The 57671-nt window shown below is 31.0% G+C and carries 67 protein-coding genes (2 of these 67 cut by a window edge); 20 read left to right on the forward strand and 47 right to left on the reverse strand.

Going from position 1 to position 57671, the window contains the following annotated elements; translation table 11 throughout:
• The 4 genes in view from ACFQZW_RS03075 to ACFQZW_RS03090 are tightly spaced (at most 11 nt apart) and all read left to right on the forward strand, a layout consistent with a single transcriptional unit that may run on beyond the window.
• Positions 1-315 carry the 3' portion of a hypothetical protein gene (locus ACFQZW_RS03075; protein ID WP_372801630.1) on the forward strand. 192 nt of this gene lie to the left of the window's left edge, so the window shows 315 of its 507 coding nt (coding positions 193-507); its start codon lies beyond the left edge, outside the window; the stop codon is at positions 313-315.
• Positions 308-1252, forward strand: a complete 945-nt coding sequence (locus ACFQZW_RS03080) for an alpha/beta hydrolase (protein WP_298285618.1) — start codon at positions 308-310, stop codon at positions 1250-1252. The genes ACFQZW_RS03075 and ACFQZW_RS03080 overlap by 8 nt, the downstream gene beginning before the upstream one ends.
• 11 nt (positions 1253-1263) lie before the next feature.
• Positions 1264-1449 carry an Arc family DNA binding domain-containing protein gene (locus ACFQZW_RS03085; protein ID WP_386781451.1) on the forward strand — a complete coding sequence of 62 codons (186 nt, stop codon included), beginning with the start codon at positions 1264-1266 and terminating at the stop codon, positions 1447-1449.
• Positions 1433-2359: an aldose 1-epimerase gene (locus ACFQZW_RS03090; protein WP_386781452.1), complete on the forward strand. Its 927-nt coding sequence runs from the start codon at positions 1433-1435 to the stop codon at positions 2357-2359. Before ACFQZW_RS03085 ends, ACFQZW_RS03090 begins: the two co-directional genes overlap by 17 nt.
• Before the next feature lie 72 nt (positions 2360-2431).
• Here ACFQZW_RS03090 and ACFQZW_RS03095 read toward each other — a convergent pair whose 3' ends face one another.
• Positions 2432-4609, reverse strand: a complete 2178-nt coding sequence (locus ACFQZW_RS03095) for a S46 family peptidase (protein WP_386781453.1) — start codon at positions 4607-4609, stop codon at positions 2432-2434.
• Positions 4610-4626: 17 nt separating this feature from the next.
• A complete protein-coding gene (locus tag ACFQZW_RS03100; RefSeq protein WP_386781454.1) occupies positions 4627-6831 on the reverse strand; it encodes a S46 family peptidase in 2205 nt (734 codons plus the stop codon).
• A gap of 153 nt (positions 6832-6984) precedes the next feature.
• Here ACFQZW_RS03100 and ACFQZW_RS03105 point away from each other — a divergent pair, with 153 nt between their 5' ends.
• From ACFQZW_RS03105 to ACFQZW_RS03120, 4 genes are all read left to right on the forward strand, one after another.
• The gene (locus ACFQZW_RS03105; RefSeq protein ID WP_298264428.1) at positions 6985-8295 is read left to right on the forward strand and encodes a DUF819 family protein; all 1311 of its coding nucleotides are present in this window, start codon (positions 6985-6987) and stop codon (positions 8293-8295) included.
• 42 nt (positions 8296-8337) lie between these two features.
• Complete coding sequence (locus ACFQZW_RS03110) at positions 8338-9036, forward strand: DUF4369 domain-containing protein (protein WP_372801093.1); 699 nt, start codon at positions 8338-8340, stop codon at positions 9034-9036.
• A 115-nt stretch (positions 9037-9151) separates the two neighbouring features.
• Positions 9152-9646, forward strand: coding sequence for an RNA polymerase sigma factor (locus ACFQZW_RS03115; protein WP_298264424.1), 495 nt, complete (start codon positions 9152-9154; stop codon positions 9644-9646).
• A 2-nt stretch (positions 9647-9648) separates the two neighbouring features.
• A complete protein-coding gene (locus ACFQZW_RS03120) occupies positions 9649-10287 on the forward strand; it encodes a hypothetical protein (protein ID WP_298264423.1) in 639 nt (212 codons plus the stop codon).
• A gap of 31 nt (positions 10288-10318) precedes the next feature.
• On the opposite strand, the gene ACFQZW_RS03125 is transcribed toward ACFQZW_RS03120, so the two are convergent.
• Together ACFQZW_RS03125 and ACFQZW_RS03130 are read right to left on the reverse strand one after the other, a co-directional pair.
• Complete coding sequence (locus ACFQZW_RS03125) at positions 10319-11119, reverse strand: TIGR00266 family protein (RefSeq protein WP_298285632.1); 801 nt, start codon at positions 11117-11119, stop codon at positions 10319-10321.
• A 34-nt stretch (positions 11120-11153) separates the two neighbouring features.
• Positions 11154-11624: a DUF4442 domain-containing protein gene (locus tag ACFQZW_RS03130; RefSeq protein WP_298264421.1), complete on the reverse strand. Its 471-nt coding sequence runs from the start codon at positions 11622-11624 to the stop codon at positions 11154-11156.
• Positions 11625-11780: 156 nt separating this feature from the next.
• Here ACFQZW_RS03130 and ACFQZW_RS03135 point away from each other — a divergent pair, with 156 nt between their 5' ends.
• From ACFQZW_RS03135 to ACFQZW_RS03160, 6 genes are all read left to right on the forward strand, one after another.
• Positions 11781-12158: a DUF4870 domain-containing protein gene (locus ACFQZW_RS03135; RefSeq protein ID WP_386781455.1), complete on the forward strand. Its 378-nt coding sequence runs from the start codon at positions 11781-11783 to the stop codon at positions 12156-12158.
• 33 nt (positions 12159-12191) lie between these two features.
• On the forward strand, positions 12192-12533 hold the full coding sequence (locus tag ACFQZW_RS03140; protein ID WP_298264419.1) for a PadR family transcriptional regulator: 342 nt from the start codon (positions 12192-12194) through the stop codon (positions 12531-12533).
• Entirely contained in the window at positions 12530-14278 is a 1749-nt protein-coding gene (locus tag ACFQZW_RS03145; RefSeq protein WP_298264418.1) for a PspC domain-containing protein, read from the forward strand. Before ACFQZW_RS03140 ends, ACFQZW_RS03145 begins: the two co-directional genes overlap by 4 nt.
• 95 nt (positions 14279-14373) lie before the next feature.
• Positions 14374-15096 (forward strand): head GIN domain-containing protein, encoded by a 723-nt coding sequence (locus tag ACFQZW_RS03150; protein WP_298264416.1) that lies wholly within the window; start codon positions 14374-14376, stop codon positions 15094-15096.
• Positions 15097-15275: 179 nt separating this feature from the next.
• Positions 15276-17072 carry a hypothetical protein gene (locus ACFQZW_RS03155; protein WP_372801085.1) on the forward strand — a complete coding sequence of 599 codons (1797 nt, stop codon included), beginning with the start codon at positions 15276-15278 and terminating at the stop codon, positions 17070-17072.
• A 388-nt stretch (positions 17073-17460) separates the two neighbouring features.
• Positions 17461-17652 (forward strand): hypothetical protein, encoded by a 192-nt coding sequence (locus tag ACFQZW_RS03160; RefSeq protein WP_298264414.1) that lies wholly within the window; start codon positions 17461-17463, stop codon positions 17650-17652.
• 83 nt (positions 17653-17735) lie between these two features.
• On the opposite strand, the gene ACFQZW_RS03165 is transcribed toward ACFQZW_RS03160, so the two are convergent.
• The 38 genes from ACFQZW_RS03165 to rpsL all read right to left on the reverse strand — a co-directional run bounded on the left by ACFQZW_RS03165 (position 17736) and on the right by rpsL (position 41271).
• Entirely contained in the window at positions 17736-18152 is a 417-nt protein-coding gene (locus tag ACFQZW_RS03165) for an RrF2 family transcriptional regulator (protein ID WP_298264413.1), read from the reverse strand.
• Positions 18153-18178: 26 nt separating this feature from the next.
• Positions 18179-19117 (reverse strand): citrulline utilization hydrolase CtlX, encoded by a 939-nt coding sequence (gene ctlX / locus ACFQZW_RS03170; RefSeq protein WP_298264412.1) that lies wholly within the window; start codon positions 19115-19117, stop codon positions 18179-18181.
• A gap of 3 nt (positions 19118-19120) precedes the next feature.
• Positions 19121-20035, reverse strand: a complete 915-nt coding sequence (locus ACFQZW_RS03175; RefSeq protein WP_298285641.1) for a dimethylarginine dimethylaminohydrolase family protein — start codon at positions 20033-20035, stop codon at positions 19121-19123.
• A gap of 89 nt (positions 20036-20124) precedes the next feature.
• Positions 20125-21411, reverse strand: a complete 1287-nt coding sequence (locus ACFQZW_RS03180) for a citrate synthase (RefSeq protein WP_298264410.1) — start codon at positions 21409-21411, stop codon at positions 20125-20127.
• Positions 21412-21592: 181 nt separating this feature from the next.
• A complete protein-coding gene (gene eno, locus ACFQZW_RS03185; RefSeq protein WP_298264408.1) occupies positions 21593-22879 on the reverse strand; it encodes a phosphopyruvate hydratase in 1287 nt (428 codons plus the stop codon).
• A 148-nt stretch (positions 22880-23027) separates the two neighbouring features.
• Positions 23028-24134 carry a glutamine-hydrolyzing carbamoyl-phosphate synthase small subunit gene (gene carA / locus ACFQZW_RS03190; protein WP_298264407.1) on the reverse strand — a complete coding sequence of 369 codons (1107 nt, stop codon included), beginning with the start codon at positions 24132-24134 and terminating at the stop codon, positions 23028-23030.
• Positions 24135-24289: 155 nt separating this feature from the next.
• Positions 24290-24766: a 50S ribosomal protein L17 gene (rplQ, locus tag ACFQZW_RS03195; RefSeq protein ID WP_298264405.1), complete on the reverse strand. Its 477-nt coding sequence runs from the start codon at positions 24764-24766 to the stop codon at positions 24290-24292.
• A 36-nt stretch (positions 24767-24802) separates the two neighbouring features.
• The gene (locus ACFQZW_RS03200) at positions 24803-25795 is read right to left on the reverse strand and encodes a DNA-directed RNA polymerase subunit alpha (RefSeq protein WP_298264404.1); all 993 of its coding nucleotides are present in this window, start codon (positions 25793-25795) and stop codon (positions 24803-24805) included.
• 22 nt (positions 25796-25817) lie between these two features.
• Complete coding sequence (rpsD, locus tag ACFQZW_RS03205; RefSeq protein WP_298264402.1) at positions 25818-26423, reverse strand: 30S ribosomal protein S4; 606 nt, start codon at positions 26421-26423, stop codon at positions 25818-25820.
• 81 nt (positions 26424-26504) lie between these two features.
• Positions 26505-26888, reverse strand: coding sequence for a 30S ribosomal protein S11 (gene rpsK / locus ACFQZW_RS03210; RefSeq protein ID WP_298264400.1), 384 nt, complete (start codon positions 26886-26888; stop codon positions 26505-26507).
• A gap of 12 nt (positions 26889-26900) precedes the next feature.
• Positions 26901-27275 carry a 30S ribosomal protein S13 gene (gene rpsM / locus ACFQZW_RS03215; RefSeq protein WP_298264398.1) on the reverse strand — a complete coding sequence of 125 codons (375 nt, stop codon included), beginning with the start codon at positions 27273-27275 and terminating at the stop codon, positions 26901-26903.
• Between the two features lie 2 nt (positions 27276-27277).
• Positions 27278-27394: a type B 50S ribosomal protein L36 gene (gene ykgO / locus ACFQZW_RS03220; RefSeq protein ID WP_073370549.1), complete on the reverse strand. Its 117-nt coding sequence runs from the start codon at positions 27392-27394 to the stop codon at positions 27278-27280.
• Positions 27395-27406: 12 nt separating this feature from the next.
• Positions 27407-27622, reverse strand: coding sequence for a translation initiation factor IF-1 (gene infA / locus ACFQZW_RS03225; RefSeq protein WP_068206835.1), 216 nt, complete (start codon positions 27620-27622; stop codon positions 27407-27409).
• Positions 27622-28959 carry a preprotein translocase subunit SecY gene (secY, locus tag ACFQZW_RS03230; RefSeq protein ID WP_298264396.1) on the reverse strand — a complete coding sequence of 446 codons (1338 nt, stop codon included), beginning with the start codon at positions 28957-28959 and terminating at the stop codon, positions 27622-27624. Before secY ends, infA begins: the two co-directional genes overlap by 1 nt.
• An 11-nt stretch (positions 28960-28970) precedes the next feature.
• Positions 28971-29423, reverse strand: a complete 453-nt coding sequence (gene rplO / locus ACFQZW_RS03235; RefSeq protein ID WP_298264394.1) for a 50S ribosomal protein L15 — start codon at positions 29421-29423, stop codon at positions 28971-28973.
• A gap of 14 nt (positions 29424-29437) precedes the next feature.
• Positions 29438-29620 (reverse strand): 50S ribosomal protein L30, encoded by a 183-nt coding sequence (gene rpmD, locus ACFQZW_RS03240; protein WP_298264393.1) that lies wholly within the window; start codon positions 29618-29620, stop codon positions 29438-29440.
• Between the two features lie 14 nt (positions 29621-29634).
• On the reverse strand, positions 29635-30159 hold the full coding sequence (gene rpsE / locus ACFQZW_RS03245; RefSeq protein WP_298264391.1) for a 30S ribosomal protein S5: 525 nt from the start codon (positions 30157-30159) through the stop codon (positions 29635-29637).
• Positions 30160-30165: 6 nt separating this feature from the next.
• Positions 30166-30519, reverse strand: a complete 354-nt coding sequence (rplR, locus tag ACFQZW_RS03250; protein WP_298264389.1) for a 50S ribosomal protein L18 — start codon at positions 30517-30519, stop codon at positions 30166-30168.
• 13 nt (positions 30520-30532) lie between these two features.
• Positions 30533-31078 carry a 50S ribosomal protein L6 gene (gene rplF / locus ACFQZW_RS03255; protein WP_298285656.1) on the reverse strand — a complete coding sequence of 182 codons (546 nt, stop codon included), beginning with the start codon at positions 31076-31078 and terminating at the stop codon, positions 30533-30535.
• Positions 31079-31095: 17 nt separating this feature from the next.
• Positions 31096-31494 (reverse strand): 30S ribosomal protein S8, encoded by a 399-nt coding sequence (gene rpsH / locus ACFQZW_RS03260; protein WP_298264386.1) that lies wholly within the window; start codon positions 31492-31494, stop codon positions 31096-31098.
• Between the two features lie 61 nt (positions 31495-31555).
• The gene (gene rpsN / locus ACFQZW_RS03265) at positions 31556-31825 is read right to left on the reverse strand and encodes a 30S ribosomal protein S14 (RefSeq protein WP_090122290.1); all 270 of its coding nucleotides are present in this window, start codon (positions 31823-31825) and stop codon (positions 31556-31558) included.
• Between the two features lie 3 nt (positions 31826-31828).
• Positions 31829-32380: a 50S ribosomal protein L5 gene (rplE, locus tag ACFQZW_RS03270; protein ID WP_298264384.1), complete on the reverse strand. Its 552-nt coding sequence runs from the start codon at positions 32378-32380 to the stop codon at positions 31829-31831.
• 2 nt (positions 32381-32382) lie between these two features.
• Positions 32383-32691 carry a 50S ribosomal protein L24 gene (gene rplX, locus ACFQZW_RS03275; RefSeq protein WP_298264577.1) on the reverse strand — a complete coding sequence of 103 codons (309 nt, stop codon included), beginning with the start codon at positions 32689-32691 and terminating at the stop codon, positions 32383-32385.
• A gap of 12 nt (positions 32692-32703) precedes the next feature.
• Positions 32704-33072 carry a 50S ribosomal protein L14 gene (rplN, locus tag ACFQZW_RS03280; RefSeq protein ID WP_298264382.1) on the reverse strand — a complete coding sequence of 123 codons (369 nt, stop codon included), beginning with the start codon at positions 33070-33072 and terminating at the stop codon, positions 32704-32706.
• Position 33073: 1 nt separating this feature from the next.
• Entirely contained in the window at positions 33074-33331 is a 258-nt protein-coding gene (rpsQ, locus tag ACFQZW_RS03285) for a 30S ribosomal protein S17 (RefSeq protein ID WP_298264381.1), read from the reverse strand.
• 13 nt (positions 33332-33344) lie between these two features.
• Positions 33345-33536, reverse strand: coding sequence for a 50S ribosomal protein L29 (gene rpmC, locus ACFQZW_RS03290; protein ID WP_298264380.1), 192 nt, complete (start codon positions 33534-33536; stop codon positions 33345-33347).
• A gap of 15 nt (positions 33537-33551) precedes the next feature.
• The gene (gene rplP, locus ACFQZW_RS03295; RefSeq protein WP_298264379.1) at positions 33552-33980 is read right to left on the reverse strand and encodes a 50S ribosomal protein L16; all 429 of its coding nucleotides are present in this window, start codon (positions 33978-33980) and stop codon (positions 33552-33554) included.
• Positions 33981-34004: 24 nt separating this feature from the next.
• On the reverse strand, positions 34005-34724 hold the full coding sequence (gene rpsC / locus ACFQZW_RS03300; protein WP_298264378.1) for a 30S ribosomal protein S3: 720 nt from the start codon (positions 34722-34724) through the stop codon (positions 34005-34007).
• Between the two features lie 12 nt (positions 34725-34736).
• Positions 34737-35141 (reverse strand): 50S ribosomal protein L22, encoded by a 405-nt coding sequence (rplV, locus tag ACFQZW_RS03305; protein ID WP_298264376.1) that lies wholly within the window; start codon positions 35139-35141, stop codon positions 34737-34739.
• Positions 35142-35151: 10 nt separating this feature from the next.
• Entirely contained in the window at positions 35152-35430 is a 279-nt protein-coding gene (gene rpsS, locus ACFQZW_RS03310; protein ID WP_298264374.1) for a 30S ribosomal protein S19, read from the reverse strand.
• A 7-nt stretch (positions 35431-35437) separates the two neighbouring features.
• Positions 35438-36262, reverse strand: coding sequence for a 50S ribosomal protein L2 (gene rplB, locus ACFQZW_RS03315; protein ID WP_298264373.1), 825 nt, complete (start codon positions 36260-36262; stop codon positions 35438-35440).
• Between the two features lie 12 nt (positions 36263-36274).
• A complete protein-coding gene (gene rplW / locus ACFQZW_RS03320; protein WP_298264371.1) occupies positions 36275-36565 on the reverse strand; it encodes a 50S ribosomal protein L23 in 291 nt (96 codons plus the stop codon).
• A 10-nt stretch (positions 36566-36575) separates the two neighbouring features.
• On the reverse strand, positions 36576-37205 hold the full coding sequence (rplD, locus tag ACFQZW_RS03325) for a 50S ribosomal protein L4 (RefSeq protein WP_298264370.1): 630 nt from the start codon (positions 37203-37205) through the stop codon (positions 36576-36578).
• The gene (rplC, locus tag ACFQZW_RS03330; RefSeq protein ID WP_298264368.1) at positions 37205-37822 is read right to left on the reverse strand and encodes a 50S ribosomal protein L3; all 618 of its coding nucleotides are present in this window, start codon (positions 37820-37822) and stop codon (positions 37205-37207) included. Before rplC ends, rplD begins: the two co-directional genes overlap by 1 nt.
• Positions 37823-37963: 141 nt before the next feature.
• Complete coding sequence (gene rpsJ / locus ACFQZW_RS03335) at positions 37964-38269, reverse strand: 30S ribosomal protein S10 (protein WP_070237956.1); 306 nt, start codon at positions 38267-38269, stop codon at positions 37964-37966.
• A 17-nt stretch (positions 38270-38286) separates the two neighbouring features.
• A complete protein-coding gene (fusA, locus tag ACFQZW_RS03340) occupies positions 38287-40380 on the reverse strand; it encodes an elongation factor G (protein ID WP_298264366.1) in 2094 nt (697 codons plus the stop codon).
• 14 nt (positions 40381-40394) lie between these two features.
• Entirely contained in the window at positions 40395-40871 is a 477-nt protein-coding gene (rpsG, locus tag ACFQZW_RS03345; RefSeq protein ID WP_298264364.1) for a 30S ribosomal protein S7, read from the reverse strand.
• A 25-nt stretch (positions 40872-40896) separates the two neighbouring features.
• Positions 40897-41271 (reverse strand): 30S ribosomal protein S12, encoded by a 375-nt coding sequence (gene rpsL / locus ACFQZW_RS03350; RefSeq protein ID WP_068206887.1) that lies wholly within the window; start codon positions 41269-41271, stop codon positions 40897-40899.
• 518 nt (positions 41272-41789) lie between these two features.
• Here rpsL and ACFQZW_RS03355 point away from each other — a divergent pair.
• From ACFQZW_RS03355 to rlmB, 5 genes are all read left to right on the forward strand, one after another.
• Complete coding sequence (locus ACFQZW_RS03355; protein WP_298285662.1) at positions 41790-44999, forward strand: SusC/RagA family TonB-linked outer membrane protein; 3210 nt, start codon at positions 41790-41792, stop codon at positions 44997-44999.
• A gap of 11 nt (positions 45000-45010) precedes the next feature.
• Complete coding sequence (locus ACFQZW_RS03360; protein ID WP_372800975.1) at positions 45011-46447, forward strand: SusD/RagB family nutrient-binding outer membrane lipoprotein; 1437 nt, start codon at positions 45011-45013, stop codon at positions 46445-46447.
• A gap of 269 nt (positions 46448-46716) precedes the next feature.
• Positions 46717-49776 carry a SusC/RagA family TonB-linked outer membrane protein gene (locus ACFQZW_RS03365; protein ID WP_386781456.1) on the forward strand — a complete coding sequence of 1020 codons (3060 nt, stop codon included), beginning with the start codon at positions 46717-46719 and terminating at the stop codon, positions 49774-49776.
• A 6-nt stretch (positions 49777-49782) separates the two neighbouring features.
• Positions 49783-51150 (forward strand): RagB/SusD family nutrient uptake outer membrane protein, encoded by a 1368-nt coding sequence (locus ACFQZW_RS03370; RefSeq protein ID WP_386781457.1) that lies wholly within the window; start codon positions 49783-49785, stop codon positions 51148-51150.
• Between the two features lie 71 nt (positions 51151-51221).
• Complete coding sequence (rlmB, locus tag ACFQZW_RS03375) at positions 51222-51968, forward strand: 23S rRNA (guanosine(2251)-2'-O)-methyltransferase RlmB (RefSeq protein ID WP_298264354.1); 747 nt, start codon at positions 51222-51224, stop codon at positions 51966-51968.
• 21 nt (positions 51969-51989) lie between these two features.
• On the opposite strand, the gene ACFQZW_RS03380 is transcribed toward rlmB, so the two are convergent.
• Entirely contained in the window at positions 51990-52655 is a 666-nt protein-coding gene (locus ACFQZW_RS03380) for a rhomboid family intramembrane serine protease (RefSeq protein ID WP_298264352.1), read from the reverse strand.
• Between the two features lie 125 nt (positions 52656-52780).
• Here ACFQZW_RS03380 and ACFQZW_RS03385 point away from each other — a divergent pair, with 125 nt between their 5' ends.
• Complete coding sequence (locus ACFQZW_RS03385) at positions 52781-54055, forward strand: replication-associated recombination protein A (protein ID WP_386781458.1); 1275 nt, start codon at positions 52781-52783, stop codon at positions 54053-54055.
• On the opposite strand, the gene ACFQZW_RS03390 is transcribed toward ACFQZW_RS03385, so the two are convergent.
• The 4 genes from ACFQZW_RS03390 to radC form a co-directional block, all read right to left on the reverse strand.
• A complete protein-coding gene (locus tag ACFQZW_RS03390) occupies positions 54052-54954 on the reverse strand; it encodes a hypothetical protein (RefSeq protein WP_386781459.1) in 903 nt (300 codons plus the stop codon). The genes ACFQZW_RS03385 and ACFQZW_RS03390 overlap by 4 nt on opposite strands.
• Positions 54955-54964: 10 nt before the next feature.
• Entirely contained in the window at positions 54965-55645 is a 681-nt protein-coding gene (locus tag ACFQZW_RS03395) for a YjjG family noncanonical pyrimidine nucleotidase (protein ID WP_386781460.1), read from the reverse strand.
• Between the two features lie 85 nt (positions 55646-55730).
• The gene (locus tag ACFQZW_RS03400; protein ID WP_386781461.1) at positions 55731-56939 is read right to left on the reverse strand and encodes a polysaccharide deacetylase family protein; all 1209 of its coding nucleotides are present in this window, start codon (positions 56937-56939) and stop codon (positions 55731-55733) included.
• 109 nt (positions 56940-57048) lie between these two features.
• Positions 57049-57671 carry the 3' portion of a RadC family protein gene (gene radC / locus ACFQZW_RS03405; protein WP_298264344.1) on the reverse strand. The gene runs 76 nt beyond the window's last position, so the window shows 623 of its 699 coding nt (coding positions 77-699); its start codon lies off the right edge, out of view — the gene reads right to left on this strand; its stop codon occupies positions 57049-57051.

Consider the following 57671-nt stretch of genomic DNA (forward strand, 5'->3'; position numbering starts at 1 on the left):
TTAAAATTAAAAACAAGAATTGATGAACAGGGAATCTTTTATCAATTTTATCCATTTCATAGATCATTTAAAGTGATTCCTTGGAATACAATTTCCAATTTATACATTAGACGTTATGATGCTATTTTTGAATTTGGAGGTTGGGGAATGAAATCAATTTTACGTAAAAATAAAGGGAAATCTTATACAACAAAAGGGAATATTGGACTTCAATTAGAGTTAAATAATGGTGATAAAATTTTAATTGGCACTCAAAAAAAAGAGGAACTTCAACGAGTTTTAAATACTTATAATAAAAAAGCAGCTTATGATTAAAAATAATGTGATACTACTATTTCTAATTTTAATTTCATCTTTAAGCTTTGCTCAAGATAAAAATTACACTGAAACTGAATTGAATATTTTAACAAATTCAGCAACCATCAATGGAACATTATTACTTCCAAATTCAAAAAATAAGAAAGCATTAATTATTTTAATTCCTGGATCTGGACCTACTGATAGAAATGGCAATAATTCAGTGATGAAAAATAATTCTTTAAAGTTTTTAGCGGAGGAATTGACTAAAGAAAATATTGCAACTTATAGATATGATAAAAGTGTACTATCTTTTACCAAAGGCGACAAAGAAAAAATTGATTCATTATCCTTTGAAACTTTTATTGAAGAAGCAAAAAGTGTTATCGACTACTTTAAAAATTCCAATACTTATGCTAAAATAATAGTTGCTGGACATAGTCAAGGCAGCCTCGTAGGAATGGTAGCTTCTAAAAATAAAGCCGATGCTTTTATTTCTTTAGAAGGAGCTGGAAGGCCTTTAGATGAAATTTTGGTTGAACAAATTGAGCTACAAGCTCCTTATTTAAAAGAAGAAACTCAAAAAATTGTAACTGAATTAAAAAAAGGAAATACTGTAGAAAAATTCAATCCTATGTTAACTTCGCTTTTCAACAAGCAAGTACAGCCTTTTTTAATTTCCTGGTTACAATACCACCCACAAAAAGAAATTGAAAAGCTAACAATTCCTACATTAATTATTAATGGTTCAAAAGATATTCAAGTTAAAAATATAGATGCTGAATTATTACACAAAGCTGCTAAAAATTCTGAGTTACATTTAATTGATAATATGAATCATCTCTTTAAAGAAATTAAAGGAGATATTAATGAAAATATGCTTTCATACTCGAATCCAGAACTCCCTGTTATGAAAAAACTGATTGATACAATTTTAATATTTATAAAAAAATAGAAAAGTAAATAATGTCAAAGAAAAAAGCATTTGCATTAAGAATAAATGAAGATATGTTAAAAGCCATTGAAAAGTGGGCTGCTGATGAGTTTAGGTCTACTAACGGACAGTTAGAGTGGATGCTAAACAAATGCCTTAAAGATGCTAAACGCTTACCAAAATCCCCTAACAAAAAAAACAATGTATCAGATAATTAATATTAAACATAAAAATCCTCTATTAAATCAACTAATAATTACCAATACCGCATTAAAATTTAAAGCTATCATTTATCCTAATTTAGGAGCTTCACTGCAAAAATTATCCAGTAATGAAATAGATTTAATTGACGGTATTTCAAACAGTGAGAAAGGGTTAAACGATTACAAATCTACATACAAATCATCTATCTTATTTCCATTTCCAAATAGAATTCATAATGGGATCTATGAATTTAAAGGGAAAAAGCACAAATTAAACATTAATGAAACTTCACTAAATAACAGCTTACATGGTTGTATTTATAACACACATTTTACGCTAAAAAATGATAACGTTAGCAATGATAAAGCTTCCGTTACTTTACACTATTCTAATAAAGGTACCACTTTAGGCTTTCCATTTTCCTATAATTTTGAAATAAACTACATTTTCACTCGTCATAAAATGAGTTTGAATTTTGCTGTGTTAAATAGCGGCAATGAAGCCTTTCCTTTTGGTATAGGTTGGCATCCTTATTTTAAAACCAATAATATTACTGAAAGCGTGCTAGATTTTAATGCTACGCATCAATATCTCTTTAATGAACAAATGATTCCAAGCTCTAAAACTCTTTTAAAACATCGAACTCCATTAAAAATAGGAGCAACTTTTTTAGATGATTGTTTTATTACTAATAAACCTGCAACAAATTTTAAAACTTTAGAGTATGATTTCGATTTAGAATTTTCTTCAAAAGAAAAAGAAAGTTACTTACAAGTATATACACCGCCACATAGAAAAAGTATAGCTATAGAACCTATGACTTGTGCCCCAAATAGCTTTAACAATAAAGATGGTCTGTTAACTTTACAACCTAATGAAAAATTTGATTGGGAAATTGAATTAAGTTATCAATCAAAATATTAGACTATAGTTTAATTTCAAACAAAAAAACTCCAAACTAAAGTTTGGAGTTTTTTATTAAAATCTAGTTTGACTTTATTTTTTTGGACGAACTAAAGTCATTTCTTCAATTAGGTTTTTAGCCCCTGCATACTTATCAACAATAAATAATACATAACGAATATCAACCATGATACTTCTTACTATATCAGCATCAAAATAAAGATCACTCATCGTTCCTTCCCAAGTAGTATCAAAAGCCAAACCTATTAAATTGCCATGAGCATCTACAATTGGGCTTCCAGAATTTCCGCCTGTCATATGATTTGTAGATAAAATATTTACAGGTATTTTACCATTTTCAGCATATGGTCCATAATCTTTTGTTTTATATAAATCTTGTAATTTTTGAGGTACATCAAACTCATAATCTCCTGGTACATATTTCTCCATCACACCATCTAAATAGGTTTTAGCAGTATAATAAACTCCATCTTTAGGCTCATAACCTTGTACCATTCCATAATTAACTCTTAACGTACTGTTAGCATCAGGAAAAAATCTTTTATTTGGAAACACTTCCATTAAAGCTTTCATATATTCTTTTTGAACTGCTTCAATTTGAAGATTTAATTGTTGAAACTTAGGCTCTAATTTGGTGTAAAAAATAGTGTGTAATTCTTTTCCAAAAGTATAAGCTTTGTCTGCATTTAGTTTTTTAATTACCTCATCTGAGCTTCCAGATAATAATTCTGTAGCCCCTTCTAACGAAGTTAATTTAGTACTTGCATAAATTTCATTTGTAATTTCTGAAAAGTTAACCCCAACCATATTTGATGGCAAGTATTCTTTTGGTGACTTTTCGGCATATAAAGCCGTTAATTTTTCAAAAACTGGTTTATCTACAACCGGACTATAATTTTTGTAGGTACCTTCTAGTCTACTTAAAATACTTTTTCTTGCATTTTCAAAACCTTGTTCACCTCCTCTTAAATAGGCCTGTTCAATTTGAAATGCTCTAAAGGTAATTCCTAAAAGTTCTACATTTCTATAAGCTATTTCTATCCAATAATCACGTGCTAAAGAAACATTTTCTATTTCTTTATAAAGCTTTTCAAAATCTGATAGTAAAGTTTGGTAACCAACCAAATCTTTTTCTGCTACTATTTTAGAAAACTCCTTTTCTAAATCAAGCTTATGCTGAATCGCCTTTGTTTGATGAATTCCTTGATTTTCACCTATCCATTTTTTCCAATAATTAGCTGTTGAAGCATATTTTGATGCATATTTAATTTTAATATCAGCATCTTTACGCATAAATGTATTTACTATTTTTAAAGCATTGTCTCTTACTTCAATTTTAGCAGGATTTAGCACATTTACAATTTGATCTACAGCTACTGCAGGTAAATACTCATTTGTTCTTCCAGGAAAACCAAACACCAAGGTAAAATCATTTTCTTCTACACCATCTAAAGAAATTGGTAAATAGTGATTTGGTTTATAAGGAACATTATCTTTAGAGTATGTAGCAGGGCGATTGTTAGCATCAGCATACACTCTAAACATTGAAAAATCTCCTGTATGACGTGGCCACATCCAGTTATCAGTATCTGCTCCAAACTTACCAATTGATGATGGAGGAGCTCCAACTAAACGAACATCTTTAAAAACTTCTGTAACAAATAGTAAATATTGATTTCCTTTATAAAAAGATCTCACATAAGAATCTTGCCACTCTTCTTTTTCTACTTCTTTATTAACTTTTAAAATATTTTGATTGATGATCTTCATTTTTGCAGCTTCTTCCATATCATCAGTTACGCCAGCAAAAACAGCTTCGGTAACATCGTCAATTCTTTTAATAAAAGTAGCCGTTAGACTTTTGTTTGGTAATTCTTCTTCATAACTCATTGCCCAAAAACCATCTTTTAGATAGTCATGTTCAACAGATGAATGTGACTGAATTACTCCATAACCACAATGGTGATTGGTAAGTAACAACCCATTAGGCGAAATAATTTCTGAGGTACAACCACCTCCAAAATGTGCAATAGCGTCTTTTAAGCTAGAATTATTTACATCGTAAATATCTTTGGCAGTCATTTTACTACCTAACAATTTCATTTCTTGTTCATTCATTCCTTCTAATAAGGAAGGAATCCACATACCACCTTGAATTTTACGCGTATCTACTTTTTGTGATACTTGTGCAATTGAATTTAACGATATAAACGCTATCGCTAATAAAACATAAAATTTAATATTTCTCATTATTTAATTGATTGAATTTATTTTTTTGGATGAACTAAAGTCATCTCATCTATTAGATTTTTTGCGCCTGCATATTTATCTACAATAAATAACACATAACGAATATCAACCATAATATTTCTACAAATATCAGGATCGTAATTCATATCACTCATAGTTCCTTCCCAAACACGGTCAAAGTTTAAACCAATTAAATTTCCATGTGCATCAATTGCAGGGCTACCTGAGTTTCCGCCAGTAGTATGATTGGTTCCAATAAAACAAACTGGCATTTTACCATTTTCACCATATGGACCATAATCTTTTGTTTTATATAATTCTTGTAACTTTTGAGGAACATCAAATTCATAATCTCCAGGCACATATTTCTCCATCACTCCTTTTAAATATGTTGTGGTATTATAATAAACCCCATCTTTTGGTTTATAACCACTTACCTGACCATAAGTTACACGCAATGTACTATTGGCATCTGGAAAAAATCTTTTATTTGGAAACACTTCCATTAAAGCTTTCATATATTTTTTTTGAACTGCTTCAATTTGAAGGTTTAATTGTTGAAACTTAGGCTCTAATTTGGTGTAAAAAATAGTGTGCAATTCTTTTCCAAACAAATATCCTTTATCTGCATTTAACTTTTTAATAACCTCTTCACCTGTTCCCTCTAATAATTCTTTGGCACCTTCTAACGAAGTTAATTTACTAGTTGCATAAATTTCTTTTGCAATTTCTGAAAAGTCAACGTTAACCATTGTTGATGGCAAATACTCTTTTGGAGATTTTTCTGCATATAATTGCGTTAATTTTTCAAAAACTGGCTTATCTACAACTGGACTATAATTTTTATAAGTACCTTCCAATCTATTTATACCTGAAGCTCTTAAATTTTCAAATGCTTGCTCTCCACCTCTTAAATAAGCTTGCTCCAATTGAAATGCTCTAAAAGTAATGCCTAACAATTCTACGTTTCTATAAGCAACTTCAATCCAATAATCGCGTGCTAAAGAAACTTTTTCTATTTCTTTATATAGATTCTCAAAATCTGAAAGTAGTGTTTGGTAGCCTACCAAATCCTTTTCTTTAACAATGTTGGTAAATTCAACTTCAAGTTCTCGCTTTTTTGCAATTGCATTCGATTTTTCAATTCCTTGATTTTCTCCAATCCATTTTTTCCAGTAATTTGCTGTTGAAGCATATTTTGATGCGTATTGAATTTTTATTGCAGGATCTTTACGCATATAAGAATCAATAATTTTTAACGCATTTTCACGTACTTCAATTTTAGCCGGATTTAGCACATTAACTATTTGATCTACTGCAACAGCAGGTAAATATTCATTTGTTCTTCCAGGAAAGCCAAATACTAAAGTAAAATCACCTTCTTCAACTCCATCCAAAGATATTGGTAAGTAATGATTTGGTTTATACGGCACGTTATCTTTAGAGTATGCAGCTGGACGATTGTTAGCATCTGCATAAATTCTAAACATTGAAAAATCACCAGTATGACGTGGCCACATCCAGTTATCGGTATCGGCTCCATATTTACCAATAGATGAAGGCGGAGCTCCAACTAAACGAACATCTTTAAAAACTTCTGTAACAAATAGTAAATATTGATTGCCTTTATAAAATGATTTGACATTTGCATCTTGCCAAGTTTCTTTTTGTGCAGCCTTAGCAACTTTCAAAATATTTTGATTGATGATTTTCATTTTAGCAGCTTCGTCCATATCTTCGGTCACTCCTTCTAAAACTTCAGTAGTAACATCATCAATTCTTTTAATAAAAGTAACTGACATACTTGGGTTAGCCAACTCCTCATCGTAACTTTTAGCCCAAAAACCATCTTTTAAATAATCGTGCTCAACAGATGAGTGTGATTGAATTGCTCCATATCCACAATGATGATTAGTTAATAATAGTCCATTTGGAGAAATAATTTCCGAAGTACATCCTCCATTAAAATGTACAATAGCATCTTTTAAACTGGAATTATTTACATCATAAATATCTTTGGCAGTCATTTTACTCCCCAAAAGTTTCATTTCTTGCTCATTCATTCCTTCTAATAAAGAAGGAATCCACATACCTCCTTGAATTTCTCTGGTATCTGGAACTGTTGTAACTTCATTAATTTGTGCTACTGCTCCATTGTTTTGAACTGTTTTACAGGAAACTACAAATAATGCTAATAATAAATAAAGTTGTATACGTTTCATTTGAATTTAATTGATTGTTTTATTAAATGAAAATCAAAAAAAAATCTCCATTTTATTTTTAAAAATTTCCAACAAATATAAGCATCCAAAAGCACATTTTTTACCTAAAAAATTCATAAAAAATGTTAAATTAGCCAAAACTTAAAATTTTACATGGATACGACACCCTTTTTTACTCAAGACACTATTGTTTTCGGAATTTTAATGCTAACCTTAGGATTCGTTTTTTATACTTCTACAAGTGAAACCAAATTCTGGAAAAAATTCTACAAATATATTCCCGCACTATTAATGGCTTATATGATGCCAGCCTTTTTTACCACCACAGGAATTATTTCTCCAGAATGGCAAACTGTAAATGAAGCTGGTGAAATTACAAAGCATAAATCTCAATTATACTATGTGGCTAGTCGATTTTTATTACCTGCAGCATTGGTTCTAATGACTTTAAGTATTGACTTAAAAGCGGTATTTAATTTAGGACCAAAAGCATTAATTATGTTTTTAACCGGAACTGCAGGCATTATTATTGGTGGGCCTATTGCCATTTTATTGGTTTCTTTGGTTTCTCCAGAAACAGTTGGAGGTGCTGGTCCCGATGCTGTTTGGAGAGGTTTGTCAACATTGGCAGGCAGTTGGATTGGCGGTGGAGCCAATCAAGCAGCGATGTTAGAAATTTATCAATTTAATACTAAAAATTATGCAAGCTTTGTAATTGTTGACATTGTGGTTGCTAATATTTGGATGGCTATTTTACTGTTAGGTATTGGAAAATCTGAAAAAATTGACAAATGGTTGAAAGCTGATACTTCAGCCATTGAAACTTTAAAAGAAAAAGTTTCTAGTTATGCTTCTAAAATAAGTAGAAATCCAACTTTAGCTGACTTTATGGTAATCTTAGGAATTGCGTTTGTAGTTGTAGGTGTCTCACATTGGGGGTCCAATACTATTTCAAACTTTTTAATTGCTAATTTTGAAGCTGTTAGTGATAAAACATCTGTATTATCTTCATTTGGTTCACAATTTTTCTGGATGATTACCATCGCTACTATTTTAGGAATATTACTTTCATTCACTAAATTAAAAGAATATGAAGGTGCAGGTGCAAGTAAAATTGGGAGCGTATTTATTTACATTTTAGTAGCCACTATAGGTATGAAAATGGATTTGACTAAAATTTTAGACAATCCTGGATTAATTGTAGTAGGTTTAATATGGATGGCTATTCATGTTTTAATATTAATTATCGTTGCTAAATTAATTAAAGCTCCTTATTTCTTCTTAGCCGTAGGAAGTAAAGCCAATATTGGTGGTGCCGCTTCAGCTCCTGTTGTTGCAGCTGCATTTCACCCTTCACTTGCAACTGTTGGTGTATTATTAGCCGTTTTTGGGTACGTAGTTGGAACCTATGGAGCCATGCTTACTGCAGAGTTAATGAGAATTGTAGCTCCAACCGTTAGTTAAATCATAAAATATAAATATATTAGCGCGCTTAAAAATTTAAAGATGAAAAAATTACTTAGTTACCTTATCATTGGGTTATTTCTTTTTTCTTGTACTACAAAAAAAGAAGGAAGTTTAATTGTTAAAGGGAACATTGCTGGTTTAAAAAAAGGAACGTTGTACTTACAAAAATACGTTGATACCTTATTGGTTGCTGTAGATTCTGTTCAATTAAATGGAAATGAAAATTTTATTCTTACTGATGAAATAGAACATCCAGAAATTTATTTTATTTCTTTAGATAAAATAACTGATGAAAGAATTTCTTTTTTTGCTGAAAAAGGTGAAATTACAGTAACATCAAAATTGTCAAAATTTACGTTAGGTGCTAAAATTACCGGTTCTAAAACTCAAGATTTATTAGAAGAATACAAAGCTATGATTCAAAAATTTAATGGAAAGCAACTAGATTTAATTAAAGAAAATTTTGAAGCAAGCAAAAACAATGACACTGCCAAACTAGCTGAAATTGATGCCCAAAACAACAACTTATTAAAACGTAAATACTATTTTACAACTAATTTTGCAGTAAGCCACGGAGAAAGTGAAGTAGCTCCTTATATTGCATTAACTGAACTATATAACGCAAATATAAAATTACTGGATACCATCAATAATTCTTTATCTAATAAAGTAAAAAAATCAAAATATGGTTTAGAGCTTAATGAATTTATAAAGAATATTAAAAAAACAGAGCAATAGTTGAAACTATTTATCTTTTAAAAGCAACTCATAATGAGTTGCTTTTTTTATTTTTATCAAAATTTGTAACAAACTTTATCAATTGTATACTTATTAGTTGAACCAAACAAAACCTGTGACTAAAGAACTAGAACATAAATTTATTTCTGAATTTCAGAAACATCAGAATATCATTCATAAAGTATGTAGAATTTATACTAACAATCAAGAAGCTCACAATGATTTGTTTCAAGAAATTACTATTCAACTATGGAAAGCATATCCAAAGTTTAGAGGAGATTCAAAGTTAACAACTTGGATGTATAGAATTGGTTTAAATACGGCCATTACGCTTTATAGAAAATCTAAAAGAAGCATCCAAACTCAAGATTTTGACACAGTATTGCATAAAATTGAATCCACAAAATATGATGATACTGAAGAAGAACAATTGAAATTAATGTACAAAGCAATTCATCAACTATCTGATATTGATAAAGCATTAATATTCTTGTATTTAGAAGATAAGAGCTATAAAGAAATTTCAGATACCATTGGTATTTCTGAAGTGAATGCACGAGTGAAAATGAATAGAATTAAAACGCGCTTAAGAACAATTTTAAATCCTTAAAAATGGATGAGTTAGATTTATTAAAAAAAGACTGGAAAAAGCAGGAGAGCTCCTATCCAAAATTATCATATAACGAGATTTATAAAATAATCCATAAAAAATCATCTTCAATTGTAAAGTGGATTTTTGTTATTTGTATTGCCGAATTTTTATTTTGGGGATTTATAAATTTATTAATTCCAGAAAGCTTTTTTACAATTTATGAAAAATTGCATGTAAAAGCATTTTTAAAAATATCTAATATTTTACATTATGCAGTTGTTGTCGTTTTTATTTATTTGTTTTATAAAAACTATAATTCTATTTGCGTTATAGATTCTACGAGTTTATTAATGAAAAAAATTATTAAAACTCGTAAAACCGTCAATTACTATGTATATTACAATATTATAATGACTGTTATTTTATCAATCATTGTCAACATTATTATGTTTTCTGATTCGACTCTTTTAAATGAAGTTATGAACCCAAAACATCTAGAAATTAATGAAACTAAATTTTTCTACATTATGTTGATTGCTCAAATTGTAGGTTTGTTAATTATGATAGGTTTATTATGGTTGTATTACAAATTTGTTTATGGAATTTTGCTAAGGAAATTAAATAAAAACTATAAAGAGTTAGAAACTTTAGAAGTTTAAAAAAAACCGAAGCCTAGGCTTCGGTTTTTTTTTAAATTCTATTATCTCCATCTAATATATTTCCAATTCCACCTAATAAACTACCTTCTCCCCTAGTTTTTCCACCAGTTTGAGGTGCTAAAGCTAAAACTCTTCCAGCCAACCTACTAAAAGGTAACGATTGTATGTAAACAGTCCCTGGCCCTTTTAAAGTAGCAAAAAATAAACCTTCACCCCCAAAAACTGTATTTTTAATTCCACCAACAAATTCTATATCATAATCTACATCCTTTGTAAATCCAACCACACAACCTGTATCTACTTTTAAAATTTCACCTGATTGAAGTATTTTTTTACTCATATTTCCACCTGCATGAACAAAAGTCATTCCATCACCTTCCAATTTTTGCATAATAAATCCTTCTCCTCCAAATAAACCTCTGCCCAATCTTTTTGAAAATTCAATGCCTACCGAAACACCTTTTGCAGCGCATAAAAATGAATCTTTTTGGCAAATAAACTTACCACCTAATTCACTTAAATCTATGGGTATTATTTGACCTGGATATGGAGCTGCGAAAGACACTTTTTTCTTCCCAATACCAACATTAGAAAAAACGGTCATAAATAAACTTTCTCCAGTAAGCAACCTTTTCCCTGCTGAAAATAATTTACCTAAAACTCCTTCATTTTGATTAGAGCCATCCCCAAAAATAGTATCCATTTTTACACTATCACCCATCATCATAAAACTACCTGATTCTGCCACCACTCCTTCTTGTGGATCTAACTCTATTTCTACATATTGCATTTCTTCTCCATGAATATGATAATCTATTTCATGTGCATTCATTATAGTATGTTTTTAATTATTTAAATAAAGATCTTTATTTGTTTAAACTTTTTTGTTTAAGCTTTACACTCCACTCAAATTCATATAATGAAACTTGTTCTCCACTTTCATCAATGCCAATTGATTTCATTAAAATAGTTTGCCCTTCACCTGTTTCAATAGTTTTCGTTAAAGCTTTTTCAATTGCCTCTCCATCCATACAAGTAAATGTAATTTTCCCAACGGCTTTTTTTGTAAATTTTCCTGAATGATTAGTAACCAACATAGATATTGGCTTTCCACTTTCTCTTATTTTTTTAATTACTAAAGCTCCTGTAGAAAGTTCAGCAGCCATTGATTGCACTGCAAAATACATAGATTTAAATGGATTTTGGTTAATCCACCTATAAGTAACAGTTACAACTGCTTTTGTTAATTCTAATTCTTTAAGTTTAACTCCACATAAAAAAGCTGAAGGGAGTTTAAACATTAAAAATCTATTCATTTTTTTTACAGTTACTTCCATTTACATGTACTATTAATTTTTGAACAAGTTAACTAAAATTAATAAACTTAAAAATTATTTATTTTGTTAAAAAAAAGTTAAAATACAGTACTATGTTTTGCATAATACTATTTTTTATCCATATATTTGCATAAGAAACTAAACGATTACACAATTATGAACTCAAAAAATGAAAGTAGCAGTGCATTTTTAATTCACATTTCAGCATTTGCAAGTTATTTTTTTCCATTAGGAGGCGTTATTGCACCTTTAATTTTTTGGCAAGTTAAAAAAGATGAAAGTGCATATATAGATGAACAAGGAAGAGAAGCCGTAAATTTTAATTTAAGCTTTTTACTATACACATTTATTTTAGGCTTAAGTATATTCTCTACCTCATTTTTCCATTTTCCAAATTTTTTCGGAATTTTTGGTGGCATTTCGGTAGTCGTAATATTAGGTATTGTAAGATTTGTTTTAATTATTCAAGCAGCTTTAAAAGTAAATAACAATGAATATTATAAATATCCCTTAACTATTCAATTTATAAAATAGTTCGATATTCACCCAATAAAAAAATCTCAACTTATGAAGATAGAAAACACAAAAGCACAAATGCGAAAAGGGGTTTTAGAATTCTGTATACTTTCCATTTTACAACATGGAGACGCTTATACTTCTGAAATTTTATCGCAGCTAAAAGATGCAAAATTACTAGTTGTTGAGGGAACTGTGTACCCATTATTAACTAGATTAAAAAATGCTGGTTTACTCGGCTATCGCTGGGAGGAATCAACATCAGGACCCCCAAGAAAATATTATGCCTTAACAGAAACAGGTAAATTATTTTTAAAAGAATTAAATACAACTTGGAGTGAACTTGTAGAAGCAGTAAACTTAGTAACTACCAATAAACCAACAGAAAAATGAACAAAACAATAAATATAAATTTAGGAGGCATCTTTTTTCATATTGATGAACTAGCTTATCAAAAACTGAAACTGTATTTAGATGCAATAAGAAGATCTTTAAGTGACGATCCTCAAGGTAGAGATGAAATTTTAAATGACATTGAGCATAGAATTGGAGAATTGCTTTCTGAAAGAGTAAAAGACGAGCGTCAAGTTGTTAATGAAAACGACATTGACGAGATTACTAAAATAATGGGGAAACCTGAAGATTATTTAGTAGACGAAGAAATTTTTGAGGATGAACCAACATATAGACCAAGAAAATCGAACAAAAAACTATTTAGAGATGGAGATGATAAATTTTTAGGTGGTGTTTGTTCTGGTTTAGCGCATTATATTGGAATGGAAGCCATTTGGATGCGTATTATATGGCTGGTTTTAGCTTTCGGGTTTGGTGTAGGATTTTTAGTGTATTTCTTATTATGGATTTTAATTCCAGTAGCCGAAACCACAGCAGAAAAACTTCAAATGAAAGGTGAACCAGTAAACATTAGCAATATTGAAAAAAAAATTAGAGAAGAATTTCAAGATGTTTCTTCAAAAGTAAAAGAAGGAGTTAATCAAGCTACTGAAAAGGTTAAAAGTTCTGAATTTAAAAAAAACGTAGAAAGCAAAGCCAAATCTGGTTTTAATGAAATAGTAGATACTATTGGAAAAATTATAGTCGCTATTTTTAATATTTTCGGAAAATTTATTGGTGCTTTATTAATCTTTATTGCGGCATCCACATTAATTGGATTAATTATTGGAGCATTTTCTATTGGAAGTTTTGAAATACTAGGGTTTGGTAATGATTATGTGAACTACCCTCCTTTCTTTTTCGATTCTGTAATACCATCTTGGTTATTAATACTTTTTACTTTTATAGCCATTGGAATTCCATTTGTAGTATTATTTATGCTAGGCTTAAAAATACTTTCTAGCAATGTTAAATCTTTTAGTACTACCACAAAGCTTTCTTTATTAGGTATATGGATTATTTCACTTTTAGGACTTGGTTTTGCAGGAATTAACTTTGCAACACAAACTGCTTTTGAAGGTGTACATAGGCAAACAGAAGAACTAACAATTGTTGAAAACGATACCCTTAAAATTAAAATGGTTGGTGATGAAAATTTATCTAATAGAAGTGAATTGAGAAGAAGATATGATGTAGAAACTGTTTACGATAATGATGTTCAAAAACTATATTCAACCAGAATTAATTTAGACATTAAAGCAACTGATAAACTAAATGCCTTTGTTAAAATTAGAAAAGAATCTGAAGGAAAAAATAGGTTAAATGCCAACAATGATGCTGAAGCTATTGAGTATCAATTCAATTTAAATGATAAAAATTTATTGCTAAATGGTTACTTTTTATCTAACATGAAAAATAGATTTAAAGATCAGTTAATAAATATTGATGTGTATTTGCCTATAAACTCTGTAATATACTTAGATCACTCAACAAGAACTTATTTAGATGATGTTGATAATATTCAAAATGTTCATGATAGAGATATGCCAAAACACTTTTATAAAATGACAGAAGATGGTTTAGAATGTTTAGACTGTGATGAAAGTATTTTTGGAGATGATTATAAAAAAAATAACGAACATTTTAAATTAAATATCGACAATAATGGTGTAGAGCTTAAAATTAATGATGGTGAAAATGATGCAGAAGTAAATATCAATCAAAATGGAGTAATCATTAAATAATCACAATTCAAACTAAAAAAAATACAATTCATCCAATTCCTTTTTAGCTTTAAAACATTAAAAGATACTTTTGACACAACTTAAAAAACTATAATATGAAAACATTAACTAAACTTACAGCAATATTTATTCTTTTAATTACCACAACATCTTGCTTTATTGATGGATTTAATGGAATTAAAGGTAATGGAAATGTTCAGTCTGAAGATAGAAAAATCAGTTCTAATTTTGAAACTATAAAAGTTCAACAAGGCATCAATTTATATTTAACTCAAGGAAGTAAAACAGATTTATCTGTAGAAGCTGATGAAAACATTATAGATTTATTAATTACAGAAGTTAAAAACAATGAATTAAAAGTTTATTTTGAAAAAAATGTGTACAGAGCAAAAGCACGTAATGTATACTTAACTGCCAAACAAATTTCAGGAATATACACCTCCAGCGGAGCTTCAGTTAAATCTGAAAACACTTTAAACGTTCAAACATTAGATTTAGACTCTAGCAGTGGTAGCTCTATAAAAATTCATGTAAATGCAGATGATGTTACTAGTGAAACCTCAAGTGGAGCAAATATGGATTTATTTGGTAAAACAAATACTTTTTCAGCAAGAGCAAGTAGTGGAAGCTCCATAGATGCTGATGAATTAGTTGCAGAAGTTGCCTACGCAAATGCTAGCAGTGGAGCCAACATTGATATTAATGTAACTGAAAAACTTACAGCAAAAGCAAGTAGCGGTGGAGACATTGATTATGAAGGAAATCCTACCGATATTAATAAAAACACCTCTTCAGGTGGAAGTGTATCAAGAAGCTAACTCCAGTTTATATATTAAATTGGGAAGCCAGTTCAACTTGTGTGAGCTGGCTTTTTTTATTCAAAAACTTATGTTAAAACTTTAAATAAAGTTTGCAAAATGACTTAAAATATGACAACCGTCATACTTAATAAATCTAAGTTCTATACTTTTGCCAGTTAACGTAAAAACATAATAACATGCAACATAAAAACAATCCTCATACATTTCATATACCAGTAATGGGGCTTGCTTTTACAATAGACAGTCCTATTAAAATTGCAAAATATGGTATTTCATCAGTTATTTCAATTGTAGATGATGTAATTATTGAAAAAATGAATGAATACTATTCTAAAAAATTTGAAATTCCTTATAAAGAAATTTCAATGAAAGTAGAAGATTATAGAGCTAAGAGAATTACCTCTTACTTAAATACTGTTGATACTATTGTAAAACATAAGTTTGAAAACCTTAAAAACACTTATGAGGAAAAAAGTAGTGAGCTAGAAAAGTATATAGAAATGCTTCCTGATTTTTCTGAAATAAAGAAAAGCTTTTTTAAAACTATTAAAAATAATACGGTTAAAGAAGATGTACAAAATTGGATTCACAACAATTTAAAGCCTGGAAGTATAGATGTTAACATTATGACGAAGTTGGATAAACCAAATTATCATAAAAATGAACAGCTTCCAATTGAGTTTAATGATGCTCATGCTGCTTTAAGAGGGTTTGCGAATAGTAATTTAGAATCCTCAATTGTATTGTCTGCAGGAATGAACCCAAGACTTTATAGCTATATTGAAAATTTTAAAGACTTTTTCCCTTCTGAAGAAGGATCAATTAGGAAAAAAATTATTTTAAAAGTTAGTGATTATAGATCTGCTTTAATTCAAGGAAAGTTTTTAGCTAAAAAAGGACTATGGGTTTCAGAATATAGAATTGAGTCTGGGCTAAATTGTGGAGGTCATGCTTTTGCTTCAGAAGGATATTTAATGGGACCCATTTTGGAGGAGTTTAAAAATAATAAAAAAGCATTAGCACAAGATATTTACACCGTTTTAGTTGAAGCTTTAAAAAGTAAAAACAAAACAATTCCAAATACAGCCTTGCAACTTAACATTACAGTTCAAGGAGGAGTTGGAACTTCTGAAGAACATGAGTTTTTATTAGAAAATTATAACGTAGACTCTGTTGGTTGGGGATCTCCATTTCTTTTAGTACCAGAAGCAACAACCGTGGATAAGGAAACCATTAAAACCTTAGAAAAAGCTACAGAAAAAGAGTTGTATTTAAGCAATATTTCTCCATTAGGAGTTCCCTTTAATAGTTTAAAAGGAAATACCAATGAAATTCTTAAAAATGAACGAATTGCTAAAAATAAACCTGGTAGCTCTTGCCCTAAAAAGTTTTTAGCTTCAAACATGGAGTACAGTAAAAAACCAATTTGTACCGCTTCAAAAAAATATCAAAATATAAAGTTAGAAGAATTAAAAACTCAAAATTTAAGCAATCTAGAGTACAAAAAAAAGAGCGATGCAATTACAACTAAAGCATGTTTATGTGAAGGCTTATCCAATGCGGCTTTAATTGAATATGATATGGAGCAAAAAGGAGAAGCGCAAGGTGTTGCAATTTGTCCAGGGCCAAATATGGCTTATTTTTCAAAAGAAGTTACCTTAAAAGAAATGGTACATCATATTTATGGTAAAGCAAATATTATTGCCACCAACAATAGACCACATATGTTTATAAAAGAACTTGCAATGTATGTCAATTATTTTTCAAACAAAGTGGAAGAGTTTAAAGATTCATTTACGTTAAAAAATGAAAAATATTTGAAAACATTTCAACATAACTTGCATAATGGTATCAATTATTACCATCAATTATTTTCAAAATTTTCAGAAAACAAACATGCCTTATTAGAAGATTTAGAGCATTTAAAAAATGAACTTTTTGAAATAAAAATCCCTATTTTAGAAAAGGTATAATTTACAAAGAGGCTGTTTTTACAGCCTCTTCTTTTTTTCAGTTAAGCCCTACTTTATGTTTATTTTTTTGCATTGAAATTTGAGCTTTAACAAACTCAACATCTTAAAATTGGTTATTCTCCAAAATTCTTGTAAATTTGCAATATGATATATTATCACTACGAACAAAAAAATCAACGAATTTTCTCTTTTAATTTTTTAGTTTTCAGAACACAATCAGAGAAGTTTATTCCTCCTGGATTGTTCTAACTTTTTAGTTAAGTTAATCTTCATTAGCTTAAATCCAAAAACATTTCAAACATAACATCTTATCTTATTTATTCAAGAGTATTTTTATCAATCTATGAATATTATAATATAAATATTCAAAAATTACATTTAAAAAATTATGAAACTATTATATATTAAAAGAACGAGTAAAACAGAAAACAGATATTCTAAAAAAATGGGAAGGCTAACTACTAAAGTTACTTACATTAAAAAACACCTATTAGGTTTACCTATACAAACTTTACATAAATATAGAGAAACTTATTACGGTAAAATTAAGAGTTGCGAAGACTGCAATTTGTTTATTTAAAGCTTAAAATAAGGGATGTTTTACTTAGTAAAAACATCCCTTATTTTTCTATTAGGTAGTTATAAAAGCTATAAACTAAAATGTTAAGACCCACAATGAAAGTCTGCTAAAGTCTTGTTTTCTAAAATTTTTAAAGTACTATCTCTTACATCAGCCATTAACCTATTTAAACTACATTTTTCCTCACTAGTACAATCATCACAACGTTCATAGTAGTTTAAACTAACACAAGGTAACATAGCAATTGGCCCTTCTAAAACTCTAATAACCGTTGAAATTTTAATCTCGGTAGGTTTCTTTAATAAATAATAGCCTCCTCCTTTACCTTTTTTGGAAGCCAAGATTCCGTTTTTTTTGAGAGTTAATAATATACTTTCCAAAAACTTTCTTGAAATATTTTCTGAAGTAGAAATATCAGATATTAAAATAGGTTCATTTTGCTCTTGCTTTGCCAAGTAACTTAATGCCTTTAATCCATATTTTGTTTTTTTTGAAAGCATTCTTAAAATTAATAATTTTTGATGAATTAGTTCTGTTTAGGTAAAAAAACTTCCGCCATCATACATCTGGCACTTCCTCCTCCACAAGCTTCAATAGTATCTAATGAACTGTATAATAATTTACCATGTTTTTCAAGTTGAGTTATTTGCTGTTTGTTTAAACTTTGATAGGCTGAATTTGACATAACTACATAGCGCTCATCGTTATTCCCTATAACTTGCAACATATTTCCAGCAAAATTATTTACCTGATCTTCAGAAATAGTAATAATATCTTTGCCATCTTCTTTTAAATGCTTAATTACATTTTTACGTTCTTTTTTATCATCAATACTATCTAAGCATATTACTGAAAAACTTTCTCCCAAACACATCACTACATTTGTATGGTAAATTGGTAGACGTTTATTATTTACTGTTTGATAAGAAGTAAAAAGTACTGGTGTAAATTCAAAATCCTCACAAAATTCAATTAATAAATCTTCATCAGCTCGTGGCGACAATGCACAATAAGCTTTTCCATTTATTCTATCTAATAATAAACTTCCTGTACCTTCTAAAAAAAGATGTTCTTCTTCAGCAGCTGTATAATCCACTACATTTTCAATAATAAACCCTAACTCTTCAAGCTTTACAAAGATATCTTCTCTCCTTTCTAACCTTCTATTTTCAGCAAACATAGGATATAAAGCTACATCTCCGCTTTCATGAAATGAAACCCAATTGTTTGGAAAAATAGAGTCTGGAGTATCAGGTTCTTTTTCATCTTGTACAACCACTACTTGTACACCGATGGATCTTAATTTTCCAACAAAATCATCAAACTCTTTTAAAGCTTTAGCTTGAACCGTTTCAGGGGTGATACTTTCTAATACTTTTTGATAATAATTATTAACTGCTGTTTGCTCGTTCATACGGAATGAAACTGGGCGAACCATTAAAATGGTATTTGTAATTTGTTTCATGGTTTATTCTCTAATTAAAGGCATTGTGGAGCATCTTAATAAACCCTCTTGCTTGGCTATTTCGGCATATGGAATTTTTTCAACTATAAAACCTTGATTTTCTAACCAAGTGTTTAATCTTGTAAAGTTTTGTTCAGTTACAATTACTTCATCAGAAATTGAAAAAACATTAGAGAACATTTGATACATTTCATCTTTAGTAATATGAAATAAGTTTTCTTTCCCAAATAGTTTCACTAAATAATTATAATCTTCTTCATTTCTAAAGCCTTCTTTGTGTATAATAGCCTTATCTTTTCCCACAGGCTGAAAGCAGCAATCTAAATGCAATGCATTTTCTTTGGCATTGGTATTAGACTTTACTAAATCAAATTCTTTTACAATTTTATTTGGAAAGTGATCTTTTATAAATTGCACTCCTTTCATATTTGTACGGGCTGTAATATAATTTTTATAATCAGCGCCTTTATAAGTGCCTATAAAAATGTGGTTATTCCATAACATTACGTCACCGCCTTCAAAATGAATATCATCAGATGCTTCAATTATTTTGCTTGGATCTATTTGATTTAAAACATACTTAATTGCTTCTATTTCTTGTTCTCTATCTGGCAAAATGTTAGAAACAACTATTTTATCATCAATTACAAAAGCGATATCTCTTGAAAAAATTTGATTGTAATTATTAATCACATTAGGTCTGTAAACTTTTACATTGTATTTTTCGAGTACTTTATTAAATGCTTCCATTTCTGAAATCATATCTTGTTCTGTAGGGTAAGTACCAGCCTTTATATGTTCTATTGATTTAGGATCGTAAGCTTCTTCAAGTTTAGGTGTAGGACCATTACTTTTTGCTGTTCCTAAAACTACAGCTCTAAGACGTGAGGTTTCATCTTGAACATTAAGTTTTATCATATTTATAATATTTTTGTGTAAAAATAATAAAACCCCATAAATTAATATGAGGTTTTGGCAATATTTTAAAATATTATAATTAACGTATTTTACCTTTCTTCAAAAGATTTGAAAGGTCTTAAAGTTTCTCCAATATATAATTGTCTTGGTCTACTAATTGGTTCTTTTCTTAATCTCATTTCTTTCCATTGAGCAATCCAACCAGGTAGCCTTCCTAATGCAAACATTGCTGTAAACATTGGTACAGGTATTCCTAACGCTCTGTAAATAATTCCAGAATAAAAATCTACATTTGGGTATAAGTTACGAGATTTAAAATACTCATCACTTAGTGCTTCTTTTGCCAAACCTCGTGCGATATCTAAAACTGGATCATCAATTCCTAAATCTGCTAAAACTTCTTCGGCAGCAACTTTGATAATGTTTGCACGTGGGTCGAAGTTTTTATAAACTCTATGACCAAATCCCATTAAACGGAAAGGATCATTTTTATCTTTAGCTTTTGCGATGTATTTTTGATAATCACCTCCATCTTCTTTAATTGCCTCTAACATTTCAATTACCGCTTGGTTAGCACCTCCATGTAAAGGGCCCCATAATGCAGAAATACCTGCAGAGATTGAAGCAAATAAACCTGCATGAGATGAACCAACAACTCTTACTGTAGATGTAGAACAGTTTTGTTCGTGATCTGCATGTAAAATTAACAACTTATCTAAAGCATCTACAACCACTGGGTTCATTTTATATTCTTCATTAGGAAGTTCAAACATCATTTTAATGAAATTTTCAACGTATCCTAATGAATTATCTCCATAAGCTAATGGAAGCCCTTCTTCCTTTCTATATGCCCAGGCCACTAAAACAGGAAATTTGCCTAAAATTTTACATATTGCTCGGTACATATCTTCTTCAGATTCAACATTAACACTTTTTGGGTTAAAAGCTGTTAAAGCACTTGTTAATGCTGATAGTACCCCCATTGGATGCGCTGATTTAGGGAATCCATCTAAAATTTTCTTAATATCTTCATCAACTAATGATGTTTTTTGAATATCTCTATGAAATTTTAGTTTTTGCTCCTCTGTTGGAAGTTCTCCAAAAATTAATAAATAAGCTACTTCTAAAAAATCAGATTTATCTGCTAATTCTTCAATAGAATAGCCTCTGTAACGCAAAATTCCTTTTTCACCATCTAAAAAAGTAATAGCGCTCTCACAAGAACTTGTATTTTTAAATCCTGGATCTAAAGTGGTTATGCCGTTGGTAACACCTCTTAATGCTTTTATGTCTATGGCAATTTCATTTTCAGTTCCTATTAAAACTGGAAACTCATATCTCTTACCATCTACTTCTAAAATCGCTTTTTTTGACATAGCTTATATATGTATATTATATGTTATTAATCTATTATTTTTCTTGTAGCGAATTTAACGATTTTTAAGCGATTTTGAAAGAAATTACAGTAATCATTTGCTAATTATGTATATATTGTTACAAACGCAAAAAAGTCGAGAAAAATCTCGACTTTTTTTAATTATTTAGGTAGTTTAATTACTAAACCTTAAAAGCATTTTCTTGAGGATAATATGCTACACTCCCTAACTCTTCTTCAATTCTTAATAATTGATTGTATTTTGCCATTCTATCGGAACGTGAAGCTGAACCAGTTTTAATTTGGCCAGTATTTAATGCTACTGCTAAATCTGCAATGGTGTTGTCTTCTGTTTCTCCAGAACGATGTGACATTACAGAGGTATAACCTGCATTATGAGCCATATTTACAGCGGCTATCGTTTCTGTTAAAGTTCCTATTTGGTTTACTTTAATTAAAATTGAATTTGCAATTCCATTTTTAATTCCACGAGACAATCTTTCAACATTAGTAACAAATAAATCATCACCAACTAATTGAACCTTATCTCCAATTTTCTCAGTTAAATACTTCCATCCTTCCCAATCGTTTTCATCCATACCATCCTCAATAGAAATAATTGGGTACTTAGAAGCTAATTCAGCTAAATAGTCTGCTTGTTCTTCAGAAGTTCTAATTACACCTTTATCTCCTTCAAATTTTGTGTAATCATACTTACCATCAACATAAAATTCGGCAGAAGCACAATCCAATGCTAATTTAACTTCAGATCCTGGTTTGTATCCTGCATTTTCAATTGCTTTTAATACTGTTTCAATGGCATCTTCCGTTCCATCAAAAGTTGGAGCAAAACCACCTTCGTCACCTACTGCAGTACTTAAACCTCTATCGTGAATTAATTTTTTTAAATTGTGGAAAATTTCACTACCCATTTTGATTGCTTCTGTAAAGTCTTTAGCTTTTACAGGCATAATCATAAATTCTTGGAATGCAATTGGAGCATCAGAATGTGAACCACCATTAATAATATTCATCATTGGAACTGGCAATGTGTTTGCGCTTACACCGCCAACATAACGATATAAAGGCATTTCTAATTCATTTGCTGCCGCTTTAGCAACTGCTAATGAAACTCCTAGAATTGCGTTTGCACCTAGCTTAGATTTATTATGAGTACCATCTAATTGAATCATTGTATTGTCAATTAAATTTTGTTCAAATACAGAAATTCCTAAAAGTTCTTCAGCAATAACCTGATTTACATTTTTTACAGCGTTAAGAACACCTTTTCCCATATAATCTTTACCTCCATCTCTTAATTCAACTGCTTCATGTTCTCCTGTTGAAGCTCCCGAAGGCACAGCTGCTCTTCCCAAAACTCCATTTTCTGTAACTACATCTACTTCTACTGTAGGATTTCCTCTTGAATCAAATATTTGACGTGCATGAACACTTATAATTATACTCATTTTATTGTTTTTTATTAGGTTATTTTTCTTAGTCAAAGTTACGAATTTAAGGCTAAAAAGTATTTTATATTTATACTTTTATACGATAACGTTTTCGTTTTTACCGTATTAAAAAAGCCAATAATTAAATAATTATTGGCTTTTATTTTTATTTTTTTGAGTTTTGAATATTTTCAATAAACTGATCAAATAAGTACGATGAATCATGAGGCCCAGGGCTTGCTTCTGGATGGTATTGTACTGAAAAACAGTTCTTATCTTTCATACGCATTCCTGCTAGCGTATCATCATTTAAATGGATATGTGTTACTTCAAAATCTTTATGATTTTCAACATCTTCTCTTTTAACAACAAAACCATGGTTTTGAGATGTTATTTCTCCTTTGCCTGTAATTAAATTTTTTACTGGATGATTAATCCCTCTATGCCCATTATGCATTTTGTAGGTAGAAATACCATTTGCCAATGCAATTACTTGGTGACCTAAACAAATTCCGAATAAAGGAAGGTCATTTTTAATAATTTCTTTTGCTAAGTTTTGTGCCTCTACTAAAGGTTCTGGATCTCCAGGTCCATTAGATAAAAAGTAACCATCAGGTTGAAATGCATTCATTTCTTCAAAAGTTGAATTATAAGGAAATACCTTAATATAACAACCTCTATTAGCAAGATTTCTTAAAATATTTTTTTTAATTCCAATATCCAAAGCTGAAATCTTTAATGGTGCATTTTCATCTCCAAAGAAGTAAGGTTCTTTGGTTGAAACTTTAGATGCTAACTCCAGCCCATTCATGTCAGGAATAGCCTTTAATTTCTCTTTTAGCACTCCTAGATCAGTTTCTGTCGAAATAACAGCATTCATCGCTCCTTTATCTCTAATATACCTTACAACTGCACGCGTGTCAATATCAGAAATAGCCAATAAATTTTGTTTGATAAAATAATTTTCTAGAGAATCTTGTGCATTGTCTCTTGAATAATTAAAACTAAAATTTTTACAAACTAAACCTGAAATTTTAATGGAATCTGATTCAATTTCATTTTCATTTACTCCATAATTTCCTATATGAGCATTTGTAGTTAACATTAATTGCCCAAAATAAGAAGGGTCAGTAAATATTTCTTGATACCCAGTCATTCCAGTATTGTAACAAATTTCACCAAATGCAGTACCATCTATACCTATTGATTTTCCTTCAAAAATAGTCCCATCTGCTAAAAGTAAGATTGCTTTTTTTCGCTGTGTGTATTTCATTTATAGTTTGTTTTGAAATGATTTTTTGCAAAAATAATATAAAAAATAAATATTATTATTTAGTTATTAGTAAAATATTAAGTTTCTATAAGCATATAAAAAAAGGATAAACTATTTTGTAGTTTATCCTTTTCGATATTTTTAATGAATGTACATTAATTATCTTCTTTTTTATCTTCAGTTGATTCAACCGTATCAACAACCGCTTCAGCCTTTTTAGCTTTACCTCTACGTGTTGTTTTCTTCTTTTTCTTACTGTTAGGGTTATACGTTGTATTGTAATCAACCAGTTCAACCATTGCCATAGGTGCATTATCACCTTGACGATTTCCTAATTTAATAATACGAACATATCCTCCTGGTCTATCAGCTACTTTTACAGAAACTTCTTTAAACAATTCAGTAACTGCATATTTGTTTCTTAAATAACTAAATACAACTCTACGGTTATGTGTTGTGTCTCCTTTAGATTTTGTAATTAAAGGTTCTACAAATTGACGTAAAGCTTTAGCTTTAGCAACAGTAGTATTTATACGCTTATGCTCAATTAATGAACAAGCCATATTAGCTAACATAGCTTTTCTATGCGCTGTTTGTCTTCCTAAGTGATTAAATTTCTTTCCGTGTCTCATCTCTTATCTTATCTTATTTAAAACAAAAGTTTTAAATTAATCTTTATCTAATTTATATTTACTCAAATCCATTCCAAAGTTTAAACCTTTATTATGAACTAATTCGTCTAATTCTGTTAAAGATTTTTTACCGAAATTACGGAACTTCATTAAATCGTTTTTATTAAATGATACTAAATCACCTAAAGTATCAACCTCTGCTGCTTTTAAACAATTTAGTGCTCTAACAGATAAATCCATATCCACTAATTTTGTTTTTAATAACTGACGCATATGCAATGATTCTTCATCATAAGTTTCAGTTTGTGCAATTTCATCAGCTTCTAAAGTAATACGCTCATCAGAGAATAACATAAAGTGATGAATTAATATTTTTGCAGCTTCAGTTAAGGCATCTTTTGGAGCAATTGATCCATCAGTAGTAATATCAAAAACTAATTTTTCATAATCTGTTTTTTGCTCAACACGGAAATTTTCAACAGCGTATTTTACATTTTTAATTGGTGTAAAAATAGAGTCTGTAAAAATTGTACCTAAAGCTACTCCCGATTTTTTATTTTCTTCAGCTGGTACAAATCCTCTTCCTTTTTCAATAGTTATTTCGAAATCTAAGTTCACAGACTTCTCCATATTGCATATAACTAAATCGTGATTTAATATTTGAAAACCAGAAATGTATTTTTGTAAATCACCAGCAGTTAATTGCTCTTGATTTGAAATTGAAATATTAACAGTTTCTCTGTCAGAATCTTCAATTTGCTTTTTAAAACGAACTTGTTTTAGGTTTAAAATAATTTCTGTTACATCTTCAACAACACCTTTAATTGTTGAAAATTCATGTTCAATACCTTCAATACGAAGTGATGTTATTGCAAAACCTTCTAACGAAGATAAAAGCACTCTTCTTAAAGCATTACCAATAGTTAAACCAAAACCTGGTTCTAATGGTCTGAATTCGAATCTACCATTAAAATCGGTAGAATCGATCATTATTACTTTATCGGGCTTTTGAAAATTTAAAATTGCCATAATTGAATTGGTATCTTTAAAATTATTTAGAGTATAACTCTACGATTAATTGTTCCTTAATGTTTTCTGGAATTTGAATTCTTTCAGGTACACTTACAAAGTTTCCTTGTTTAGTATCTGAATTCCAAGTAAGCCATTCGTAAACATCACTTCTGTTAGCTAAAGAATCTTCAATAGCAACTAATGATTTAGATTTTTCTCTTACTGCTACAACATCACCAGGTCTTAAAGTATATGATGGTATGCTAACTAAATCACCATTAACTGTGATGTGTCTGTGTGATACTAATTGACGAGCAGCACTTCGGCTTGGGGCAATTCCTAATCTATAAACAACATTATCTAAACGTGATTCACATAATTGAAGTAAAATTTCACCTGTTACTCCAGTTGAAGCAGAAGCTTTTTTGAAGATGTTAGAGAATTGTTTTTCTAATATACCATAAGTATATTTAGCTTTTTGCTTTTCTGCTAATTGAATTGCGTATTCAGATTTTTTTCCTCTACGTCTATTATTTCCATGTTGTCCTGGAGGATAGTTTCTTTTTTCAAAAGATTTATCTTCTCCAAAAATTGCTTCACCAAATTTACGAGCAATTTTAGTTTTTGGTCCTGTATATCTTGCCATTTTTTATAGTTAATGATAGGGATTATGAATTAAGGCTAATCCTTCGATAATCTAAAATCCTATCGGTTAAAATTTAATTAATTATACTCTTCTTCTTTTTGGAGGTCTACAACCATTGTGTGGCATAGGTGTAACATCGATGATTTCTGAAACTTCAATTCCTAAATTATGAATTGATCTAATTGCAGATTCTCTACCGTTACCTGGTCCTTTCACATACACTTTAACTTTTCTCATTCCTGCTTCATGAGCAACACGTGCACAATCTTCAGCAGCTAATTGAGCAGCATATGGTGTATTCTTTTTTGAACCTCTAAATCCCATTTTCCCAGCTGATGACCAAGAAATAACATCTCCTCTTTTATTTGTAAGTGAGATGATAATATTGTTGAATGAAGCTGTGATGTGTGCTTCACCAACTGCCTCAACAATAACTTTACGTTTTTTTGAACTTGCTTTCGCCATAATATTTAGTTATTATTTAGTTGCTTTTTTCTTATTAGCTACAGTTTTACGCTTACCTTTTCTAGTTCTAGAATTATTTTTGGTTCTTTGACCTCGTAAAGGTAATCCTGTTCTATGACGAATTCCTCTGTAACAACCAATATCCATTAAACGTTTAATACTCAATTGGATTTCAGAGCGTAATTCACCTTCAATTGTTAACTCACCTACAGCCTCACGAATATCATGAATTTCTTGATCAGTCCAATCTTGAACTTTTGTATTTTCGTCAACTTTTGCTGTTGCTAAAATTTCTTTAGCTTTACTTTTACCTATTCCAAAAATATATGTTAATGCAATAACACCTCTTTTGTTTTTTGGAATATCAATACCTGCTATTCTTGCCATAACTATCCTTGTCTTTGTTTAAATCTAGGATTCTTTTTATTGATTACATATAATCTGCCTTTTCTACGCACAATTTTGCACTCGGCACTTCTCTTTTTTACTGATGCTCTAACTTTCATCGGATTTTACCTTTAATATCTGTAAGTAATTCTTGCTTTTGTTAAATCGTACGGACTCATTTCTAACTTCACTTTATCTCCTGGTAATAATTTAATATAATGCATACGCATTTTACCTGAAATATGAGCTGTTACAATGTGTCCATTTTCCAACTCTACACGAAACATCGCGTTAGATAACGCTTCTGTAATAGTTCCGTCTTGTTGTATTGCTGGTTGTTTTGCCATTATGCTACTGATTTTCTTTTAGTTCCTTTTTTCATTAAACCATCATAGTGACGATTTAATAAATGAGAGTTAATCTGTTGAATGGTATCAATTGCAACTCCTACCATAATTAACAATGATGTTCCTCCATAAAATAAAGCCCAAGAGTGTGTTAAACCAAATTTAACAACTATAGCAGGTAGTATGGCTACTACAGCTAAAAATAATGATCCTGGGAATGTTATTAAAGATAAAACTCTATCTAACATTTCAGCTGTATCTTTTCCTGGTCTAATTCCAGGGATAAAACCACCGCTTCTCTTTAAGTCATCAGCCATTTTATTGGTTGGTATTGTAATTGCAGTGTAAAAATAACTAAATATTATAATTAACAAAGCAAATAAAACATTATACCATAAACCAAACATATTAGAAAATTCAATTCCAATAGACTTAATCATATCATTTTCTGATCTTGCTAATAATGCTGGCGCAAACATAATAGCTTGTGCAAATATAATTGGCATTACACCAGATGAATTTAATTTTAATGGAATGTAATCTCTTGCACCAGAAGCAACATTTTTTATGTTACCTGCTACTGTTTTTCTTGCATATTGTACAGCAATTCTTCGAACTGCAGTTACTAAATACACACAAACAAGTATTACTAAAAACCACATTATTACTTCAATCAAAATCATAATCAAACCACCGTTAGAAGCTGTAATTTTTGAAACTGCTTCTTGAATAAAAGAACTTGGGAAACGTGCAATAATACCAATCATAATTAACAATGAAATACCATTTCCAATTCCTTTATCAGTAATTTTTTCACCTAACCACATTGCAAATATAGTTCCAGCTGTTAAAATTACCATTGATGATATCCAAAACATACTTCCACTAATGTAGAACGCTGAAGAAGGAATTAATTGGTAAATATTTGTAATATAAGCTGGTCCTTGAACCATCGTAATAGCAATAGTTAACCAACGTGTAATTTGATTGATTTTTTTCCTTCCACTTTCACCATCTTTTTGTAATTTTTGCAAATATGGAACAGCAATTCCCATTAGCTGAACAACAATAGAAGCAGATATGTAAGGCATAATACCTAAAGCTACTACAGATGCTTGAGCAAAAGCTCCTCCTGTAAACATATCTAACAATCCTAAAATTCCACCACCACTTGTTTGATTTTGTAATGCAGCTTGAGCAACAGTAATATCAATACCAGGTAATGGTACTTGTGCAGCAAAACGATAAATTGTCATAAATCCAAGTGTCAATAAAATCTTATTTCTAAGTTCTTCTATTGTCCAAATGTCTTTAAGGGTTTGAATAAATTTTTTCATCTATAATTATATTATAACGTTTCAGCTGTTCCACCAGCTTTTTCAATTGCAGCTTTTGCTGTAGCTGTAAATTTATGAACAGTTACATTCAATTTAGCTTTTAGCTCTCCATTACCTAATATTTTCACTAGGTCACTTCTACGTGCTAAACGGTTTTCTACTAAAACATCTAATGTTACAGTATCTTCAATTTTTTTGTTATCAACTAACTCTTGAAGTTTATGTAAATTTACACCTACATATTCCTTACGGTTAATATTTGTAAAACCAAATTTAGGAACACGTCTTTGTAAAGGCATTTGGCCTCCTTCGAATCCTACTTTTTTAGAGTATCCAGAACGAGATTTTGCTCCTTTATGACCTCTTGTAGCGGTTCCTCCTTTACCAGAACCTTGTCCTCTACCAACACGTTTGCCTTGATTTTTAACTGATCCTTCTGCAGGTTGTAAGTTATTTAATGTCATTACTTTATAAAATGTTATTTAATTTCTTCAAAAGAAACTAAGTGTTTAACTTTATTTACCATTCCAAGGATAGTTGGAGTCGCCTCATGCTCAACTACTTGTCCCATCTTACGTAAACCTAGTGCCTCCAAAGTTCTTTTTTGATTTTGAGGACGTCTAATTTTACTTTTAACTTGTGTTACTTTTATTTTTGCCATCGTACTCCTTGTTTTTATCCTTTAAATACTTTTTCTAAAGAAATTCCTCTTTCTTGAGCAATCATACTAGCACTACGTAATTGCAATAAAGCATCAAAAGTTGCTTTTACAACATTATGTGGATTTGATGAACCTTGTGACTTTGAAAGTACATCGTGTACTCCCACAGACTCAAGTACCGCACGTACCGCACCACCAGCTATAACTCCTGTACCGTGTGAAGCTGGTTTTAAATATACTCTAGCTCCTCCAAACTTACCTTTTTGTTCATGAGGTAGTGTTTGGTTAATAATTGGAATTCTAACTAAATTTTTCTTTGCATCTTCAATTGCTTTTGCAATTGCTGAAGCGACATCTTTAGATTTACCTAATCCATGGCCAACAACTCCATTACCATCTCCAACTACAACAATAGCTGAAAAACCAAAGGCTCTACCTCCTTTAGTTACTTTAGTAACTCTTTGTACACCAACTAAATGATCTTGTAGTTCTAACCCACTAGGTTTTACTCTTTCTACGTTTTTGTATTTTTGATACATAATTTACTAAAATTTTAAACCTGCTTCTCTTGCAGCGTCTGCTAGAGCTTTTACTCTACCGTGATACAAAAATCCATTTCTATCAAATGAAACTGACTCTACACCATTTTTAATTGCTTTTTCTGCAATAGATTTACCTACAGCTTTTGCAATATCTGATTTTGAACCTGTTGATTCGATATCTTTATCTCTTGATGATACTGATACAATTGTAGTACCTTTTGTATCATCTACTAATTGAGCATAAATTTCTTTGTTGCTTCTAAACACAGATAATCTAGGTTTAGTAGTTGTACCAAATACAATTTTTCTAATTCTATGCTTAATTCTAATTCTTCTTTCAAGCTTTGATAATGCCATAATATCTTAATTATTATGCAGATTTACCTGCTTTTCTTCTTAATATTTCTCCTACAAACTTAACTCCTTTTCCTTTGTATGGTTCTGGTTTACGGAAAGATCTAATCTTAGCCGCAACCGCTCCAACTAATTGCTTATCGAATGAAGTTAGTTTAACTAACGGATTTTTTCCTTTTTCTGATACAGTTTCAACTTTAACTTCTGGAGCTATATCTATAACTATATTATGTGAAAAACCTAAGGCTAAATCTAATACTTGACCTTGGTTACTTGCTCTATATCCAACACCAACAAGTTCCAACTCTTTAGTCCATCCTTTAGAAACACCTATAATCATATTGCTTAGTAAAGATCTGTATAAACCATGTTTAGCCTTATGAGTTTTACTATCTGATGGGCGTTCAACAACTAATGTTCCGTCTTCAGTTTTAACTGTAATATCGTCTGTAATTTCTTGAGTTAACTCTCCCAATTTACCTTTAATGGTCACTACATTATCTTTTACTTCAAATGTAACACCTTCTGGTAAAGTTATTGGGTTATTTCCTATTCTTGACATCTTTCTTTAGTTCTTTATTAATATACGTAACATAAAACTTCACCACCCACGTGTTCAGCACGAGCTTGTTTGTTTGTCATAACTCCTTTAGATGTAGATATTATAGCAATACCTAATCCATTTAATACGCGAGGCATTTCATCTGCACCTACGTATTTACGTAAACCAGGTGTACTTACACGTTGTAGTTTCTTAATAACTGAAGATTTTGAAACTTTATCATACTTTAAAGCAATCTTAATTGTTCCTTGAACAGTGTTGTCTTCAAACTTGTAACTTAAAATATAACCTTGATCAAATAAAATCTTAGTTATTTCTTTTTTAATGTTAGATGCTGGAATTTCAACAACTCTGTGATTTGCCATAATAGCATTTCTAACTCTTGTTAGATAATCTGCGATTGGATCTGTAATCATTTTTTAATAATTTACGGTTTTGGTTTTCAATAAGTATTGAACCTAAAACCAATTTATAATTCTACCAACTAGCTTTTTTAACTCCTGGTATTAATCCTTGGTTTGCCATTTCTCGGAAAGTAACACGTGAAATACCAAATTGTCTCATATACCCTTTTGGTCTTCCAGTTAATTTACAACGGTTGTGTAAACGTACTGGTGATGCATTTTTTGGTAGCTTTTGTAATGCCTCGTAATCTCCAGCTTCTTTTAAAGCTTTGCGCTTTTCAGCATACTTATCTACTAATTTTTGTCTTTTAACCTCACGGGCTTTCATTGATTCTTTAGCCATTCCTTAATTCTTTTTAAATGGTAAACCTAATTCCGTTAATAATGATTTTGCTTCTTTATCAGTAGGAGCAGAAGTTACAAAAGTAATATCCATACCACTAATTTTGTTTACTTTGTCGATATCAATTTCAGGGAAAATGATTTGCTCAGTAATACCTAAATTATAGTTTCCTCTACCATCAAAACCATTTGCCTTGATTCCGTTAAAATCTCTTACACGTGGTAAAGATGCAGTTACCAATCTATCTAAAAATTCGTACATTTTTTCACCTCTTAAAGTTACTTTAGCACCAATTGGCATTCCTTTACGTAATTTAAAGGTTGCAACGTCTTTTTTAGATATAGTTGATACAGCTTTTTGACCAGAAATTTTAGTCAACTCTTCAACGGCATAATCAATTAATTTTTTATCAGCTACAGCTGCTCCAACTCCTTTACTAATTACAATTTTTTGTAATTTAGGAACTTGCATTACATTTTTGTAACTGTATTCTTCAGTAAGAGCTTTAATTACTCTATTAGTATACTCTTCTTTAAGTCTTGGTATATAAGCCATAACTAAATTGCTTTATCAGTTTTTTTAGAAAACCTAACTTTTTTATCACCTTCCATTCTATAACCAACTTTTGTTACTTCTCCACCTTCTAGTAACATTAAATTAGATATATGAATTGAAGCTTCTTTCTTCACAATTCCTCCTTGTGGGTTTTGTGCACTAGGTTTTGTATGTTTTGATATCATATTGACACCTTCTACAATTGCACGGTTTTTAGATTGAAAAACTTCAACAACTTTCCCTTCTTCCCCTTTATGGTCACCTGCCATTACTCTAACAGTATCTCCTGATTTTATCTTTAACTTCATAATCTTATAAGTTTATTAAAGCACTTCAGGTGCTAATGATACAATTTTCATAAATTGTTTTTCACGAAGCTCTCTTGCAACAGGCCCAAATACACGTGTTCCTTTCATTTGCTCAGAAGCATCTAACAATACACAAGCATTGTCATCAAAACGAATGTAAGACCCGTCTTTTCTTCTAATTTCTTTCTTCGTTCTAACTACAACAGCTCTAGAAACTTGTCCTTTCTTTACTGATCCGTTTGGTGTAGCATCTTTAATAGTTACTACAATTTTATCTCCAATTGACGCATAACGTTTTTTGGTTCCTCCTAAAACGCGGATTACTAAAACTTCTTTAGCTCCAGTATTATCTGCTACTCGTAATCTTGATTCTGTTTGTAACATATTATTTTGCTCTTTCTAGGATTTCTACTAACCTCCAACGTTTTGATTTACTCATTGGACGTGTCTCCATTATTCTAACAGTATCTCCAATATTGCAATCATTTTTCTCATCGTGAGCAACATATTTCTTTGTGCTTAACACGAATTTACCGTACATAGGGTGTTTCATTTTTTTAACTTCAGAAACAACAATAGATTTCTCCATTTTGTTACTTGAAACTACACCTATTCTCTCTTTTCTAAGATTTCTTTTTTCCATCTTTTGAATACAATTATTGTAATTCTCTTTTAGTTAATTCAGTAGCCACACGTGCCACAGTTCTTCTAAGCGCTCTCAATTGCATTGGAGTTTCCAATGGCGAAATTGCATGAGCCATTTTTAGATCTGTATAGCTCTTCTTTAAACTTCCAAGTTTCTCTTGTAACTCTTCAGTTGATAATTCTATAATTTCAGATTGTTTCATTTTCTTAATCGGTTATTAAGCGTTATCAAAATCTCTAGCTACAACAAACTTAGTTTTCACAGGAAGTTTTTGTGCTGCTAAACGTAAAGCTTCTTTTGCAACATCAATAGGCACACCACCTACTTCAAACATAATTCTACCAGGTTTAACTACGGCTACAAAATATTCTGGAGCACCTTTACCCTTACCCATACGTACTTCTAATGGTTTTTTAGTAATTGGCTTATCTGGAAATATTTTAATCCATAATTGACCTTCTCTTTTCATATAACGAGTAGCTGCAATACGAGCTGCTTCTATTTGACGAGATGTAAGTAAATTTTGTTCCAAAGCTTTGATACCAAACATTCCATTTGAAAGTTGATGTCCTCTTTGGGAATTACCTGACATATTTCCCTTAGCCTTCTGTACTTTACGATATTTTACTCTCTTTGGCTGTAACATTTTTACCTTCTAAATTTTAAAAATTTATTTTCTTTTACGAGCTTGTGATCTTTTAGAGTTACCTCTATCGCTCTTTCCTTGTTTTTTAGAAAGACCAACTAGCGGTGATAATTCTCTTTTACCATAAACCTCGCCTTTCATAATCCATACTTTAACACCTAATCGGCCGTAGGTAGTATGAGCTTCAACAAGTGCATAATCAATATCAGCTCTAAAGGTAGAAAGAGGAATTCTTCCTTCTTTATAATGCTCTGAACGTGCCATTTCAGCACCATTTAAACGACCTGAAATCTGAACTTTAATTCCTTCAGCATTCATACGCATGGTTGCAGCAATTGCCATTTTAATTGCTCTACGGTAAGAGATTCTATTCTCAATTTGACGAGCAATACTAGCAGCTACTAAACGTGCATCTAATTCTGGACGTTTAATTTCAAAAATATTAATTTGAACTTCTTTTCCTGTAATTTTTTTAAGCTCTTCTTTTAACTTGTCTACCTCTTGACCTCCTTTACCAATAATAATACCTGGTCTAGCAGTAGTGATAGTAACGGTTACAAGTTTAAGTGTACGCTCAATAATTACAGTTGAAACACTTGCTTTAGATAAGCGGGCATGTACATACCTTCTTATCTTATCATCTTCAGCTAATTTATCACCGTAGTTTCTTCCTCCATACCAGTTAGAATCCCATCCTCTGATAATTCCTAAACGATTTCCTATTGGATTTGTTTTTTGTCCCATTTCTACTTATGATTAATTGCTAACATTTTTACTTCCTAAGATTAAAGTCACATGATTAGATCTTTTTCTAATTCTGTGTGCACGACCTTGTGGTGCTGGTCTTAATCTTTTTAACATTCCTGCGCTATCTACAAATATTTCCTTTACGAAAAGACCTGCATCTTCAATACTTGCATCTTCATTTTTTGCTTGCCAGTTTGCAATGGCACTTAACAATAATTTTTCAAGATTGATTGAAGCTTCTTTTGAATTGAATTTTAAGATTTGAAGTGCTTTTTCAACTTCAACTCCTCTAACTAAATCCGCAACCAAACGCATTTTTCTTGGTGATGTAGGACAACCAGTAAGCTTTGCGAAAGCCATCTGCTTCTTCTCCTCTTTTATCTGCTGTGCTCTTAATTTTTTACGAACTCCCATGATTACCTACTTATTTTTTTCCTTTATTTTTTGCACCTGCATGTCCTCTATATGAACGTGTTGGTGAAAATTCTCCTAATTTATGACCTACCATATTTTCAGTTACATAAACTGGTACAAACTGGCGTCCGTTATGAACAGCTATAGTTTGACCAACAAAATCTGGAGTAATCATAGAGGCTCTAGACCATGTTTTGATTACTGATTTTTTTCCTGATTCTAAATTTTCATTTACTTTTTTCTCAAGCTTATGAAAAACGTAAGGTCCTTTTTTTAATGAACGTGCCATATCTCAATTATTTTTTTCTACGTTCTAAAATATACTTATTACTCGCCTTAGTCTTAGATCTTGTTTTGTAACCTTTTGCAGGTATACCGTTTCTAGATCTTGGATGACCTCCAGATGAACGTCCTTCTCCACCACCCATTGGATGATCTACAGGGTTCATTACTACTGGTCTAGTTCTTGGTCTTCTACCTAACCAACGAGTTCTACCCGCTTTACCAGAAACTAATAATTGATGATCTGAATTAGACACTACACCAATTGTTGCCATACATGTTAACAAAATCATTCTTGTTTCACCTGAAGGCAATTTAACTGTTGCATATTTCCCATCTCTTGCCATTAATTGAGCAAATGATCCAGCACTACGAGCCATAACAGCCCCTTGACCTGGATGTAACTCAATACAAGAAATTGTAGTTCCTAATGGAATATCACTTAACAACATAGTATTTCCAACATCAGGAGTAGCTCCTTCACCAGAAATTACTGTTTGGCCAACTTTTAAACCACTTTGAGCGATTATGTATCTTTTTTCACCATCTGCATATGCTACTAGCGCAATAAACGCGGTACGGTTTGGATCATATTCAATCGATTTAATAGTTGCAGGGACACCGCTTTTATTTCTTTTGAAATCAATAATACGATATTGTTTTTTATGACCACCACCTATATAGCGCATGGTCATTTTCCCTTTACTGTTTCGACCTCCAGATCTTTTTTTCGGAGCTAATAAACTTTTCTCCGGCTTATCAGTAGTTATGGTGTCGAACCCATTTACTACTCTAAAACGCTGACCTGGTGTTATTGGTTTTAATTTTCTAACTGACATTTTTATCTTTTCTTAGATATTGCTGTAAAAATCAATACTTTCTCCTTCGGCTAACTGCACAATTGCTTTTTTATAAGCTCCAGATTTTGCTTCAACCATACCACTTTTAGTGTATTTAGTTTTGCGTTGAACTGGATAATTCATAGTTCTTACACTCTCAATTGCAACACCATAAGCTTGTTCTACGGCATTTTTAATTTCAAGTTTGTTAGCTTTTTTATTTACAACAAAAGCATAACGATTAAATAATTCGCTATCGTTTGTTGCTTTTTCCGTTATAATAGGTTTAATTAAAATCTTCATATCTACTTACCTATTTACTTAAATTAGATTCAATTCCTTCTAAAGAAGCTTCAGAAAGAACTACTTTATTTGCATTTAACAATTCGTAAGTGCTTAAACCTGAATTAGTTATCGTTTTTGAACGTTTTAAATTGCGCGATGACAAATATACATTATTATTTTGTTCAGCCAACACAAATAAAGATTTTTTGTTTTCGATTCCTAAAGCAGTTAATACAGCAGTAAAGTTTTTCGTTTTTGGAGAGTCAAAATTAAAATCTTCAACAACGATAATATTGTTCTCTTTTGCTTGAATGCTTAATGCTGATTTACGAGCTAATCTTTTTAAGTTTTTATTCAATTTAAATGAATAATCTTTTGGTCTTGGACCAAATATTCTTCCTCCACCTCTAAACACAGGAGATTTAATACTACCTGCACGAGCTGTACCTGTACCTTTTTGCTTTTTAATTTTGCGAGTACTACCAGCAATTTCAGCTCTCTCTTTAGATTTGTGAGTTCCTTGTCTTTTGTTAGCCAAAAATTGCTTTACATCTAAGTATACTGCATGTTTATTTGGCTCAATTCCATATACAGCATCAGAAAGTTCAACTTTTCTTCCTGTATCTTTTCCTTGTATGTCTAAAACTGATACTTTCATTATTTCTGAATAATTACATAAGCGTTTTTATGACCAGGAACTGCTCCTTTAACCACTAGTAAGTTCTTTTCTGGAACTACTTTTAAAACTCTTAAATTTTGAACTGTTACTTTATCTCCTCCCATTCTTCCTGCCATACGCATTCCTTTGAATACTCTTGCAGGATAAGATGCAGCACCGATAGAACCTGGAGCTCTTAAACGGTTATGCTGACCGTGAGTAGCTTGACCAACACCACCAAAACCGTGACGTTTTACTACCCCTTGAAAACCTTTTCCTTTAGAAGTTCCTGAAACATCCACAAACTCACCTTCTGAAAAAAGTTCAACTGTTATTTGATCACCTAAATTGTGCTCCTCCTCAAAACCTTGAAATTCGATAACTTGTTTTTTGGCAGTGGTTCCAGCTTTTTTAAAGTGACCATCTAAAGCTTTATTAGAGCTTTTTGCCTTTTTGTCATCGAAACCTAATTGAAGGGCTTTGTACCCATCAACTTCTTCAGTTCTGACTTGGGTAACTACGCATGGACCTGCTTCAATAACAGTACAAGGAATATTCTTCCCATTCTCGTCAAATAAGCTGGTCATTCCGATTTTTCTTCCTATTAACCCAGACATTTTAATTTAATTTAATTATTATTTATTTTTATTTCAAAAAAACAGGGTCAAAATACTTCAACCCTGAATGTATTTTTCCGTTTTTCCTTCGTCAATCGCTCCGGACATGTCATCGAGATTGTTATCTCGATATTAAAGTACTTAAACTTTAATTTCTACCTCAACTCCACTTGGAAGTTCTAATTTCATTAAAGCATCAATAGTTTTTGATGATGAACTATAAATGTCTAATAATCTTTTATAAGAACTTAATTGGAATTGCTCTCTAGATTTTTTGTTTACGTGTGGTGAACGTAATACTGTAAAAATCTTTTTATGAGTTGGTAATGGTATTGGTCCGTTTACAACTGCACCAGTATTTTTTACCGTTTTTACGATTTTCTCAGCAGATTTATCTACTAAATTGTAATCGTACGATTTTAATTTTATTCTAATTTTTTGACTCATCGTTTATAATTTAGAGATTAACCTTTTGCTTTAGCTATTACTTCTTCAGCAATATTTGATGGACATTGATCGTAATGTGAAAATTCCATTGAAGATGTAGCTCTACCTGAAGATAATGTTCTTAAAGTAGTTACATAGCCAAACATTTCAGATAATGGAACATTTGCTTTTACAACTTTAGCTCCAGATCTATCACTCATTGAGTTTACTTGACCTCTTCTTCTATTTAAATCTCCAACAACGTCACCCATATTTTCTTCTGGAGTAACAACTTCTAACTTCATAATTGGCTCTAAAATTACAGCTTTAGCTGCTTTTGAAGCTGCTTTATAACCCATTTTAGCTGCTAATTCGAAAGATAATTGATCAGAATCTACTGCGTGGAAAGATCCATCATATAAGGTTATTTTCATGCTATCCATTTCGTATCCAGCTAAAGGACCGTTTTTCATAGCTTCTTTGAAACCTTTTTCAACAGAAGGAATATATTCTTTAGGTACATTACCACCTTTAATTTCATTAACAAAAACTAACCCAGCTTTAGTAGTGTCTTCAACTGGCTCCATAATAAATTTGATATCAGCAAATTTACCACGTCCACCTGATTGTTTTTTATACACTTCACGGTGATCAGCTTTAGCTGTAATAGCTTCTTTATATTCTACCTGAGGTTGTCCTTCATTTACTTCTACCTTAAACTCACGTTTTAAACGATCAACAATAATTTCTAAGTGAAGTTCACCCATTCCTGAAATAATTGTTTGTCCCGAAGCTTCATCAGTTTTTACTTGGAAAGTAGGATCTTCCTCCGCTAATTTACCTAAAGCCATTCCTAATTTATCAACATCAGCTTTAGTTTTAGGCTCAACTGCAATACCAATTACAGGTTCTGGGAAAGACATAGACTCTAGTACAATTGGGTGCTTTTCATCACAAATTGTATCTCCAGTTTTTAAATCTTTAAATCCTACAGCAGCACCAATATCTCCTGCTTCAATTCTTGTTATTGGTTCTTGTTTATTTGCATGCATTTGATAAATACGTGAAATACGCTCTTTTTTTCCTGAACGAGTATTTAACACGTATGAGCCAGCATCTAAAGCACCAGAATAGGCACGGAAGAAAGCTAAACGCCCAACAAATGGATCTGTAGCAATTTTAAATGCTAATGCAGAAAAAGGTTCTTTTACACTTGGTTTTCTAAATGCAGGTTCATCAGTATTTGGTTTTACACCTTCAATAGCTTCAACATCTAAAGGAGAAGGTAAAAATCTCATAACTGCATCTAACATTGCTTGAACTCCTTTATTTTTAAAGGCAGAACCACACATCATTGGAATAATAGACATATCACAAGTTGCAGCGCGTAAGGCAGCAATTATTTCGTCTTCAGAAATTGAATCTTCGTCTTCAAAGAATTTTTCTAACAATTCTTCATCGTATTCTGCAACGGCTTCAACTAACTGAGCTCTATACATTTCTACATCATCAGCTAATTCTTCAGGGATTTCGATTTCTTCATAAGTCATCCCCATATCATGTTCATTCCAAACAATTGCTTTCTTAGAAATTAAATCTACAACTCCTTTAAAATCTATCTCATCTCCAATAGGAACTTGTAATGGAACAGGGTTACCACCTAACATTTCTCTAACTTGTTTACACACATTAAAGAAATCAGCTCCTTGGCGATCCATTTTATTTACAAATCCTAAACGAGGAACTTTATATTTATCAGCTTGTCTCCAAACAGTTTCTGATTGAGGTTCAACACCATCAACCGCACTAAATAAAGCAACAACACCATCTAAAACACGAAGTGAACGCTCCACCTCCACTGTAAAGTCAACGTGACCTGGAGTGTCAATGATATTCACTGCATATTTTTGATCTCTATACAACCATTCACAATGTGTAGCTGCTGATGTAATTGTAATACCTCTTTCTTGTTCTTGTTCCATCCAATCCATAGTTGCAGCACCATCATGTACCTCTCCTAATTTATGTGAAACACCCGTATAATAAAGAATACGCTCTGTACATGTAGTTTTACCTGCATCAATATGAGCAGCTATCCCTATATTTCTTGTATATTTTAAATCTCTTGCCATTTTCTAACTACTTATTAAAATCTTAGGTGAGAGAATGCTTTATTAGCATCAGCCATTTTATGAACATCAATTCTTTTCTTAACAGCAGCTCCTTCTTCTTTAGCAGCGGCTAAAACTTCTGCAGCTAAACGCTGAGCCATTGATTTTTCATTACGCTTTCTTGAATAAGAAATCAACCATTTAATTGCAATAGATACCTTTCGGTCAGGTCTAATTTGCGATGGAATTTGAAAAGTAGCACCCCCAACTCTTCGGCTACGAACCTCAACTTGTGGCATAACATTACTTAATGCATCTTTCCAGATCTCTAACGCTGATTTTTCTTCATCTTGTTTTTTTTGTTCTACAATGTCTAATGCATCATAGAATACTTTAAAAGCTACAGATTTTTTACCATCCCACATTAAGTTATTTACAAAACGTGTTACTAATTGATCGTTAAACTTTGGATCTGGTAAAAGAACTCTTTTTTTCGCTCTTCTTTTTCTCATGTCTTTACATTAAAGTTTTTTAAAATTACTTTTTAGGTGCTTTTGTACCATATTTAGAGCGACGTTGAGTTCTTCCATCAACACCAGCAGTATCTAATGCTCCACGAACAATATGATACCTAACTCCTGGTAAATCTTTAACCCTTCCACCTCTAACTAATACTATCGAGTGCTCTTGTAAATTATGTCCTTCCCCAGGAATGTATGCATTTACCTCGTTACCATTTGTTAACCTTACCCTTGCAACTTTACGCATTGCTGAATTAGGTTTTTTTGGTGTTGTAGTATAAACACGTGTACATACCCCTCTACGTTGAGGACATGAATTTAAAGCAGCCGATTTACTCTTCTTAGTTATTTTGGTTCTTCCTTTTCGTACTAATTGCGAAATTGTTGGCATACTAGAATTTTGTTATTGTTTTTACTTTTATATTTATTAGCTCTTTTCAAAGAGTTTGCAAATGTACAAATAATTTCTTGTTAATCAAATACGTAGATATTTATTTTTTTGAGTTTAAATTCAAACTCAAAAAAGCTTCCCTCTATACCATATATATGTTATTAATCAAAATGCAGCTTTCCTTTCATTGTAAATAGCTCAAATCATCTACAAAAATATTCATAAGAGTTAACAACTAAACAGTATTAATTTCAAATTATGAAAAAATCATTTTACTAAAATTAATGATTTTTAAAATTCAAAAGCTGGTTCAAATTTTATAGAATAAAAAGCAGCATATTATCAATAGAATTACATTTTTAATAATTTTTAAGTCGTGAATTTATCGCACTCTTTATGTTAATAAAAAGTAATGTTTTTAACTTTTTTTAACATATTTTAAGAGTTTAACACGAAAAAGTTTGTTTTATTAACAAATAATTAAGATTTTTGAAACAATTAATTCAAATAATTATATAATGAAAACAAAGTTTAATGGTTTTTTAACGCTTATTTTAGCGTTTATGGTGCAAATTTCATTTGCACAAGAAAAAACTGTTACTGGTAAAGTTTCCGATGCAAGCGGACCTCTACCTGGTGTAACAGTTCTAGTTAAAGGTGCCACAGTAGGTACCCAAACAGATTTTGATGGTAATTATTCAATTAAAGCAGCAGTTGGCTCTGTATTACAGTTTAGCTATATTGGTATGCAAACAGTTGAAAGAACCATTGGAGATTCAAATGTAATTAACGTTACTCTTACTGAAAGTGCAGAAGCTCTAGAAGAAGTTGTTGTTACAGCTTTAGGTATTAAACGTGAAAAACAAAGTTTAGGTTATTCTACTCAAGAAGTTAAAGGTGATGCCGTTAATACGGTTAAAGACCCTAACTTCGTTAACTCCTTATCTGGTAAAATAGCAGGTATTGATGTTAAAAGTAGTGGAACTATGGGAGGATCAACCAACGTTGTTATTCGTGGTTATTCATCACTTTATGGATCTAACCAAGCACTTTTTGTTATTGATGGTGTACCAATAAGTAACTTAAACAACAACAGTTCAGATCAAACAACTGGTAGAGCTGGTTATGACTACGGAAATGCTGCCCAAGATGTAAATCCTGATGATATTGAATCTATAAACATCTTAAAAGGTGGAGCAGCAACAGCGCTTTACGGATCAAGAGCAGCTAATGGTGTAGTAGTAATAACGACTAAGAAAGGAACTACTCAGAAAGGGATTGGTGTTACTATAAATTCTTCCGTAACATTCAACAAATTTAATGAAGACACATTCGCTAAATACCAAGACCAATATGGTGCAGGTTATTATGATGGATTCCATCCTGGAGGCTTTTACTATGAAGATCAAAATAACGATGGAATAGACGAAGCATACACACTTTCAGATTGGGATGGTTCATTTGGAACAGTTCCTTTTGATCCCAACTTAATGGTTTATCAATGGGATTCATGGTATCCTCAGTTAGACACCTATGGACAAGCTTCTCCTTGGGTTGCAGGTAAAAATGGTCCAGCTTCAGTTTTTGAAACTGGTGCTTCTATTTTTAATAGTGTTGCTCTTGATGGTTCAAATGAAAAAGGAACATTTAGACTTGCTTATACAAAACTGAACCAGACCGGTATTATGCCTAATAGTGAAATCAAAAGAGACAATGTTGATTTTGGAGCTAGCTATAAATTAACTGATAAATTAACAGCTAATGCCAAAGTTACTTATGTTAAAACTAAAGGTAAAGGACGCTATGGAACTGGATACGACTCTCAAAACTTTATGCAAACAGCCAAACAATGGTGGCAAACAAATGTTGATGTTCAACAACAAAAAGAAGCTTATTTTGCAACACGAGATAACATCACTTGGAATACTTCTTATATCAATCATGATTTACACGCTATTTATCATGACAACGTATATTTTATGAGATATGAAAATTATGAAACAGATTTAAGAAATCGTGTCTTCGGAAATGTTTCATTAAATTACGAGATAAATGATTGGTTATCTATATTAGCAAGAGCTTCTTTAGATACTTATGCAGGAAATCAAGAAGAACGTATTAATAACAACAGTACTGCAGTTTCAAATTACAGTATCTTTAATGAGTCATTTACAGAAAATAATTATGACTTTATGTTTAACATTAATAAAGATCTTAATGAAGATATTAATTTAGCAGCTGTAATAGGAACAAACATAATGAGACAAAAATACTCAACTTTATTTGCTTCTACTAATGGAGGAATCAATGTTGATGGTTTATACTCTTTGAGTAACTCCGCAAATGCTATTTTAGCACCAACTCAAAGAGAGTTCTTAAAAGGTGTAGATGGATATTATGTAAACCTTTCTTTAGGTTATAAAAGTTTATTATTTGTTGAAGGTTCATACAGAAGAGATATTGCATCCACTTTACCTCAAAATGATAACGAATATGATTACTATGGAATATCAGGGAGTTTAGTATTTTCTAAATTATTAAATGCTAATTTTATATCTTTTGGTAAATTAAGAGTAGGTTATGCTAAGACCGGTAATGCTGCACAAGCTTTATCAGTATATAACACTTACGATTTAAACACTCCTGTAGGAGGAAACGCATCTGCATCTTTACCTTCAACAAACAACAACTCTAATTTAACTAATGAGGAATCAAATGAAGCGGAGATAGGTTTAGAGATGAAATTTGCAAACAATAGATTAGGATTTGATGTATCTTTTTATGATAAAAAATCTACTGATTTATTAACCCCTGTTTCTGTAACACCTGCTATTGGTTATACAGGACAATGGTTAAATGCTGGTGAAATTCAAAATAAAGGTATCGAATTAGCATTATCAGGTTCTCCAATTAAAAATAACAATTTCGAATGGAGAGTAAATGTAAATTGGGGTAAAAACAAGAGTGAAGTACTTTCTTTAGCTTCTGGACTTGACAATCTTCAATTAGCATCTTTACAAGGTGGTGTGTCAATAAATGCAACTGTAGGTGAACCTTATGGTATGATTAAAGGTACAAATTATGTTTTCCATGAAAATGGAGGAAAAATTGTTGGAGATAACGGAGCATATGTAAAATCTGGTCCTAATGAAGATTTAGGATCTTTCCAAGCAGACTGGAAAGGTGGTATTAGTAACAGCTTTAAATATAAAGACTTCTCTTTTAGTTTCTTAATTGATATGCAAAAAGGAGGTCATGTATTTTCATTAGATACTTGGTATGGTATGGGTACAGGTTTATATCCTGAAACTGCTGGAAATAACGAATTAGGAAACCCTATGCGTCTTCCTATATCAGAAGGAGGAGGAATCTTATTAGATGGTGTTAATGCTGATGGTAGTCCTAATACAACAAGAGCTAGAATGGACTATTATGCACATGCACTTGGATGGTCAAAAGCTGTAAATGCTCAACATGTATATGATGCAGGATTTGTAAAGCTAAGAGAAGTATCATTAGCTTACACTCTTCCTAAAAAATACCTAAGCAATAGTTTTATCCAAAATTTAACATTTACTGCAATTGGGAGAAACTTATGGATTATTGACAAATCTTTACCTTATGGAGATCCTGAAGCTGGTTTAAGCTCTGGTAATGTTCAAGGTTATCAGTCAGGTGCATATCCATCTACTAAAGATTATGGATTTAGTGTTAAATTAGAATTTTAAAAATAGAAAAAATGAAAAAAATATTTATAATAGCCTTTCTTATAGGCATCACATTTTCTTCATGTGAGGATTTTGAAGGATGGAACGTGGATGATAAGAATCCAAGTGAAGTTCCTGCTGGGTATTTAATAACCAGCTCTCAAAGAGACCTTGCTTTAAGAATGACAAGCACCAGTGTAAACTACAATATCTTTAAGTTATTTGCTCAATATTGGACAGAAACTCAATATACTGATGAAGTAAATTACGACCTTACAGGTAGAGATATTGGAGGTAATTTTTTCCTATATTTATATAGAGATGTTTTAATGGACATTAATGAAGCAAAAAGAATCATAAATGAAGATCAATTTATTGATGCAACTACAAAAACTAATCAGTTAGCTGTTGCAGAAATAATGCAAGTTTTTGTTTGGCATATTTTGGTAGATACCTATGGTGATATTCCATATTCTGAAGCTTTACAAGGAGTAGATAATTTACTACCTGTCTATGATGATGATGTAGCAATATATGCCGATTTATTTGCCCGTTTAGATGCTGCACTTTCTCAATTAAGTTCTGGAGATTCATTTGGTACCGCTGATTTACTTTATAATGGAGATATTTCACAATGGAAAAAATTTGGAAACTCTATAAAATTAAGAATGGCTGTTCGTACTGCAGATTTTGATTCTTCAAGATCTTCACAGCTAGCTAGCCAAGCTGTTGCTGCAGGTGTCTTTACTTCTTCAAGTGACAATGCTGCATTCCCTTTTGAAGTAAGCCCACCAAATACTAACCCAGTATGGACAAGTTTAGTTCAATCTGGACGTAATGACTTTATACTTGCTAATACTTTTGTAGATATCATTACACCTTTAAATGATCCTAGAGCTTCTGTATTTATGGCAGATAATAAAGATCCTTATATTGGAGCTACTTATGGCGTTGGGTCTTCTTACACAGATTATACTCATATTGGTGACTTATGGCATACCCCTGATTTAGAGGGTATTTTAATGAGCTACGATGAAGTGCAATTTTTATTAGCTGAAGCGGTTGAAAGAAACTTAATTTCTGGTGATGCTGAAATGTACTATAATGAAGGTGTGAAAGCTTCAATTATCTATTGGGGAGGATCAGAAGGAGACGCTGATACTTATTTAGCACAAACAAGCGTTGCATATAATACAGCAGGATCAAGCTGGAAAGAAGTGATAGGTAACCAAAAATACATTGCTTTATACGGAAGAGGATTTGAAGCGTGGAGTTCATGGAGAATGCTAGATTATCCAAACACGATGACAAGACCTGCTATCTCTGGAGAACCAGTTCCAAGAAGATACATTTATGGAAATGATGATGCTGATGTGAATGGCGCAAATTATGAAGCTGCAAGTGCTGCAATGGGAGGTGATTTAAAATCTTCAAGAGTCTTTTGGGACATTGTTGGTGTAGGAAACTAGAATTTTTAATAATTTAAACTATAAAAACCTATGAGTTTCACTCATAGGTTTTTTTTGTCTTAAAGTCAACGTTTAAAATATATATTATACAAAATAGTTTTATCGATTAATTTCTATGTTAAACTTAACGCAACCCTTTTTAAAAATTAACATCTACTAAATAATATCTCATAAAAAATAACATTTTCTTATGTTAATTTTAACAATTAATTAGGTATTTTGATTATAATTTATGATTTTTGACAAAAATTAATTCAAACAATTTTACAATGAAAACAAAGTTTAATGGAATTTTAACGCTTCTATTAGCGTTAATGGTGCAAATTTCTTTTGCCCAAGAAAAAACGATTTCAGGTACTGTTTCGGATGAAACGGGTCCTTTACCTGGAGTAAATGTTATTGTTAAAGGTACAACTAATGGTACTCAAACTGATTTTGATGGTAAATTTACCTTAAAAGCAAGCGTTGGAGATGTTATCGTCTTCAGCTATGTAGGTATGAATACTGTTGAAAGAACAGTTGGAACATCTAATACTATTGATGTAACCATGACTGGATCTAACCTATTAGAAGAAGTTGTTATTTTAGGTTATGGTTCTCAAAGAAAGACAGAAATAACAGGTTCTACTGTTCAGATTAAATCTGAAGAAATTGAACAAGTACCTGTAGCTTCTGTAGATGCTGTATTACAAGGGAAGGTTGCTGGTTTAGTATTTAATGGAGATTCTGGTACACCTGGATCTACTTCTGATATCCGTATTAGAGGTGTAAGTTCAATTACAGCAGGAAATGAGCCTTTATATGTTATAGATGGGGTGCCAATGACCAATGATAATGTATCTGCTACTAGTTCAGGTTCTTCATTTTCAGCATTAGCAAGTATTAATAGTGCTAGTATTGAAAGTATTACTGTGCTAAAAGATGCGTCAGCAACTGCAGCTTATGGAGCTAGAGGTGCTAATGGAGTTATTGTAATAACAACAAAAAGTGGAAAATCTGGAAAAACAACTTTTAATTTTAGTTCTTCATACGGATTTCAAAACGATGCTACTGATGGACCAGATGTATTGACAGGAGCTGAAAGAGAGATGTTATTTTATGAAGCAATTTATAATACATATGGTGAAACATATGGTTTTAATAAAGATGGAGCACAAGCTTTTTATGAAAGTAATCCTAATGCATTTGGTACTGATTATGTTGTTTGGAATGCTAACGGAAGACAAGAAACAGACTGGCAAAAACTAATTACCAATGAGGATGCCCCTGTACAAGAATATAATATTTCTGCAACAGGTGGAGATGAAACTTATAATTTCTATACTGCTTTAGGATATTTCAAACAAGAAGCTACTGTAATTGGAGCTGATTTTGATAGAATAACAGGAAATGTTAATTTTAGTAAAGATTTTACCGATAAAATTAAATTTACTACTAGAAATTCCGCTTCACACTCTTTCCAAGATGGTTTATTAGAAAATAGTGCATATTTTTCTTCTCCAAGAGCTGTAAAGTATTTTAACCCTTCAATTGAGCCTGCTTATACAGATGATGGTGAGATTAATATTTTTGGTACTTCATTACCTAACCCACTTTGGATTGCTCAAGAAGATATTGATGAATCAAAATTCACTAGAATTTTATCTAATAACTCTTTAAATTGGGAAACTCCAATTGAAAATTTAAGTTTCACATCTAGAATAAATATTGACTATCAAGTTTATAACTATAAAAGATATAGAAACCCTGTAAGAGGTGATGGAGATGGTGAAACAAATGGTTACGGATGGCAAGCACATAGTAACAATGCTATTTATGTATTCCAAAATTCATTAGATTATTCTTATGAATTAAATGAAGATCACAAATTTGACTTTAAAGTATTACAAGAATGGCAAAAAAGTAGATACTATTACTTAGAAGCTGATGGAGATAATTTTGCTGATACAGGATTGACAAACTTAGCTTCTGCAGGTAATCCTACAACAGCTAACTCCTACTTTAACGATTGGGCTGTTGCATCGTACTTAGGTACTGTACATTATACTGCTTTTGACAGTAAATATGTTCTTGATGCAACTTATAGACGTGAAGGTAGTTCAAGATTTGCAAAAGATAAAAGATGGGGTGATTTTTGGTCTGTTGGTGCAGCTTGGAACATTCATAAGGAAAATTTCTTAGCTGATAGTGATTTTGTAAACAATTTAAAGTTGAGAGCTTCTTATGGAGTTACTGGTAATGCTAATATTTCATTAAACCAGTACCAAGCTTTATTCTCTTTTGGATCAGATTATGCTGGAGAAGGAGCTACATCTCCTAGTACTTTTGGGAACAACGATTTATCTTGGGAAACTTCGCACACACTTGATCTTGGTTTAGATTTTGGTTTATTCCAAAATAAAATTAGTGGTTCATTTGGTTATTTTAGAAGAGAATCTAAAGACTTATTATTAAATGTTCCTTTATCACGTACTACTGGTTTCACTTCTCAAACAAGAAACATTGGTAGAATGGAAAATAAAGGTTTTGAATTAGAAATGAATTTCAACATTGTTCAATCAGAAGACTTTAATTTATCTTTAGGAGGTAATGTTGCTACAACTAAAAACGAAGTTCTTGAGTTAGCTAAAGATGGTAATGGTGAAGAAATCAATATTACTTCAAGTACAACAAGAGTTGAAACTGGACACCCAGTATATGGATGGTATATGAGAGAATGGGCTGGAGTTGATCCTACCAATGGTGATGAATTATGGTATGTTGAAGGCAAAGGAACTGAAACAACAAATGATTATAATCAAGCTAAACAAGTTTGGATGGGAGGAAGTGCAATACCAAAAGTTACTGCAGGTATGAATATCCATGTAGATTTCAAAGGTTTCTTTTTAGATGCCAATGGATACTATGCTGGTGGACATAAAGTTTATGAGGATTGGGCACGTTATACTAATGGTACTGACTTCTTTACTACCGCTTATTATCAAGGTGTTGATGCTGTTTTAGACAGATGGCAACAACCTGGTGATACAGGAACAAGATTTGGTAGATTCCGTGCAACAACTGACCCTTGGAGATTACACTCTAAATTCCTTTATGCTGGTGATTACTTTAGACTTAAAAATCTTACTTTTGGACATGATTTCAATAGTGATATAGTTGAATCTATTGGAATTGATGGGTTGAGATTATTTGTTAGAGGAACTAATTTATATACTTGGGTTAAAGATGACTTATTAAAATATGATCCAGAAATTGACTCTGGTGGATTTACATCTTTAACAACACCTCCAGTTAAGTCAATAATATTTGGTATTAACATTAAATTTTAAGAAATCATGAAAAAAATAAATATATTATACACATTACTTTTCATATTTTTTATTTCGTTTACATCATGTTCAACAGATGATTTAGATCCAAGTTTGGAACAAAATAAATCAGTTGAAGGTAGTATTGTAGATGTAAATAACTTATATGGAATATTAAAAGGGGCTTACAGTCAAATGACAGTCTCTGGATATTATGGTAGAGATTACATTGTAACAAATGAAGTTAGAACTGACAATTGTTTTTCTAATGGTAACTCTGGAAGATTTACAACTCAGGCATCATTTACTTATACAGCAAATTCAGGCTATTTTTGGGAAGAAGCTTACTCAACAATTGCTCGTGCTAATATTATAATAGGCACTGACATTTCTACTTTATCAGGTGATCAGGCTTATGGTAAACATATGCAAGGTCAAGCCTACGCAATGAGAGCTCTTGCTCATTTTGATTTAGTGAAGCAATACGGTCAACAACATGTTGGTGGAAATTTAGGTGTACCATATGTAACTGAATTTAAAGGTGATGATTTATTTCCAGCGCGTAATACAGTTGATGAAGTAAAAAATCTTATTATAGCAGATTTGAACACTGCTTTTAATATGATGGATGACACTTATTATGACGCTAGTAAAGAATTTATGTCAAAATATACTGCTAAAGCTTTAGAATCAAGAGTTGCTGTTTATTTTGGAGATTGGTCAACTGCTAAATCTGCTGCTGAAGCTGTAATAAATTCTCAACTATACTCTATTATTGGTGCTGGAGATTATGTTGCTTCATGGGGTCAGGATGGTTCATCAAATTCAATTTTTGAATTAGCATTCAACAACACTGATAATCAAGGTATTGATGGATTAGCATACATATTCAGAACTACAGGTGGAGGTAGCTACGGTGATGTTCAAGTTTTAGATGAAGTAATAAATTTATATGAAACTGGAGACGTTAGAGCTGGTATCTTAGGGTATGAAGGAACTATGTTAAGAAACTTAGGAAAATATCCAGATAATCAAGGATATGATAATGTTTCAATTATAAGATATGAAGAGGTAATTTTAAACTATGCAGAAGCTTTGTTAGAAACTGGAGGCGATGCATTAACTCAAATTAATAAAATTACTTCTAATAGAGGCGCTAGTCCTTACGCAGCTCCACTAACAAAAGAAGATATTCTTAATGAAAGAAGAAAAGAATTAATTTTTGAAGGATTCCGTTATGATGACTTATTAAGAACTGGAAGTGATATTGAAAAAATATCTATTCAACAAAATTTCTTAGCCACTATTCCTTATGGAGATCCAAAATTAGCTTGGCCAATTCCTCAAGCTGAAATGGACGCCAATTCAAATATGGTTCAAAATCCAGGCTTCTAAAAATAATTTTAGATCTTAAATAAAAACCACCGCTATAGCGGTGGTTTTTTTATTTTACATACATTTGCATCATGGAAAATGAAATTTCAAAAATATTTGGTATTAGAGCAATTATTGAAGCAATAAATGCTGGTCAAACTATTAGTAAAATATATTTACAAAAAGGGTTAAGCGGTTCTTTATTTTCAGAATTAAACACGCTAATAAAAAGTAATAACATAGCAACAAGTTACGTGCCTATTGAAAAACTAAATAGATTATCAAAAAACAGTAATCACCAAGGCGTTATTGCACAAACTTCCCCAATTGATTTTGTAGAACTAGATAGTTTAATTTACCAAACTTTAGAGCATACTCCTACTCCTTTATTTTTACTTTTAGATCAATTATCCGATGTAAGAAATTTTGGAGCTATTATTAGAACCGCTGAATGTACAGGAGTCAATGGTATTGTTATTCAAAAACAAGGAAACGCACCTATAAGTGCAGATACTATTAAAACTTCTGCTGGAGCTGCTTTTAAAATTCCTATTTGTAAAGTTGATCATATTAAAGATGCCATTTTTCAATTCCAAGCTGCAGATATACAAATTGTAGCTGCTACCGAGAAAACTGATCATTTAATTTATGATATAAATTTAACGAAACCTACAGCAATTATAATGGGTTCTGAAGATAGAGGTATTAATCCTTCAATTTTGAAAATTGTAGAACATAAAGCCAAATTACCTTTGCTAGGAGAAATTGAGTCTTTAAATGTTTCAGTAGCTTGTGGAGCTTTTTTGTACGAAGCCACTAGGCAACGCTTAAAAAAATAAGCAATCTTAATTAATTACTTTTTAAGCATTTTCATCAATTTCTTCGATTGGTGGATTGTAATTTCCATCTTCATCAAATAAGCTGTCAAACGATTCATCTTTAGTAAATTGATATTTTTCTGGTTTTGGCCCTATGTTTTTGAATATGAATGCAAAAACAAAGCCTGTTAAAAAACCTGATAAATGACCTTCCCAAGAAATCCTTTCCTCTACAGGGAAAATATACCAAACCATACTTCCATATAAAAAAACTACTGTTAAAGATACTGCTATCAGCCTGTAATATTTTCTAAAAATTCCACTAAAAAAAATAAAACTTACCAATAGATAAATAACTCCACTGGCTCCAATATGATACGAAGGTCTTGCTATTAACCACGTTAAAAAACCACTTATTAACATTCCTAATATAAGTACTTTATTTGCTACTTTAAAATAGAAATAATACAGACACCCTAACATTACTGCCAAAGGAATAGTGTTACTTGCTAAATGTTTTATATTACTATGAATAAATGGTGCAAAAATAATTCCTCTTAAACCTTTGATTGACTTTGGGTATACACCATATTTATTAAAATTATAACCAAACTTAATTTCAAAAATATATACCAACCAAATAAGTACAATAACAACTAACGGTATGGAAATAACCCTAGAATTGTATTTAAATTGATGTTCTGACATAAATCAAAAATACAATTATGAATCATAGTTAAAAAATATATTTATAATTTTAAATCTTAGTTGTTTCTAGTACAAATGTTAAACTTAAATCACTTTAAAATTATAATTATTAGTATTTTTACAGTATGAATGAACCTTTAGCTGAACGTATAAGACCTCAAAATTTAACGGACTATATTAGCCAACAGCATTTAGTAGGTGAAAAAGGTGCATTAACACTTCACATAAAACGAGGAATCATTCCATCGTTAATTTTATGGGGACCTCCTGGGATTGGAAAAACAACCCTTGCAAACATCATTGCTAAAGAATCTAAGCGACCTTTCTATACTTTGAGTGCTATCAGCTCTGGAGTAAAAGATGTTCGTGACGTTATTAACAAAGCCAAGCAAAGTGGAGGGCTTTTTACTGAAAAAAATCCTATTTTGTTTATTGATGAGATCCACAGATTTAGTAAATCACAACAAGATTCACTTTTGGGTGCAGTTGAAAAAGGCTGGGTAACACTAATTGGAGCAACTACTGAAAACCCAAGTTTTGAAGTAATTCCTGCGTTGCTTTCTCGTTGTCAAGTATATATTCTGAATTCGTTTAGTAAGGTTGATTTAGAAAATTTATTAGAACGTGCCTTAAAAAAAGACTCTTTTATTGCTTCTAAAAACATAGAAATTAAAGAGACTGAAGCATTATTAAGAATTTCTGGAGGAGATGCAAGAAAATTATTAAACATTTTTGAACTGGTAGTCAATTCTGAAGAAGAGCCTATTACAATTACTAATGATTTAGTACTCTCAAAGATTCAAAAAAATACAGTTTTATATGACAAAACTGGAGAACAGCATTACGATATTATTTCTGCATTCATTAAATCAATAAGAGGTAGCGATCCAAACGGTGCGGTTTATTGGCTAGCAAGAATGATTGAAGGTGGGGAAGATGCTAAATTTATTGCAAGAAGAATGTTAATTTTAGCAAGTGAAGATATTGGGAATGCTAATCCCACTGCATTAATTTTAGCAAACAACACCTTTCAAGCAATTACTACCATAGGTTTTCCAGAGTCTAGAATTATTTTAAGTCAATGTGCAATATACTTGGCAACATCACCTAAAAGTAATGCCAGTTACGAAGCCATAGGAAAAGCTCAATCTATTGTAAAAGAGACAGGTGATTTATCTGTTCCTTTACATTTAAGAAATGCACCCACAAAATTAATGAAAGAATTAAATTATGGGAAGGATTATAAATATGCACATAGTTTTGAGAACAATTTTATAAACCAAGAATTTTTACCTGAAGAAATAAGTAACACTAAAATTTACGAACCTGGTAAAAACTCTAGAGAAAATGTCTTTAGAAACTATTTAAAAAATTTATGGAAAGACAAATACGGCTATTAATCTAATCTTTTGTAGTTTTCAACTCCTGTTTCTGAATCAATATTCAAATTTCCATCTTTATCAATTTCAACCATTTGAGGTTGCTTATATGCAACCCATTTTATAATAAAAAGTGTTGGTTTAGATGTTGGGTAAATAGTGGCGAATTCAAAATCTTCATCCCCACCTTTTACAGAATAGCTGTCGTTTTTCTTAGTTATAGTACTTCTACCCCAGCTATCAATATTAAAAATTCCCTCTATTGAATAACTTTCTTTTTTAACTTTTACCTGTTCATTATTCTTAATCTTAACATCACTACTTTTTACCTTAGCTTTAATTTCATCGCTCTTTATATCAATTGATTTTTGCTTTACACTTTTACTTTCTGATACATCTTGAACTACTTTAGTTTTATTGACTACTTCAGTTTTGTTTGTAATAACATTCTTTTCAACCAGTGCTTTAGGAGCAATTTTAGTTGTAGACTCATACTTATAATCTAATGCTTCAATATCAGCAAAAGTTTTTCTGATAGCATCATGATATGCCTTTTTATATTCTTTTATTTTTGACTTACCTTCTGTGGTAGAATATACAACATTATTGTAACAATCTACTAAATCAATTTTCATTTTAGTTGCTAACAAACTTGGATTGTTTTTTACAATAGCCTTAAGTCCTAAACAAACATTATCAACCAAATCTTCTGGATAGGGTTCATCATTAAATAATACATTAAAACCAGCTTTATTAAATAAAAATTTAGTTAGTGAATTAACTTGATAAGCATCTTCAGTTTTTTGAAACTCATACTGTTTAGGAACTAATATATATTTGTAAGAATTTAAACTTTTTTGGGCAACTAAAGTAACTCCAAAAAGTAAAAAAAAGGCACTTGTAAAGATTAATTTTTTCATCTAAGTTGTTTTAAAGGTATTGTTTAATTTCTAATAAATTATTGACGCTTTTTATATTTTCAGCTACACTTTTTTTATGATAATTAAAATAAATTGCATCAATTCCAGTATTAATGGCTCCCATAACATCCGCTTCCCAATTATCCCCAATCATAATAGATTCTGTTGAACAAGCTTTTGCCTGTTCCAAAGCATATTTAAAAATTATTGGATTAGGTTTTTTAACGCCTGCATCTTCAGAAGTAATTATTTTGTCAAAATATCCCTGCAACCCAGAATTTTCAAGCTTTTTAGATTGAACTTCATTAAAACCATTGGTAATTATATGCAGATTATAGTTAGGCTTTAAATGGTCTAAAATTTCATAAGCACCTTCAAAAAGCTGATTATTATTAGGTAATACTTCAATGTAATCTACCGCTAACATATTGATTAAATCGTCCTTAACTTCATGTTTAATTTTAGTAAATGCTTCTTTTAACCTACCGTATCTCAGTTCTTCTTTTGTTATTTTTTCTTCTCTATATAACTTCCAATAATTTTCATTAATTCCTCTATAATAATTTAAAAATTTGTTGAGACTAACGTTCACTTCATGCTTTTTAAATATCGTTTCAAAAGCAATGTCTGAATTGGTTTCAAAATCCCAAAGTGTGTGATCTAAATCGAAAAAAATATGTTTAATATTCATTTGTTAAAAATAGTATATAATTTATACTAAAAAAACTATTTCAATTTAAATAAATTTTTGAAATTTTAAAAGAAATTTAGAGTACCTAATCAATTACCATATTTTTATAAATTGTAGTCCATCCTTTCCAATTGCTATTTTCACTTAAAGTTTGATTGTGAAATAATGAAATAAATGTTCCATTCACATTTTTAACCTCTTGTTTTAATTTCTGAATTTTTACAAAGCTTTCTTCATTTGTTAATTGCATATTTTCTTTTAAAGAAATATCCATTATGGCAAATGAAAATATTTTTAAGGGGGTTTGAATTTCAAAATCTAAATCGTAAAAATAAAAAGGGGTGCACGTACTAGCTCTAAAACCTACAGCATTTGCATATCCCATGGTATAATCTTCCTCTATATCAATATCAATTAAATGTTGGTACGTTTCAGGAATACTAAGCCTTAAAAAATGTTGACGTGAAAACCTAATGGGAGTGTTTATAATATTTTCTAAACGTAATTTTTCTTTCTTTAATTTATCAACATTTTTAAATGAAAAATATGATGGTTGTAACCCAATTTTGGCATAATCTGCTACAGATTTTATAAGCGACTTAAATTTGCTATTTGCTGAAGAAATATTTTTATCAAACGTAGTATAATCACCTATTAAGAAGAAAAAAAGTGTTGTTACAGAATACTCTGTCTTAATTTTTAAAAGCTCTTGAAAAGTATTAAAGTGGTCTTTTTTAAAATTTAATAATGTTAGCAATCTATTCCAAATATTTAAAAACCTAAAATGAACAAAATCATTAAAAAAGCCACCTACAGTTCTTACAATTCCTTTGTGTTTGTAGGCAAATGCTGTATCTACATCTATAGTTGAAATGAGTTTAAATTCTCTGTTTGAATACTCGTAATTTGGGAACTTATTTTTTAGTTGTTCTAAAAATTTTAAAGCCCAAATATCAATCACTGGTTTTTCTAAGAAGCCATTTTTATAAGCAATACTCTCCTCTACTGGAAACCTATCATGCATGTCTTTTACATGCGGTAAATACTCTTCATACCTACTAATTAAATAAAAACTTGCTGCAAAGATATCGAAAGGAATACTCGAAGTTTCTCCAGCCTGGAAAAAACATGGCACCTCATCCCAACTAGCAACGTTTATATCAATATCATTTATTCCTTGTTCAAATAGTAAATCATGACTCCTTATAAAAAATTCGGTACCTAAAGCCGTTTTAGAATACGTGATTTTAGGTCCGTTATGAGCTACAAATTCATCAACTTTAGTAGTAAACATAATAGGAATGTGTAATACTCTAACAAAAAAATGTTTAAAAATATAGTTAAGTCTAGGAGTAATTTTGTGTGTATAAACTAAAAGCATTGTTCTAACTTTTCTAAAGCCTTTATATTAAATTTTCATCGGCAAAGCTAAAATACGCATTTTCTGTTATTATTAAATGATCTAGTACTTTAATGTCGAGCGTTTCTCCGGCTAGCTTTAATTTATTTGTAATTGATTTATCTGCCATACTAGGCTTAAGTTTTCCTGATGGATGGTTATGACACAATATTATTGCAGTTGCAAATAATTCTATTGCCTTTTTAAAAACTAACCTAACATCTACAAGCGTGCCTGTAAGTCCTCCTTTACTTAATAATTCTTTAAATAAAACCTTATTTGAATTGTTTAAATAAACAACCCAAAATTCTTCATGATTCAATTCACCAATTAAAGGTTGCATAAAATTAAATACATTTTTACTAGAAGTTATTTTAGGTAACACCAAAGCTTCTTCCAACCTCCTTCTTCTACCCAATTCTAAAGCTGTGATAATTGATATTGCTTTTGCTTCTCCTATTCCATTAAATTTTTTTAAATCGTTTACTGTAAGTTTTCCTAAAGTATTTAAGTTATTATTTATAGAACCTAAAATTCTTTTTGATAATGCTACAGCACTTTCCTTTTTATTTCCTGAGCCTATTAAAATTGCAATTAATTCGGCATCGGATAATGAAGTTTTTCCTT

Source organism: Lutibacter aestuarii (genome assembly GCF_042676885.1).
Classification (GTDB): domain Bacteria; phylum Bacteroidota; class Bacteroidia; order Flavobacteriales; family Flavobacteriaceae; genus Lutibacter; species Lutibacter aestuarii.

Coding starts and splice junctions, on each gene's coding strand:
- rplW (WP_298264371.1), bottom strand. CDS start 36,565: ATGAAGATTTTAATTAAACCTATTATAACGGAAAAAGCAACAAACGAT.
- ACFQZW_RS03400 (WP_386781461.1), bottom strand. CDS start 56,939: ATGTTTACTACTAAAGTTGATGAATTTGTAGCTCATAACGGACCTAAA.
- ACFQZW_RS03140 (WP_298264419.1), top strand. CDS start 12,192: ATGAAGATAGAAAACACAAAAGCACAAATGCGAAAAGGGGTTTTAGAA.
- rpsC (WP_298264378.1), bottom strand. CDS start 34,724: ATGGGACAAAAAACAAATCCAATAGGAAATCGTTTAGGAATTATCAGA.
- rplE (WP_298264384.1), bottom strand. CDS start 32,380: ATGGCTTATATACCAAGACTTAAAGAAGAGTATACTAATAGAGTAATT.
- rplN (WP_298264382.1), bottom strand. CDS start 33,072: ATGTTACAAACAGAATCAAGATTACGAGTAGCAGATAATACTGGAGCT.
- ACFQZW_RS03080 (WP_298285618.1), top strand. CDS start 308: ATGATTAAAAATAATGTGATACTACTATTTCTAATTTTAATTTCATCT.
- carA (WP_298264407.1), bottom strand. CDS start 24,134: ATGAAATACACACAGCGAAAAAAAGCAATCTTACTTTTAGCAGATGGG.
- rplP (WP_298264379.1), bottom strand. CDS start 33,980: ATGTTACAGCCAAAGAGAGTAAAATATCGTAAAGTACAGAAGGCTAAG.
- ACFQZW_RS03175 (WP_298285641.1), bottom strand. CDS start 20,035: ATGATAAAACTTAATGTTCAAGATGAAACCTCACGTCTTAGAGCTGTA.
- ACFQZW_RS03385 (WP_386781458.1), top strand. CDS start 52,781: ATGAATGAACCTTTAGCTGAACGTATAAGACCTCAAAATTTAACGGAC.
- rpsH (WP_298264386.1), bottom strand. CDS start 31,494: ATGATTACAGATCCAATCGCAGATTATCTAACAAGAGTTAGAAATGCT.
- rpsG (WP_298264364.1), bottom strand. CDS start 40,871: ATGAGAAAAAGAAGAGCGAAAAAAAGAGTTCTTTTACCAGATCCAAAG.
- ACFQZW_RS03110 (WP_372801093.1), top strand. CDS start 8,338: ATGAAAAAATTACTTAGTTACCTTATCATTGGGTTATTTCTTTTTTCT.
- ACFQZW_RS03365 (WP_386781456.1), top strand. CDS start 46,717: ATGAAAACAAAGTTTAATGGAATTTTAACGCTTCTATTAGCGTTAATG.
- ACFQZW_RS03100 (WP_386781454.1), bottom strand. CDS start 6,831: ATGAAACGTATACAACTTTATTTATTATTAGCATTATTTGTAGTTTCC.
- fusA (WP_298264366.1), bottom strand. CDS start 40,380: ATGGCAAGAGATTTAAAATATACAAGAAATATAGGGATAGCTGCTCAT.
- rplR (WP_298264389.1), bottom strand. CDS start 30,519: ATGGCATTATCAAAGCTTGAAAGAAGAATTAGAATTAAGCATAGAATT.
- ACFQZW_RS03085 (WP_386781451.1), top strand. CDS start 1,264: ATGTCAAAGAAAAAAGCATTTGCATTAAGAATAAATGAAGATATGTTA.
- rplC (WP_298264368.1), bottom strand. CDS start 37,822: ATGTCTGGGTTAATAGGAAGAAAAATCGGAATGACCAGCTTATTTGAC.
- ACFQZW_RS03105 (WP_298264428.1), top strand. CDS start 6,985: ATGGATACGACACCCTTTTTTACTCAAGACACTATTGTTTTCGGAATT.
- rpsQ (WP_298264381.1), bottom strand. CDS start 33,331: ATGGAAAAAAGAAATCTTAGAAAAGAGAGAATAGGTGTAGTTTCAAGT.
- ACFQZW_RS03355 (WP_298285662.1), top strand. CDS start 41,790: ATGAAAACAAAGTTTAATGGTTTTTTAACGCTTATTTTAGCGTTTATG.
- rplO (WP_298264394.1), bottom strand. CDS start 29,423: ATGACATTAAATAACTTACAACCTGCAGAAGGATCAGTTAAAAATCAA.
- ykgO (WP_073370549.1), bottom strand. CDS start 27,394: ATGAAAGTTAGAGCATCAGTAAAAAAGAGAAGTGCCGAGTGCAAAATT.
- ctlX (WP_298264412.1), bottom strand. CDS start 19,117: ATGAAACAAATTACAAATACCATTTTAATGGTTCGCCCAGTTTCATTC.
- ACFQZW_RS03370 (WP_386781457.1), top strand. CDS start 49,783: ATGAAAAAAATAAATATATTATACACATTACTTTTCATATTTTTTATT.
- ACFQZW_RS03395 (WP_386781460.1), bottom strand. CDS start 55,645: ATGAATATTAAACATATTTTTTTCGATTTAGATCACACACTTTGGGAT.
- ACFQZW_RS03160 (WP_298264414.1), top strand. CDS start 17,461: ATGAAACTATTATATATTAAAAGAACGAGTAAAACAGAAAACAGATAT.
- rplV (WP_298264376.1), bottom strand. CDS start 35,141: ATGGGAGTTCGTAAAAAATTAAGAGCACAGCAGATAAAAGAGGAGAAG.
- infA (WP_068206835.1), bottom strand. CDS start 27,622: ATGGCAAAACAACCAGCAATACAACAAGACGGAACTATTACAGAAGCG.
- ACFQZW_RS03390 (WP_386781459.1), bottom strand. CDS start 54,954: ATGAAAAAATTAATCTTTACAAGTGCCTTTTTTTTACTTTTTGGAGTT.
- rpsE (WP_298264391.1), bottom strand. CDS start 30,159: ATGTATCAAAAATACAAAAACGTAGAAAGAGTAAAACCTAGTGGGTTA.
- ACFQZW_RS03150 (WP_298264416.1), top strand. CDS start 14,374: ATGAAAACATTAACTAAACTTACAGCAATATTTATTCTTTTAATTACC.
- ACFQZW_RS03145 (WP_298264418.1), top strand. CDS start 12,530: ATGAACAAAACAATAAATATAAATTTAGGAGGCATCTTTTTTCATATT.
- rpsS (WP_298264374.1), bottom strand. CDS start 35,430: ATGGCACGTTCATTAAAAAAAGGACCTTACGTTTTTCATAAGCTTGAG.
- rplQ (WP_298264405.1), bottom strand. CDS start 24,766: ATGAGACACGGAAAGAAATTTAATCACTTAGGAAGACAAACAGCGCAT.
- ACFQZW_RS03130 (WP_298264421.1), bottom strand. CDS start 11,624: ATGGAAGTAACTGTAAAAAAAATGAATAGATTTTTAATGTTTAAACTC.
- ACFQZW_RS03155 (WP_372801085.1), top strand. CDS start 15,276: ATGCAACATAAAAACAATCCTCATACATTTCATATACCAGTAATGGGG.
- ACFQZW_RS03360 (WP_372800975.1), top strand. CDS start 45,011: ATGAAAAAAATATTTATAATAGCCTTTCTTATAGGCATCACATTTTCT.
- rpsM (WP_298264398.1), bottom strand. CDS start 27,275: ATGGCAAGAATAGCAGGTATTGATATTCCAAAAAACAAAAGAGGTGTT.
- ACFQZW_RS03090 (WP_386781452.1), top strand. CDS start 1,433: ATGTATCAGATAATTAATATTAAACATAAAAATCCTCTATTAAATCAA.
- ACFQZW_RS03125 (WP_298285632.1), bottom strand. CDS start 11,119: ATGAATGCACATGAAATAGATTATCATATTCATGGAGAAGAAATGCAA.
- ACFQZW_RS03135 (WP_386781455.1), top strand. CDS start 11,781: ATGAACTCAAAAAATGAAAGTAGCAGTGCATTTTTAATTCACATTTCA.
- ACFQZW_RS03380 (WP_298264352.1), bottom strand. CDS start 52,655: ATGTCAGAACATCAATTTAAATACAATTCTAGGGTTATTTCCATACCG.
- rlmB (WP_298264354.1), top strand. CDS start 51,222: ATGGAAAATGAAATTTCAAAAATATTTGGTATTAGAGCAATTATTGAA.
- rplF (WP_298285656.1), bottom strand. CDS start 31,078: ATGTCAAGAATAGGAAATAACCCAATAACTTTACCAGAAGGTGTTACA.
- ACFQZW_RS03180 (WP_298264410.1), bottom strand. CDS start 21,411: ATGTCAAAAAAAGCGATTTTAGAAGTAGATGGTAAGAGATATGAGTTT.
- ACFQZW_RS03200 (WP_298264404.1), bottom strand. CDS start 25,795: ATGGCAATTTTAAATTTTCAAAAGCCCGATAAAGTAATAATGATCGAT.
- rpsN (WP_090122290.1), bottom strand. CDS start 31,825: ATGGCTAAAGAATCAATGAAAGCCCGTGAGGTTAAAAGACAAAAATTA.
- rpsJ (WP_070237956.1), bottom strand. CDS start 38,269: ATGAGTCAAAAAATTAGAATAAAATTAAAATCGTACGATTACAATTTA.
- ACFQZW_RS03095 (WP_386781453.1), bottom strand. CDS start 4,609: ATGAGAAATATTAAATTTTATGTTTTATTAGCGATAGCGTTTATATCG.
- secY (WP_298264396.1), bottom strand. CDS start 28,959: ATGAAAAAATTTATTCAAACCCTTAAAGACATTTGGACAATAGAAGAA.
- ACFQZW_RS03120 (WP_298264423.1), top strand. CDS start 9,649: ATGGATGAGTTAGATTTATTAAAAAAAGACTGGAAAAAGCAGGAGAGC.
- rpmD (WP_298264393.1), bottom strand. CDS start 29,620: ATGGCAAAAATAAAAGTAACACAAGTTAAAAGTAAAATTAGACGTCCT.
- rpsK (WP_298264400.1), bottom strand. CDS start 26,888: ATGGCGAAAGCAAGTTCAAAAAAACGTAAAGTTATTGTTGAGGCAGTT.
- rpsL (WP_068206887.1), bottom strand. CDS start 41,271: ATGCCAACAATTTCGCAATTAGTACGAAAAGGAAGAACCAAAATAACT.
- rplB (WP_298264373.1), bottom strand. CDS start 36,262: ATGTCAGTTAGAAAATTAAAACCAATAACACCAGGTCAGCGTTTTAGA.
- eno (WP_298264408.1), bottom strand. CDS start 22,879: ATGAGTATAATTATAAGTGTTCATGCACGTCAAATATTTGATTCAAGA.
- rpmC (WP_298264380.1), bottom strand. CDS start 33,536: ATGAAACAATCTGAAATTATAGAATTATCAACTGAAGAGTTACAAGAG.
- rplD (WP_298264370.1), bottom strand. CDS start 37,205: ATGAAAGTATCAGTTTTAGACATACAAGGAAAAGATACAGGAAGAAAA.
- ACFQZW_RS03165 (WP_298264413.1), bottom strand. CDS start 18,152: ATGCTTTCAAAAAAAACAAAATATGGATTAAAGGCATTAAGTTACTTG.
- rpsD (WP_298264402.1), bottom strand. CDS start 26,423: ATGGCAAGATATACAGGACCAAAAACTAAAATTGCTCGTAAATTTGGT.